The sequence below is a fragment of the Streptomyces sp. NPDC014733 genome (assembly GCF_043083385.1).
In the GTDB taxonomy this organism is placed as follows: Bacteria; Actinomycetota; Actinomycetes; order Streptomycetales; family Streptomycetaceae; genus Streptomyces.
In genome coordinates this window covers 626,394-682,345 of record NZ_JBIBYO010000003.1, presented here as the reverse complement: position 1 = coordinate 682,345, position 55,952 = coordinate 626,394, and the positions used below count along the sequence as shown (strand labels likewise).

Below are 55,952 nucleotides of genomic sequence, written 5' to 3'. Positions count from 1 at the left end.
AGTGCCGTCCGCGCCGCGGATCTCCATGGCGAGTTCGCCCAGGTCACGGTGGAAGGTCGCCCAGTAGATCTTGCCGATGGACGCCTCCGGGCCCGGCGCCCCGGCGGCGGCGCCCTCCAGCATCCGCAGGGCGTTGCCGCGGACGGTCTCCAGGCTGATCCAGGCGCGGGTGAGCCGGTCGCGGATCAGCGGGTCGCGGGCGGCGCCGTTGCGGACCGCGAGGGCGGCCAGCGCCTCCCATTCACGGCGGAAGCCGACCTGCTGCCCGAGGGTGGACACACCGCGTTCGAAGCCGAGGGTGGCCATCGCGACCTCCCAGCCGCCGCCTTCCTCCCCGACGAGGTTCCCGGCGTCGGTGCGGGCGCCGTCGAACAGCACCTCGTTGAACTCCGCGGTGCCGGTGAGCTGGGTGATCGGCCGGATCTCCACACCGTCCCGGTCCAGGGGCACCAGCAGGTAGGACAGACCGCGGTGGCGCGTCGAACCGGGTTCCGTACGGGCGAGGACGAAGCACCACCGGGCTTCGTGGGCCAGGGAGGTCCAGATCTTGCGGCCGGTGAGCACCCAGGAGTCGCCGTCCCGTTCGGCGCGGGTACGGACCGCGGCGAGGTCGGATCCGGCGTCGGGTTCGCTGTAGCCCTGGCACCACAGGTCGCGGGCGGCGGCGATGGCCGGGAGGAAGCGGGCGCGCTGCTGCGGGGTGCCGAACGCCATGAGGGTGGGGCCGACCAGCTGTTCCCCGATGTGGCCCACCCGGGCGGGTGCGCCGGACTCGGCGTACTCCTCGTGGAAGGCGACCTGTTCCTCCAGGGTGGCGCCACGGCCGCCGTACTCCTCGGGCCAGCCGACGCAGGTCCACCCGGCGGCGGCCATGTGGCGTTCCCAGGCGAGCCGTTCGGCGAACGCCTCGTGCTCCCGGCCCGGCCCGCCGAGACCGCGCAGCGGCGCGAACGCGCCGGTGAGCTGCGCCTCCAGCCAGCTCCGCGCCTGCTGCCGGAACTCGTCCACCGCGCTCATCTGCCGGCTCCCCCACGGATCTCGACGGCCACCGGCCGGTACGTTAACCTACCAAACACTTGTTAGGGAAGGAGGGCGGATGTCCACTGCCCCGACGGAGCCGGTCCGCTACGAGACCCGGGGCCCGGTGGCCCTGATCACCATGGACCGCCCCGCCTACCGCAACGCCCAGAACTCCGCGATGACCTACGCGCTGGACCGGGCGTTCTCCCGCGCGGCCGCCGACGACGACGTCAAAGCCGTCGTCCTCGCGGGTGCGGGCACGCACTTCTCGGCCGGTCACGACATCGGCACCCCCGAGCGCGACGCCCACCTCCCGTTCGACCGCACGGCGGGACTGTGGTGGGACCACTCGGACAAGCAGGGCGCCGAGAGCCGCTACGCCCGCGAGTCCGAGGTGTACCTCGGCATGTGCCGCCGCTGGCGGGAGCTGCCCAAACCGGTGCTCGCCTGCGTCCAGGGCGCCTGTGTGGCGGGCGGGCTGATGCTGGCGTGGATCTGCGACCTGATCATCGCCTCCGAGGACGCGTTCTTCGCCGACCCTGTGGTCCGGATGGGCATCCCCGGCGTCGAGTACTTCGCCCATCCCTGGGTGATGCCGCCGCGGATCGCCAAGGAGTTCCTCTACACCGGCGACCGGATGAGCGCCGCCCGCGCCTACGAACTGGGCATGGTCAACCGCGTCGTCCCGCGCGAACAACTCCTCGGCCACGCCCTGGAGCTGGCGACGAAGATCGCCGGTCAGCCGCGGATGGGCCTGGCGCTGACCAAACGCGCGGTCAACCAGGCCGAAGACCTCCAGGGCCTGCACACCGGCCTCGACTCCGTCTTCGGCCTGCACCACCTCGCCCATGCGCACAACGCGGAGACCTCCCGGGACGCGCTCGGCGGGATGGACGTCCGGGCCATGAAGGAGGCCGGATCCTGATGGACCTCGACCTCACCGCCGCGCAGCGTGCCTTCCGCGACGAGGCCCGCGCCTGGCTCGCCGGCCACGTCCCCACGGCGCCGCTGCCGTCCCTGGAGACCGCCGAGGGGTTCGCCGCCCACCGCGCGTGGGAGCGGACGCTGGGCGCCGGCCGCTGGTCGGCGGTGTCCTGGCCCGAGGCGTACGGCGGCCGGGGCGTCGGCATCGTCGAGTGGCTGCTCTTCGAGGAGGAGTACCACGCGGCGGGCGCCCCCGGCCGGGTCGCCCAGAACGGCGTCCATCTCCTCGCCCCGACCCTGCTGGAGCACGGCACCGACGCCCAGCGTGCGCGGATCCTGCCGCCGATGGCGCGCGGCGAGACGATCTGGGCGCAGGCGTGGTCGGAGCCGGAGGCCGGATCGGACCTGGCCGCGCTGCGCTCGACGGCGACCCGCGCCGACGGCGGCTGGCTGCTCGACGGCCAGAAGACCTGGTCGTCCCGGGCCGCCTTCGCCGACCGCGCCTTCGGCCTCTTCCGCAGCGAGCGCGGCGCGCGCCCGCACCACGGGCTGACGTATCTGATGTTCCCGCTGGACGCACCCGGCGTGACGGTCCGGCCGATCGGCCGCCTCGACGGCAAGCCCGCCTTCGCCGAACTCTTCCTGGACGGCGTCTTCGTCCCCGACGAGGACGTCATCGGCGCCCCCGGCGACGGCTGGCGCGTCGCGATGTCCACCGCGGGGAACGAACGCGGGCTGACGCTGCGCAGCCCCGGCCGGTTCACCGCCGCCGCGGCCCGGCTGACCGCGCTCTGGCGCGAGCGCGGCGCGCCGGAGGACACGGCGCTGCGCGACCGGGTCGCCGACGCGGTGATCGGCGCCGAGGCGTACCGCCTGTTCACCCACGCGGCCGCCGCCCGGCTCGCCGCCGGGGAGCCGATCGGCGCGGAGTCCAGCCTCAACAAGGTCTTCTGGTCGGAGCTGGATCTCGCGCTGCACGAGACCGCGCTCGATCTGCTCGGCCCGTACGGCGAACTCGCCGACGGCGCCGACGAGGCACCCGCCCACGGCCGGTGGGCGGAGGGCCATGTCTTCGCGCTCGCCGGTCCGCTCTACGCGGGTACCAACGAGATCCAGCGCGACATCATCGCCGAGCGGCTGCTCGGCCTGCCGAAGGGACGACGCTGATGCGGTTCCTCCTCGACCGCGAACAGCGGGAGTTCGCCCGGACGCTGAACTCCCTGCTCGGCGCGGCCGGCACGCCCGCGGCGGTACGGGCCTGGGCGGCCGGCGATCCGGGGCCCGGCCGCGCCCTGTGGAGCAAGCTCGCCGATACCGGGGTGTTCGCCCTGGCGGTCCCCGAGCGGCACGGCGGGGCGGGGCCGCATCCGGTCGAACTCGCCGCCGCCTTCGTGGAGTTGGGCCGCCATGCGGTGCCGGGGCCGCTGGTGGAGACGGTCGCGGCGGCGGCCCTGCTGAGCGAGGCGGACGGGCCGGGACGGGCCGCTTCCGCCACCGGCGACCCCCTGCTCGGCGATCTCGCGGCCGCTCTCCTCCCCCGTATCGCCGCCGGGTGCTCCCTCGTCTCCCTCTGCCTGCTCTCGGCGGAGCAGCCGTACGCGCTGGACGCCGACGCCGCCGACGCGGTGCTGGTCGTCGAGGGGGACGCGCTGCGGAAAGCGGAGTCCGTGGGGCCGGTGCAGCGGTCGGCCGATCCGGCGCGGCGGTTGGCCCGGCCGGGGCCGGGGCCCGTCCTCGCGCGGGGGCCACGGGTGCGGGCGGCGGCGGCGCGGGCGGCTGAGGTGGCGGCACTGGCGACGGCCGCCCAGGCGCTGGGGCTGGGCCGGGCGCTGCTCGACGCGACCGTCGGGTACGTCCGTGACCGGACGCAGTTCGGCGTCCCCGTCGGCTCGTTCCAGGCGGTCAAGCACCGGCTGGCCGACACCCTGCTGGGCCTGGAGTTCGCCGAACCGCTGGTGTATGCGGCGGCGCTCGCCCTGGCGCGGGGCGGGGCGGACGGCCGTGGCGTCCCGGCGGCGAAGGTCGCGGCCGGCGAGGCGGCGTACGCGGCGGCGCGCACCGCGCTCCAGCTGCACGGCGCCCTCGGCTACACCGAGGAGCCCGATCTGTCCCTGTGGATCCGCAAAGCCCGTGCCCTGCGCGACGCCTGGGGCACCCCCGCCGCGCACCGCGCCCGCGTCCTGGCCCCGTGACGGCCGGGCCGGTACGGCATCCGGCACCACGACAGCAGCGAAGGAGCGGACGGTGCGACTGACGGCGGAGCAACGGGAGTTGGGGTCCGCGGTACGCGCGGTCCTCACCCGGTACGACGGCGCGGACGCCTGGCGCCCGCTGACCGAACAGGTCGGGATCGCGGGGCTCGGCGTCCCCGAGGAGTACGGCGGCACCGGCGGCGGCGTCCGGGAACTCCATGTCGTCCTGGTGGAGTTGGGCCGGACGCTCAGCCCGCTGCCGTTCCTCGGCTCGGCGGTCCTGACCACGCAGGCGCTCCTCGCCACCGGGGACGGGCGGGCCCGCGCCCGGCTGCTGCCCGGCCTCGTCTCCGGGGCGGTGACGGGCGCCCTGGCCTGGGCCGAGGACGGCTCGTGGGACCCGGCGCAGATCCGGACCGAGGCGGTCGCCGGGCCGGACGGGGGCTGGCGGCTCACCGGCGCCAAGGAGCACGTCCTGGCCGGCGCCGACGCCGGACTGCTGCTGGTGGCGGCGCGCACCGCCGGCGGCCTCGCGCTCTTCGAGGTTCCCGCCGACGGCCCGCGGGTCCGGCGCGAGGCCCTGGTCCCGGTGGACTCCACGCGGGCCCAGGCCCGGATCGTCCTCGACGGCGCCGGCGGGCGGCTGCTCGGTGCCGACGGCGACGGCGCGCGGGTCCTGGCCCACGTCCTGGACCTGGCCGCCACCGCACTCGCCGCCGAGCAGACCGGCGCCGCCGCACACTGCCTGGAGCGCACCGTCGCCTACGCCGGGACCCGCCACCAGTTCGGCCGCCCCATCGGCTCCTTCCAGGCGGTCAAGCACCGGCTGGCCGACGCCTACGTCCAGGTCGAGGCCGCCCGCACCGCCGCCCTGGCCGCGGCCTGCGCCGCCGACGACCGCTCGCCCGCCCTGCCCCGGCTGGCCGCCGCCGCCAAGTCCGCCTGCTCGGAGGCGTTCACCGCGGTGGCCTGCGAGATGATCCAACTCCACGGCGGCATCGCCCTCACCTGGGAGCACGAGGCGCACCACTACTTCAAACGCGCCCACACCTCCGCCCAGCTCTTCGGCTCGGCCCGCTGGCACCGCGCCCGCCTCGCCCGGGAGCTGGGATTGACCGGATGACGGTCGACGGGTCGACGGGTTCCAGAAACGGGCGCCGGACTTGTCCTTCCGCGCACAAATGCCACGTCAAACGCCTTGCCACGCAATCGCGTCGGGGTTCCGGATCCAGACGTACCCGTATCCGCCGTCCGGCCCCCGCGGCGTCCGTCGCGCGGATAACCTCCCGCCGAGGGGCCGACCCTCAGACACACCACCAACGGAAGGTGCGTTCCATGCGTAAGTTCAGGCGTGTTCTCGTCTCCGCCGCCGTCGTCACGATGGCCGCGACGGCACCGATAGCCCTCGGCGCCGCCTCGGCGAACGCGGCCCAGCCCGCGACCGCCGCCCCTGTGGTGAAGCTCTCCTGCGACGCGCAGCAGCTGCGGCAGCAGGCGGACCAGGCCGACGCCCAGGCCGCCCAGGCCGAGGACCGGGCGCGGGACGCGGCGGCCCGCGGCGACCAGCAGCAGGCCACCGCGTACTCGCAGCAGGCGCAGGCGTACCACCAGAAGGCGCAGCAGCTCCGCGACCAGGCCGCGCAGTGCGGCTGACGGACGGGTAGCCCGTAGGTCCGCCACCATCGGCGGGCCGCAGCGGCGGTCCGGGGATCTCCCGGGCCGCCGTTTTCCGTGTGCGGCGGGCGGGTGCGCGTCGGCCGGGACCCGGGCCGCGCCACCGCCGTCACCCGTTCGGAGCAGTGCGTGCGGCGGCTCCCGGTGGGCGACCGGCGCCGCGGGCGCCGCGCGGCGCCCGGCCGGTCGCCGGGGCCGCGGCCGGACCGGAGGGAGCGCGGTCGGAGCCGACCGGTGCGGCGGGTGCGACGCTACGAAGGTGCCGCACCGCGGGCGCCGGCGGTGCGCACACCGTCCGGGACCGGCGGGTACGCCCGGCCCGGCGCCCTTCGCCCCACACGCAGGAGGCCGACATGGTCAGCAAGCCGGACACCACGCTCCAGGGGAAGGCCGCCTTCATCGGCGGCGCGTCGCGCAACCTCGGCGGGCTGATCGCCGGCACGCTCGGCGCGGAGGGCGCCCGGGTCGCGGTCCACCACCACAGCGACTCCTCCCGGGCCAAGGCCGAGGATGTCGTCGAGCGGATCAACGCGGGGCCGGGCGAGGCGTTCGCGCTCCAGGCGGATCTGACCCGGCCGGCGGAGGTGGAGCGCGCCTTCGACGAGGTCGTCGCCCGCTTCGGGAAGCTCGACATCAGCGTCAACACGGCCGGAATGGTGCTGAAGAAACCGATGACGGAGATCACGGAGGAGGAGTACGACCAGATGTTCGCGGTCAACTCCAAGGCCGCGTTCTTCGTGATGAAGGAGGCCGCCCGGCGGATCGCGGACGGCGGGAAGATCGTCACCGTCGTCACCTCGCTGCTGGCCGCCTACACCGGGCAGTACTCCTCGTACGCGGGGAGCAAGGCGCCCGTGGAGCACTTCGCGCGGGCCCTGTCGAAGGAACTGTTCGGGCGGAACATCTCGGTCAACAACATCGCGCCGGGACCGATGGACACCCCGTTCTTCTATCCGGCGGAGGACGACGACTCCGTCGCGTTCCACAAGGCGTCCGCGATGAACGGCGACCTCACCCGGATCGAGGACATCGTGCCGTGGGTGCGGCTGCTGCTGACCGACGGCTGGTGGGCCAACGGCCAGACGCTCTTCCTGAACGGCGGCTACACGACGCGCTGAGACCGGCGGGGCGGCCGCTCCCGCACCGTCCGGGGCGACGGAATCACCGCGTCGCCCCACCGATCGGGCCCGGCTCTTTGATACTGGACGGTGTCGTCCGCCGTCCGGCCGGGCCCGTACGGGGTGGCCGGGATCCATCGCAGGAGGAACCGTTGAAGATGCTCATCAACGTCGCCGAGACCGTCGTGGCGGACGCGCTGCGCGGTATGGCGGCGGCCCACCCCGAGCTGGTCGTGGACGTCGAGAACCGGGTGGTGGTGCGGCGGGACGCGCCGGTGGCCGGGAAGGTCGCGCTGGTCTCCGGCGGCGGCAGCGGGCACGAACCGCTGCACGGCGGGTTCGTCGGGCCGGGGATGCTGGACGCGGCGTGTCCCGGGGAGGTGTTCACCTCGCCGGTGCCCGATCAGATGGTGCGGGCGGCGGCCGCCGTGGACAGCGGGGCGGGCGTGCTCTTCCTCGTGAAGAACTACACCGGCGACGTCCTGAACTTCCGGATGGCGGCGGAGCTGGCCGAGGACGAGGGCGTCACCGTCGCCAGTGTGCTGATCGACGACGACGTGGCGGTGACCGACTCGACGTTCACCGCGGGCCGCCGCGGCACCGGCGCCACCCTCTTCGTCGAGAAGATCGCCGGGGCGGCGGCCGAGGAGGGCGCGCCGCTGGAGCGGGTCGAGGCGATCGCCCGGCAGGTCGTCGGCGCGTCCCGCAGCTTCGGGGTGGCGCTCGCCGCCTGCACGACCCCGGCCAAGGGCAGCCCGACCTTCGATCTGCCGTCCGGGCAGCTGGAATTGGGCGTCGGCATCCACGGCGAGCCGGGCCGGGAGCGGCGCGCGATGATGACGTCCCGGGAGATCGCCGAGGTCGCGGTGGACGCCGTCGTCGACGACCTTCAGCCGGAGCTTCCGGTGCTGGTGCTGGTCAACGGCGCGGGGGCGACGCCGCTGCTGGAGCTGTACGGCTTCGCGGCCGAGGTGCACCGGCGGCTCGCCGACCGGAAGGTGGCGGTGGCCCGCACCCTGGTCGGCGACTACGTGACCTCGCTGGACATGGCGGGCGCGTCGGTGACGCTCTGTCAGGTGGACGAGGAGCTGCTGCGGCTGTGGGACGCGCCGGTGCAGACCGCGGGGTTGCGGTGGGGCCGCTGAGCCGCGCCGCCCCGCGCCCGGGGGACGTCCGGGTGCCCGTACCGTCCGTAGCGCCACGAGCAGAGGAGAGTCACGTGTCCGAAACGGCCCTGGATGCCGCGTTCTTCGTCCGGTGGATGACGGCGGTCGCCGCCGCCGTCGACCGGGAGGCCGATCACCTCACCGATCTGGACTCCGCGATCGGCGACGCCGACCACGGCAGCAACCTCAAGCGCGGCTTCACCGCCGTGCGCACCGCCCTGGAGAAGGAGCCCCCGGCGACGCCCGGTGCCGTCCTGGTGACGGCGGGGAAGACGCTGGTATCCACCGTCGGCGGCGCATCCGGTCCGCTCTACGGGACGCTGCTGCGGCGGACGGGCAAGACGCTCGGCGACGCGGAGCGGGTCGGGCCGGAGCAGCTGCGGGACGGGCTGCGCGCCGGGGTGGACGCGGTGGGGCAGCTCGGCAGTTCGGCGCCGGGCGACAAGACGATGCTGGACGCGCTGGACCCGGCGGTGACCGCGCTGGCGGACGGCTTCGCGGCGGCGGCCGAGGCGGCCGGCGAGGGCGCGCGGGCGACCGTGCCGCTCCAGGCCCGTAAGGGGCGCGCCAGCTATCTCGGGGAGCGCAGCATCGGCCACGAGGATCCCGGCGCGGCGTCGTCGGCGCTGCTGATCGCGGCGCTCGCGGAGGTGGCGCGATGACCGGGCGGACGGCGGTGGCCGGGACGGTGGGCATCGTGCTGGTGTCGCACAGCGGTCCGGTGGCGGAGTCGGTCGCGGCGCTCGCCCTCGGGCTGGCGGGCGGGGCGCGGGCGCCGGTGGCCGCGGCGGGCGGCACCCCGGACGGCGACCTGGGCACCAGCGCGGAGCTGATCGCCGAGGCGGCCCGCTCGGTGGACGGCGGGGCGGGCGTCGCGCTCCTCGTCGACCTGGGCAGCGCGGTGCTGACCGTGAAGGCGATGCTGGCGGAGGGCGACGAACTGCCCGAGGGCGCCCGGCTGGTGGACGCACCGTTCCTGGAGGGCGCGGTGGCCGCCGTGGTCACCGCGTCGACCGGCGCCGACCTCGCGGCGGTGGCGGCCGCGGCCGGGGAGGCGTACGGGTACCGGAAGGAGTGAGACGGTCCCCGGCGGCCGCCACCGAGGGCGGCCGCCGGACTCCGGGCCCGGGCTGCCGATTCGCCGCCGGGGTGCGGGGCCTCGGTCCGGCAGGACGGCCGCGGAGGCCAGGAAGCTCTTGAAGAAGGCGGGGATCTCGCGCAGGGAGTGCAGCGGCGAGTACCACAGCGACTTCATCACCACGGACTTCATCGCGGCGAAGGTGTGCGGGTCGGTGGCGGCGGCGGAGCGGTGGAAGTGGCTGAACTGTCCGGCGCTCCAGGTCCGCGGGTCCGCCCCCATCGCCTGTACCGCGGCGAGCTCCTTCTTCCGGCCCGCCCGCTCCAGCCGGTCCAGGACGGCATCGTGGTCGGAGCGGTCCCGGCCGCCGTCGTAGATCTTCTGGTCGGTTCCGACGTACGCGCCGACGAGTTCGGGGTGGCTGCGCGCCAGGCGGAGCGCGAGGGCGCTGCCGAAGGAGCAGCCCAGGAGCACCACCTGCCGCACACCGAGGCGTGCCCGTACGTGCTCCACCATCTCCACGGCGTCCCGCAGCAGCCGCTCGAACGTCATCTCCCCCTGGCCGTCCGCACCGGAGCGGCGCAGGGTCTTGCCGGTGCCGCGCATGTCCCAGCGGACCAGGGTGACGTGCCGCTCCCAGCCGCGGGAGAGGTTGGCCAGGACCGAGTGGGACGAGCCGGGCCCGCCGTGCAGTTGTGTAGCACGTACACAGTTCATGGCTGGTCGCTCCCGCCCGTCCCTGGAGGTCTCCATGCTCAGCACGATGATCACCGCCGCCGGCGCCTGCGTCGCCGCTCCGGTGGCCGGTCTCCTCGCCCACCGCGCCGTCGTCCGCGCCGGCAACGCCCGCCGGCTGCGCATCACCGACGGAATCCAGGGGTCATGACATCCGCTGAGCAGCGGTGCGGATGACGGCGTTCGGGGCCCTCCGGGTTCAACCCGGGCATCCCGCGGGCGCGTCTCCGTGCCCGCGGCTCAGCTCCCCGCCCCCCGCAGGAGGGACTCGGTGAGCCGCTGCCAGTGGGCCGTCATGAGTTCCGCCAGCCGGTCCGGATCGCCCTCGCGGGCGGCGTGGACGATGTCCCGGTGGGTGGCGACGGCGTCGGCCACCGCGTCGGCGTTGTGCTCGTAGGACCGGGTGATGCGAAGCGTGAGCGGGTGGTCCCAGAGGCTCTCGATCATCTGCAGCAGGACGAAGTTTTCGCAGGGTTCGAACAGTGACATGTGGAAGCGGCGGTTGAGCGAGAACTGTGCGTCGCAGTCGGCGGGATCGATCAGCGCCATCTCCTCCACCAGCGCGTTGAGCCGGGAAATCTGGACCGCGGAGTGCCGGCCCGCCGACTGCCTCGCAGCCAGCGCCTCCAGGGGTTCGCGTACCTGGTAGACATACCGGATGTCCTGCGCCCGGACCTCGTTGACCACATGGCCGTGTCCGGGGGTCCAGGTCACCAGCCGTTCGTGCGTGAGCCGGTTGAGGGCGTCCCTGACCGGTGTGCGGGAGACCTCCAGGGCATCGGCGACCTGGCCCTGGACGAGCTGGGTCTCCGGGGGGAGCTTCTCCTGGATGATCAGGTCCCGCAGCCGCTCGTAAACACGCACGCTGAGGGGCCGGTTGTCCCTCGGCGTCTTGGGCAGCGGGTCGATCGGCTTCATGCGGATGCTCCTCCTCGTGCCCGGGAGGCGCGCAGTCGGCGGCGCCCGGGCGTCCTTCCGTCGAGTCAACCCTAGATCCTTTCGGATCCAGCGGCTTTACAGGATCCGAAGTATCCCTTGCCGACACGGGATACCGTGGATACCGTCTTCTTCCAGCCACACGGAGGAGGACCTGTGACAGCGGCGACAACGGTTCTGCGGGGTGTCGATCTCGATGCCCGGGGACGTCAGACCGGCTCGATCGACATCGAGCACTCGGACAACCGGCACGACGACGGTGTGATCCCCGTGCCCGTCGTCACCCTCTCGGGCGGCCCGGGCCCCACCGTGCTGCTCCTGGCCGGTACCCATGGTGACGAGTACGAGGGGCAGGTGCTGCTGCACCGGCTGATGCGCGAGACGGACCCGTGCGCCGTCAGCGGCCGGCTGATCATCGTTCCCGCCCTCAACCTTCCCGCGGTCCGGGCCGCGGCGCGCGTCTCACCGCTGGACGGCGGCAACCTCAACCGGGCCTACCCGGGCGACGCGCGCGGCGGTCCGACCGCGCAGATAGCCCACGCGGTCGCGACCGGGCTGCTCCCGCTCGCGGACCTCGCGCTCGATCTGCACTCCGGCGGCACCAACAGCCATTACCTGCCCTCGGCCTTCGTGTACGCGGGCCCCGACCCCGAGTCCTGGGCGCGCAAGAAGAGCGTGGCGGAGTCGTTCGCCCTGCCCTGGTCGTTCGTGGTGCCACCGCGTCTGGAACCGGCGTCGTTCTCCGCCGCCGCCGATGAGGCGGGAGTCGTGATGGTCTCCACCGAGCTCGGTGGCGGGGGGTGCGTCGACCCCGCCGTCGTCCGGGAATCCGAGGCCGGGCTGCGCCGCGTCCTGGCCGCCGCCGGAGTGCTCGAGGGGCCACAGGCTCCGCCGCCCGCCCCCTCGACCGTGTGGCTGGACCTGGACCGTGAGTCCGCGGTACGGACCCCCGCTCGCGGCCTGTTCGAGCCGCTGGTCGACCTCGGTCAGCGGGTGGGCGCGGGAGAGATTCTGGGCCGTGTCCACCCGGTGGAGGAGCCGGACCGGCCCTCGGAACCGGTCACCGCCCACCGTGGCGGCGTCGTCGCCATCCTCCGCCGCCCGCCACTCGTCGACTTCGGCGACCACCTCCTCCACCTCGCGAGCCCTCTCGACGAGAGCTCCTGACAGTGCGGATACCCGTCATCCCGTCATGCGGGAGACACCCCTGCCTACGGAAGGTCGCCCCATGTACGCATCCCGGCTCAGTCGCGTGACAGCGCTGGTGCCCACCCTCGTTCTGACGGCCACCGCGTGCACCACCGCGTCCGAGGAACAGCTGCCCGTGAAGAACGCGGCCTCGGCGGTCGGACTGACGTCCGGCCCGGTCGACCGTTCAGCGGCGGCGCTCCTCCCCGGGAGCGTGAAGTCCAAAGGAGTCGTCACCTTCGCCATGGACGCGTCCTACGCGCCCTTCGAGTTCTTCGACCGCGACAACAGGACCGTCGTCGGCTTCGACGTCGACCTCTCCACAGCGCTCGCCGCCCGGATGGGGGTCAGGGCCAAGCAGGTCAACACCGCGTTCGACGGCATCCTGCCGGGACTCCAGGCCCGGAAGTACGACGCCGGTATCTCCGGGTTCGCCGTGACACCGGAACGGGAGAAGCAGGTCAACTTCGTCGAATACCTCGCCGGCGGCACCGGGCTCGGCATCAGAGCAGGTAACCCGCACGGTCTGCGGATGACCCCGAGGGCGCTGTGCGGCCACACCATCGGCGCCCAGAAGGGGACCGTGCAGGGCCTGGAGCAACTGCCGGACATCTCGAAGTCCTGCGTCCGCAACGGCAGGAAGCCCGTCGTCGTCCAGCTGTTCCCGTCGCAGAACGAGGCGAACCTCGCCCTGGCCAGCGGCCGGGCGGAAGCCGTCATGGCCGACAGCATCTCGACCGCCTACCAGGCACGGCTCTCGGGCGGGCGCCTCCGGCTCGCTCCCGGCCCCGACTACGAACGCACCCCCACCGGGATCGCGGTCCCCCGCGACTCCCGCCTCATCCGTGCCCTGGCCGCCGCGCTGAAGTCCCTCAAGGCCGACGGCACCTTCGACAAGATCGCGAAGAAGTGGTCCATTCCACGCAGTGCTCTTCCGACCTCCGGGAGCTGACATGACCGTCCTGCAGTCCACGGCGCCGGCGGCGCCCGCGGAGCTGACCGTTGTCCCCAAGCGCCACTACGGAAGGTGGGCCGCCGCCACTGCGGTCCTGGCCGTGACCGCCGCCCTCGTCGTCTCCGTCGCCGGCAACCCCCGCTTCGGCTGGGAGACCGTCAACGCCTACGTGAGAGACGTCGCCATCGGGCGCGGGCTGCTCGTCACGCTGGAACTCACCGCCGCCTCGATGGCCATCGGCGTCGTCCTCGGCATCGTCCTCGCCGTGATGCGGCTCTCCGGCAACCCGGTGGTGCGGGGCGCGGCGTTCTCGTTCATCACGTTCTTCCGCAGCACGCCGCTTCTGGTGCAGCTGCTGTTCTGGTTCAACCTCGCGGCCCTGTATCCCGTGCTCACCTTCGGGCTGCCCGGTGTCGCGCTCGACGCCAACAGCCTGATCACCCCGACCGTCGCGGCGATCCTCGGACTGGGCCTCAACGAAGGGGCGTACATGGCGGAGATCGTGCGGGCCGGCATCCTCTCCGTCGAGCACGGGCAGAGCGAAGCCGCGGCCGCACTCGGCATCACCCGGCTCCAGACCATGCGGAGGGTGGTGCTTCCGCAGGCGATGCGCGTCATCATTCCGCCCACCGGCAACGAAACCATCGGCATGCTCAAGATGACCTCGCTGGTCAGCGTCCTCGCCGTGCCGGACCTGCTCTACTCCGCGCAGATCATCTATTCGCGCAACTTCCAGACGGTCCCGCTGCTGATCGTGGCCTGCGTCTGGTACTTCGCGGTCACCTCGGTCCTCTCCGTCGGCCAGTACTACGTGGAACGCAGATTCGCCCGCGGCAACCGCACACTGCCGCCCACGCCCCTTCAACAGCTGCGCGCGTTCTTCCGTACGCATGCCGCACCGGCAACCGAGGAGACCAAGTGACGACGTGCACCACTCCCTCCACGGGAGCGCAGCCCATGGTCCGGGCGGAAGCGGTCCGCAAGTCCTTCGGCCGCCTGGAGGTCCTCAAGGGCATCGACCTCGACGTTCAGACGGGTGAGGTGGTCTGCCTGATCGGCCCTTCGGGGTCGGGCAAGAGCACCTTTCTGCGCTGCATCAACCACCTGGAGACCGTCGACGGCGGTCAACTGCTGGTGGACGGTGCCGTCGTCGGCTACGAACGGCGCGGCGACAAGCTGTACCAGCTCGGCGACCGGGAGATCCGCCGCCGGCGCACGCAGGTCGGCATGGTATTCCAGCACTTCAACCTCTTCCCGCACATGACCGTTCTGCAGAATCTCGTCCTGGCCCCGCAGCGCGCCCTCGGCGAACCTGCGGACACAGCGCGCGCCCGCGCCGTGGAACTGCTGGGAAAGGTCGGCCTCACCGACAAGCAGGATGCCTATCCCCGCCACCTGTCGGGCGGACAGCAGCAACGCGTCGCCATCGCGAGGGCGTTGTGCATGCGCCCGAAGCTGATGCTGTTCGACGAGCCGACCTCGGCCCTGGACCCGGAACTCGTCGGAGACGTCCTCGCCGTGATGCGTGACCTGGCGACGAGCGGCATGACGATGGTCGTCGTGACCCACGAGATGGGATTCGCGGGCGAGGTGGCCGACCGGGTGGCGTTCTTCGACGCCGGCCGCATCGTCGAGTGCGGCCCTGCCAAGGAGGTCGTCGCCGCCCCGCGGGAGGACCGCACCAGGGCGTTCCTGGCCGCCGTGAAGTGATCGCCGGCGTCGGCCCCGGGCACAGGGAGCACTCGCTCGCGTGACGCGTGTACGCGCCGAGGCCGGTCAGGGCACCGGCCCGGCCGTCGCCCCGCTGCGGGGTCCGGGCCGGTCCAGCCCCACCACGGGGCGGCGTTCGCCGTTCACGTCATGGAGCACCCCGGCGTCCTCAACCTTGCCGCGTGTGGTGAGCCGGCGGAAGCCATGGATCCGCACGTTCGCGTGCTCCGCCGTCCCACGGACGGTGCCGGGGTCCGGGCGTCACGGCTTGCGCGCGATGGCGGCGTAGCAGGCCGCCTCCGCGTCGGTGACGTGGGTGGCGTCCTCGGGGCTGTCGGGGCGCCACTGGTGGGAGAGGGTGATGCCGGGCTCCAGCAGCTCCCAGCCGTCGAAGAAACGGGCGAACTCCGCGCGGGTGCGGAACTGCAGGTCGGTCCCGGCGGCGCCGTAGATCTCGACGATCCCCGCCATCGCCTCGGGCGCGAAGTCCGGCGTGGCGTGGGTCATGGCGAGGGTGGAGCCGCTGGGCACCGCGGCCTTGAGGGCCTCGACGATGGCGTGCGCGCGGCCCTCGCCGTCGTCGGTGACGAAGTGCATCAGGGCGTTCAGGCTCAGACCCACCGGCCGGGTGAGGTCCAGCGCCGCCAGGAGCTGGGGGGCGGCCATGATGCCGCCGGGGTCGTGGGCGTCCGCCTGGACGTAGGCGGTACGGCCCTCGGGGGTGCTCTGCAGCAGCGCGGCGGCGTGGGCGAGGACGATCGGGTCGTTGTCGGTGTAGACGACGCGGGCGTCGGGCGCCACCGACTGCGCGATCTCGTGGAGGTTGGGCGAGGTCGGGATGCCGGTGCCTATGTCGAGGAACTGGCGGATGCCCGATTCGGTGAGGAAGCGGGTGGCGCGGTGCATGAACTCGCGGTTGATGCGGGCGGCGACCAGCGCGCCGGGGAAGACCCCGAGGACCCGTCCGGCCGCCATCCGGTCGGCCAGGAAATTGGTCTTGCCGCCGAGGAAGTAGTCGTAGATACGGGCCGAATGGGCCCGGTCCAGCTGCAGGTCCACCCCTGCTGCGCTGTGCTCGCTCATCGTGTCCAGCCTCCCCTGTCGGCGGACCGCCGCACGGCGGCCATGATCGATTGTGGCACCGCACCGCACCACCGTCACGGGCCGCACCGTGGCACCCGGGCGGCCGGGGCGCACGCCGGGGCGGACGGCGTGCGCGGGGCGCGCGCGGACGCCCCGCGCCCGTGCCCCCGGTCGCGCGCAGTCATATGAATACCCGACGGCGGATTTCTTCGCCCCCGTGCCACAAATGGGTGCACTTTCCTGTTCATTGGAAGGGAGGACAACCGTCCTCCCGCCGCTCCCCCGGCAGCTGACGCGCCGGGGCCGGCGGTGCACGGCGAACGGAACGAGGACGGCTCGTGAGCGCAGACCGGCACCGGCTCCCGCCCGCATCCGCAGGGGCGCACGCCCGACCGGCGGCGGCGCGGCGGACGACCAGCAGGGCCCGGCGGCCCCCGGCCGTCGCCCGTACGGCACTCCCCGCGCGCCCCCCTTTCACCACCGGCGTACGCGGGGCGTGCCAGGGCGCCCGGGAGCGATATACCCGGCGCGTGCACGAGGGGCGTACATGAGCCGGTACGCCGACCCGAGCACCCTCGGGACCACGGATGCGGAGACGGAGACGGACCGTCAGCTGTCACTCTCCTTCGAGGCGTTCCACACCACTCATGCGCGCAAGTGGCTCAAGTACGCGTATCTGCACACCGGGGGACGCGACGCCGCCGTCGAGGTGACCCGCGGCGCCTTCCGCCGGCTGGCCGCCGTGTGGCCGCACGCGCTGCGGCAGGCGTCGGTGGAGGCGTTCGCCTGGGCGCTCCTCAAAGAGTGCGTCGTGGAGTGGCTCTACGACCACCGGCAGCCCACCGCGCTCACCGAGACCGCGGCGTTCGCGGTGGTCACCAAGGCGCTGCTGCGGGAGTTCCAGGCACAGTTCGCGTTACTGGAGAGCCAGTTGGGCCTGTACGCGGCGATCGCCCGGCTGCCGGAGCGGCAGTGCGACGTGATCGTGCTGCGGCATGTGATCGGGTACGGCGACGCGCAGATCGCGGCGTTGCTCGGCGTCGACGAGGCCACCGTCCGTTCGCACGCCAGCCGGGGCCGGCGCAGGCTCGCCACGGCCCTCGGCATGGATCAGGGAGACACGAGGGGGAAGCAGCCATGACATCCATCCACGACACCGGTCGGCGCGACACCGTCGAGGCGTTGCTCGACGCCGCCGCGGCGGTCGCCGACATCGATGACCTGGAGGGCTTCGGGGAACTCGACGACCTCGGCGTCCTCGGCGGCTTCGGGCTGCTGGACGGCGACGGCCCGGCGGCGGGCCCGGGAAGCGGCGCGCCCCCGGCGGACCGGCCCGAGCGGGGTGCGCCGAGTGCGTATCCCAGTGCGCGGGACGAGGCGACGCACGAGCTGGAGCTGGCCTGTGCGCTGGTGGTGAACGCGGCTGCGGCGGCGGCCAGTCTGGAGCGGCTGGTCGACGAGCACCGTATCGATCCGGAGGGCGCGCTGGTCTTCGCCTGTCTGCTGCACATCACGGGGCGGAGCGAGGCGGCGCACTTCTGGTGGCACTTCGGTGCCGGGGCGGGCAGCCGGACCGCGGCGTACTGTCTCTATCTGGCGCACCGCCGCAACGGCGACTTCCGGGACGCGGCGTACTGGCGTGAGCAGGCGGCGCACGCGCCGGACGAGGAGCGGCGCCCGGTCCCGGCGTTCGACACCCGTCAGCTGCTGCCGGACGCCGCCCGGCACAACCTCCTCGTGCAGTGGCACAGCGGGCTCGCGCCGACGCTGCCGCCCGCGCTGGAGGGCGTGATCAACCGGCTGACGGTCGACGGCGACGAGGACTTCGGGGAGATTCCGCGGCCCTCGCCGACGCTGGTCCGGGATCTGGGCGGGGCCCGCTGACCGGACCGCTCCCGGGCCCTGCCGTCGCCGCCCCGTCCGCGGCGCGGCGGCGGGCCCGGGGCGGCGCCGTCACAGGAAGGTGACGCCCTGGGCGAGCGGGAGCGCGTCGGAGTAGTTGACGGTGTTGGTGGCGCGGCGCATGTAGCCGCGCCAGGCGTCGGAGCCCGATTCGCGGCCGCCGCCGGTCTCCTTCTCGCCGCCGAACGCGCCGCCGACCTCGGCGCCCGAGGTGCCGAGGTTGACGTTGGTGATGCCGCAGTCGGAGCCGTCGGCGGCGAGGAAGCGTTCGGCCTCCCGCTGGTCGCGGGTGAAGATGCTCGCCGAAAGGCCCTGCGGGACCTCGTTGTTGAGGGCGACGGCCTCGTCCAGGGTGCGGTAGGTGAGCGCGTAGAGGATCGGGGCGAAGGTCTCGGTGCGGACGAAGGCGGTCTGCCGGTCCATCCGGACCAGCGCCGGGCGGACGTATGCGGCGCCCGGCGCCTCGTCGGTCAGGCACGCCTCGCCGCCGGCGAGGACGGTGCCGCCGTCGCGGCGGGCGGCGGCCAGCGCCTCGGCCATGGCGTCGCGGGCGGCGTGGTGGACGAGCGGGCCGACGAGGGTGGTGCCGGCGAACGGGTCGCCGACGGTGAGGCTCCGGTAGGCGGCGGCGATGCGCGGCAGCAGGCGGTCGGCGACGTCCTCGTGGACGATCAGGCGGCGCAGGGTGGTGCAGCGCTGGCCGGCGGTGCCGGCGGCGGCGAAGACGATGCCGCGGACGGTGAGGTCGAGGTCGGCGGAGGGGGCGACGACGGCGGCGTTGTTGCCGCCCAGCTCGAGCAGGCTCCGGCCGAAGCGGGCGGCGACGCGGGGTGCCACGTCGCGGCCCATCCGTACCGAGCCGGTCGCGCTGACCAGCGCCACCCGGGGGTCGTCGGCGAGGAGCGTGCCGAGGGCGGGGCCGCCGAGCAGCAGGTGGTGCAGACCGTCCGGCGCGTCGGTGCCGGCGGCCGCCCGGGCGAGCAGCGCGGTGCAGGCGAGGGCGGTGAGCGGGGTGAGTTCGGAGGGTTTCCAGACGACCGGGTCGCCGCAGACGAGGGCGAGCGCGACGTTCCAGGACCAGACGGCGACGGGGAAGTTGAAGGCGGTGATGACGCCGGTGACGCCGAGCGGGTGCCAGGTCTCGCTCAGCCGGTGGCCGGGGCGTTCCCCGGCGATGGTGCGGCCGTGGAGCTGGCGGGAGAGGCCCACCGCGAAGTCGCAGATGTCGATCATCTCGCGGACCTCGCCCAGCGCCTCGGAACGGATCTTGCCCGCTTCGAGGGTCACCAGGTCGGCGAGGTCGCCCTGGTGGGCCTCGATCAGCGCGCCGAGCCGTTTGACGAGCGCACCGCGGCGGGGCGCGGGGACGGTCCGCCAGGCGTGGAAGGCGCGGGTGGCGGCGGCGAGCGCGTCCTCCGCCTCGTCGGCCGTGGTGACCGGCAGCGAACCGAGGGCGCCGCCGGTCAGCGGCGTACGGGCGGTGAGCGCGGGGCCGGACGGGGCGGCGGCCGGGTCGAGGACGGTGGTGGCGCCGCAGCGGGCGAGGGCGGCGGCGGCGCGCTCGCGGAGGGCGTCGGTGGTGGGCAGGCTCATGCGGACTCCTCGGGCGTCGGGGCGAGACCCAGGGCACGGCGGGCCTGCCGCAGCGTGGTGCGGCTGCGGTCGGCGTAGCGGGCGAACGGGTCGTGGACGGGGCGTTCGAGAGCGGCGGCGAGGCGGTCGGCGTCGTAGGGGGCGGCGGTGCGCTCCGCGTCGCGGGTGGTGTCGTGGGTGAGGTTGGAGCGGAAGATCCCGGCGGCGGAGCGCGGGAGGAAGTCCTCGTAGACGATCGGACGGGCGGTCAGCCAGCCCTGGTCGAGGAGGGCGGCGAGGCCGCCGGGCGGGCGGCGGCCGTCGCGGGGGCGGGTGAGGGCCGGGGCGTAGGTGAAGAACGCGAGGCCGTCGGTGGCGAGTTGGCGTTCGGTGCGGGGGAAGCCGGCCTCCCAGACGGCGCGGGCGGTGGCGGCGTGCTCCGCGGCGGTGGTGCCGGAGCCGGCGGCGCGCCGGTCGGTCTCGGCGGTGAGGGCGTCGTAGCGGGCGCGGCCGGTGCGGGTGAGGGCGATGCCGCGCGCCTCGACCTCACCGAAGCGGACGCGCAGGGTGCCGTCGGTGACGCGGCCGTCCGCCTCGCGGAAGGCGCGGGGTTCGGAGAGCGCCCGGAACGACGTCTGGCGCAGCAGGACGTCGGGGCCGTCCCAGCGGGGCGGGCCCTGGATGCGGTCGATCATGGTGATGCCGTGGTCGGTCATCCGCCGGTAGAGGGCGTCGATGTCCAGGACGCGCGGGGTGAGGTGGTTGAGGTGGGTGGTGGTGACCCCGCCGATGTCCGCGGCGACGGCGCTGACCTGGGACAGCTCCTCGTACCAGGCGCGGTCGACCGGTTCGGCGGAGAGCGCGAACGCGCCGGTGGCGAGGGTCAGGAAGCGGTCGGCGTCCGCGTGGGGCAGACCGCCGGCGTCCTCGGCGCGGGCGGCCAGGGTGAGGAGTTCGGGCGGGAAGAGGGTGCGGCGGCCGAGGAAGGTGCCGAGGCGGCGGGCGAGGGCGTCGTCGAAGAAGCGGCGGTCGTCGGGGGTGAGCAGGGAGGTGAAGACGCGGAACGGGTTGCGTTCCAGCTCCTCGGCGTCGAGGGGGCGGAAGGCGGTGGAGACGACGGGGACGGCGCCGGGCCCGTCGCGCAAGTCGTAGAAGCCGACCGGGTGCATGCCGAGTGCGGCGAAGACCGTGCCCGCCTGGCGGAGTTCGTCCGGGGTGCCGACGCGGATGGCGCCGTGCCGTTCGGCGGTGACGCGGTCGAGTCCGCCGAGGTGTCCGGGGTGTCCGTCGCGGCGCACGGTCTCCTCGTTGATCCGCGCGGTCACGTCGAGGAGCGTGGTGTATGCGGGGACCTCCGTGCCGTACACGGCGGACAGGCGGCGGGCGAAGGCGGCGCGCAGCCGCCAGGTGGGGACCATACGGGAGCCTCCAGGGGCGGTCAGATGATGTGGGCCTCGGGACGGGTGGGGGTGGCGCCGTCGAAGCGGGCGGCGGAGAGCGGGGTGACGTCGAGGAACGGGGTGCGGCGCAGGTACAGGTCTCGGACGATCTCACCGACGGCGGGCGCCTGGAGGAAGCCGTGGCCGGAGAAGCCCGTTGCGTACAGGAACCGTCCCTGGTGGTGCGGGGCGCGGTCGGCCTCGCCGATGAGGGCGTTGCGGTCCGGCGTCATCTCGTAGAGGCCGGCCCAGCCGTCGCGGACCGGGAGGCGGGCGAGGGCGGGGGCGCGGCGCTCGGCGGCGGTGCGGAAGGGGGCGAGCCATTCGCGGCTGAAGTTCCGGTCGAAGCCGGGTTGCTGGGCGGGGTCGGAGAGGCCGAGGAGGAGGCCGTCGGCGGCGTCGTTGTGGAAGTAGAGGGTGGAGGCGAAGTCGAGGGTGAAGGGGATGCGGGGCGGGGCCGGGCGCAGCGGGCCGGTGAGGGCGATCTGGCGGCGCAGCGGGGTGACGGGCAGCCGCGCCCCGGCCATCTCCCCGACCACCACGGACCAGGCGCCGGCGCAGCAGATGACGACGGGGGTGCGGATGGTGCCGTACGGGGTGCGGACCGCCTGGAGGCCGGGGGCGGCGGCGGTGTCGACGGCGGTGACCGGGCAGTGGGTGTGGATGCGGGCGCCGAGGCGGCGGGCGGCGCGCAGATAGCCGGTGACGGCGGCCTCGGGGCGGGCGTAGCCGTCGGCGGGTGACCAGGCGGCGGCGACGAGGGCGTCCGGGTCGGCGTACGGGCACAGGTCGTGGGCCTCGCGCGGGGTGATCAGGCGGCTGGGGACGCCGAGGGAGTTCTGGAGTGCGACGCCGGCGGCGAAGAGGTCGCGTTCGGCGGCGTCGCCGAGGAGGAAGAGGTAGCCGACGTGGTCCAGTCCGATGTCGGCGCCGGGGCGGCGGGCGAAGTCGCGCCAGGCGTCGAGGCTGCGTTGGCCGAGGCGGATGTTGAGGGGGTCGGAGAACTGCGCGCGGACGCCGCCGAGGGGTTTGCCGGAGGAACCGGAGGCGGGGTGGTCGCGTTCGAGGAGGACCACGTCCCCGGCGCCCGCCTCGGCGAGGTGGAAGGCGATGGCGGCGCCGATGACGCCGCCGCCGACGATGACGACGTCGGCGTGGTCGGGGAGACCGGGGTTGCCGGGGTGGCCGGCCGGGGTGGGAGCGGGGTCCGGCCGGTGCGCCTGGTCCGGGGTCTGACCGTCGGTCTGGTCTGCGGTGGGAGCCATCGGTTCGCCTTCCCGTCGTCCGGTACCTGGGTGGGTGCGGGGGCGGTGCGCCGCCGGGGGCGCCGCCCGGCGGGCCCGGGGCGGCGTCGCGGCGCGCCTCCGGGTGCCTCGATGGTGGGGTCCCGGCGGCCGGACGTCCATGGAGAGTTGCTCCATGTGATCTTTCAGGGGTCCTGCGGATTCCCGGCGGACGGCGCGCGGCGGCGGCGCCCGCGGCCCCCTCCCCCGGCGGACCGCGCGCCCGTAGATTTGACGCCATGGAACTTCCGGGCCCGCAGCTCAGAACGCTCCTGGAACTGGCCGGCGGCGCCACGATGACCGCGGCGGCCGCGACGCTGGGGTACACCCCCGGCGCGGTGTCGCAGCACATCGCCGCGCTGGAGCGGGCCACCGGCGCGGAGCTGGTGCGGCGGGCGGGCCGCCGGGTGGAGCTGACCGACGCCGGGCGCACCCTCGCGGTGCACGCCGAGCGGATCCTCGCGGCGCAGGCGGCGGCGCTGGCGGCGCTGGAGCGCGGCCGGGGCGAGGTCGCCGGCCGGCTGGTGCTGGGGGTCTTCGGCAGCGCCGCGGCGGTGCTGCTCCCGCCGGCGCTGCACCGGCTGCGCGCCCGCCACCCGGCGGTCCGGGTGGTGAGCCGCGAGGTGGACGTGGACCAGGCGTACGCGGAGGTGTGCGCGGGCCGGGTCGATCTGGCGCTGGGGCTGGACTATCCGGACGCGCCGCTGCCGCGCGACGGCAAGGTGGAGCTGGTGCGGCTGCGGACGGAACGGTTCGCGCTCGCGGTACCGGCCGGGTGCCCGCCCCGGGAGGCGGTGTGCGGCACGCTGCGGCTGGCCGGGGCGGCGGAGCTGGCGTGGATCCTGCCGGCGCCCGCGTCGCACTACGGGCGGGCGGTGCGCACCGCGTGCCGCCGTGCCGGGTTCGAGCCGCGGGTGGCGCACGAGGTGACCGACACCGCGACGTCGCTGGCGATGGTCGCGGCGGGGCTGGGCGTGGCGCCGGTGACGGAGCTGATGCTGCGGCTGCGGTCGGAGGGCGTCACCGTGGTGCCTCTGGCGGACCCGCTGGAGCGGCACCTGGTGGTGGCGGTGGACGCGGTGGCCCGGCGGCGCCCACCGGTCGCGGCGCTGATCGCGGCGTTGGGCGAGGGGGCGGCGGTGCCGGAGGCCGCTGGAGGGACGGCGGCCGGGGCGGGCGCCGAGGGGCTTGCGGGCGGGCCGGACGCGGATCGTACGGGCGGCCCGGCGGTTCCTCCGGCCCCTCGCGGACCGGGGAGCGCGCCGGGGCCCGCCGCCGGAGCCCGTACGGGCGCCCCGTCCGCCGACGGCTACGGCCGCCCCGCGGCGCCCCGAGCCGCCGCCACCCGGCCGCGCACCGGTGCGTAGTGCGCCCCGATCGCCGCCGCGAAGGCGCTCGCGTCGCCGGAGCGGGCGGCGTCGACGACGGCGCGGTGGGCGGCGAGGGTCTGGCGTTCGTCGTCGAGGGTGACGAGGTCGAGCTGCGGGCCGACGGTGGCGTAGCTGTCCCAGAACGCCTGGGTGAGCTGGCTGATGAGGTCGTTGCCGAGGGGTTCGACGAGGAGGGTGTGGAAGGCGCGGTCGGCGGCGGTGAACCCTTCGCCGCCCGCGGGGTGCCGGGCCATCTCCGTGACCAGGTCGTCCAGCGCGTCGAGGTGGGCGGGGGTCAGGGCGGCGACGATGCCGTCGGCGTTGCCGCGTTCGAAGAGTTCCCGGACGTCGACGAGGTCGGCGTAGGCGCGGAAGTCGTCGTCGGGGCTGAGCAGCCCGCGGAAGGTGACGCTCTCGGCGAGCGCCGACAGCCCCAGCCCACCGACGTAGGTGCCGTGGCCGTGGCGGACCTCGACGATGTCGAGCGCGGCGAGGGACTTGACCGCCTCGCGGACGCTGGAGCGGCTGGCGCCGAGGGTGGCGCACAGCTCGGACTCGGTGGGCAGGAGGTCACCGGGGCGCATCCGGTGGGCGAGCATATGGCGCTTGATCTCATCCGCCACCTCCTGGCGGAGCGACGACCGTCCGCGGCGCGCCTGCGCCACCTCAGCACCCGGCACCTGATGCCCCTCTCCCCGTTGCGGCCGGGCGCAGCGTATCAATCGGACATGGCGCGGAAGGGTGCCGTGGGACGGGCCCGCGCTCAGACCGGTGCCGGCCCCCCGGTGTGCGGTTCGTGGTCCGGGTCCTCGCCGCTCCGCGGCTCGTCCGGTTCCGGGGGCCAGACGGGGCGGCTGGCCTGGGGGACGGCGGCCAGGGCGTGGCCGACGGTGGGGTAGCAGGAGAAGACGCCGAGGGACTGGGTGCCCACCAGCAGGCGCAGCATCCGTACGCCCAGGGAGGCGAGGAGGAGGCGGCCCTCCAGGCGGCGGCAGAGCCATTCCAGGGCGAGCAGGCAGCTCAGGCCGCGGGAGTCGCAGAACCGCAGGGCGGTCAGATCGAGCACCAGGAAGCGGTGTCCGGCCGAGACGACGGACCGGGCCTCGGCGAGGAATGCCTGCTCGGTGCGGAGGTCGAGCTCCCCCGTGACACGCAGCACCGCGCACTCGTCCGCCTGGACGAGTGCCGTGACCGCCAGCAATCGCATATCCGCACTCATGCCGTCCAGCGTAAGCGGCCCGGCCGTGGTCCCCGCCGCCGCGGCTGCCGGTGTGCTCGGGGCGTGCTCCGGCGGGCGGGCCGGTGTGCGGCGGTGCGGGTGGGCGCTGCGCCGCCGCTCAAGACCCGTTCCGGGATGCCCCGAACCCCTCGCACGAGTGATCATCCGGGGCCTTCGGTGATCTTTTACGGTCATTCGGGAGCGATTCGGTCAGTCGGTCCGGCCGGAATTCGCCGGGGTCGGTGCGCCCGCAGGTGCCCGCGGACGCTCGGGAGCGGCCAAACGGGCGGCCGACGGAGCACCGGACCGCAACAGAGCGGAAATGCGCGGTCAGAAACGGGCAACTTTTCTCTTCCTGCGGGCAGCGAAGCGCCCCGGTTCGGTTGCTATAAACCTCGGGCGGGCAGAAACGGGCAGGTCCATGACCGAACGGATCGGCGCGCATCCCCTGATCCGGGCCCGGCGGGCCGACGTACAGCGCAGGAGTGAAGCATGAGGGCCGAGGAACGCCAGCACCGGATCCTCGTGCTCGCCCGGCAGCGCGGCCGGGTGGAGGTCGCCGACGCCGCCGAGGAGTTCGCCGTCGCCCGGGAGACCGTACGGCGGGACCTGAGCGAGCTGGAGCGGCGCGGGCTGGTGCGGCGTACCCACGGCGCCGCCTATCCGGTCGAGAGCGCGGGGTTCGAGACGACGCTGGCGCGCCGGGAGACCCAGCAGGTGCCCGAGAAGCGCCGGATCGCGGCGGCCGCCGCGCAGCTGCTCGGCGAGGCGGAGACGGTCTTCGTCGACGAGGGGTACACCCCGGAGCTGGTCGCCGGGCTGCTCCCGGCCGACCGGCCGCTGACCGTGATCACCCCCTCGCTGCGCACCGCCTCGCTGGTGTCGGCCAACGAGTCCGCGACGGTGCTGCTGGCCGGTGGCCGGGTCCGCGGCGGGACGCAGGCGACCGTCGGCTCGTGGGCGCGGGACATGCTCGCCCGCTTCGTCATCGATCTGGCGTTCCTCGGCGCCAACGGCATCTCCCGTGAGCACGGTCTGACCACGCCGGATCCGGCGGTCGCCGAGGTCAAGGAGCAGGCCGTGCGGTCCTCGCGGCGGCGGGTGCTGGTGGGGGTGCACAGCAAGTTCGGGGCGAGCAGTTTCTGCCGGTTCGCCGCGATCGGGGACGTGCACACCGTCGTCACCGACGCCGGGCTGTCCGCGCCGGAGGCCCACCGCTACTCCCTCCTGGGGCCCCAGGTGCTCCGGGTCTGACCCGGGCGGGCCGTGCCCGTCCGCCGCCGCGGCCCGTCGCGGCCGCCCCTCACCCCGTGCGGGCCGCCGCGCCCTCCGGCGCGGCGGGCCGGACACGTCCAGAAAGGTACGAGCCGTGAGAGCACGCTCCCCCGGAATCCGCCGGGCCCGCACGGCGGCGTCGGCCGCCCTGGCGCTGGCGCTGACCTGCGCCGGCTGCTACCGCGGCGCCGGTGACACCGGCAACGACGGCCGCGACACGATCAACGTCCTGATGGTCAACAACCCGCAGATGGTGGACCTCCAGCGGCTGACCGCCCGGCACTTCACCGCGGAGACCGGCATCAAGGTGCACTTCACGCTGCTGCCGGAGGACGATCTGCGCGACAAGATGAGCCAGGACTTCTCCAGCCAGGCAGGCCAGTACGACGTCGCGAGCCTGAGCAACTACGAGACGCCGATCTACGCCCGCAACGGCTGGCTGACCCCGCTGGGCGAACGCGCCGCGAAGGACCCGGAGTTCGACCAGCAGGACATCCTGGCGCCGGTCCGCTCCTCGCTGACCGCGGCGGACGGGAAGATCTACGCCGAGCCGTTCTACGGCGAGTCGTCGTTCCTGATGTACCGCAAGGACGTCCTCGCCGCGGCGGGCCTGACCATGCCCGCACATCCGACGTGGCGTCAGGTCGCCGCACTGGCCGGGAAGCTGGACGGCGCCCGCCCGGGCATGAAGGGCATCTGCCTGCGCGGCCAGCCCGGTTGGGGCCAGCTGGCCGCGCCGCTGACCACCGTCGTGAACACCTTCGGCGGCACCTGGTTCGACAAGGACTGGAAACCGCGGGTCGACTCCCCCGAGTTCACCCGGGCCACGCGGTTCTACGTCGATCTGGTCCGCAGGCACGGTGAGGCGGGCGCCCCGCAGGCGGGGTACACCGAGTGCCTCAACGACATGCAGCAGGGCAAGGTCGCCATGTGGTACGACGCGACGGCGGGCGCCGGGTCGCTGGAGAGCGACGGCTCCAAGGTCGCCGGGAAGATCGGCTACGTACCGGCGCCGGTCGAGAAGACGAAGAGTTCCGGGTGGCTCTACACCTGGGCCTGGGGCGTGCAGAAGGCGAGCCGCCATCAGGACGCCGCCTGGAAGTTCGTCTCGTGGGCGTCCGGAAAGGGCTACGAGCGGTTGGTCGGCAAGGAGTTGGGCTGGTCGCGGGCGCCGGGCGGCAAACGCGCCTCGCTCTACCGCGACCCGGAGTACCGCAAGGAGTCCGGCGCCTTCGCCGCCGCGACGGAGGAGGCGATCCGCACCGCACGGCCCGACGATCCAGGGGTGCAGCCGCGTCCGGCGCCCGGCATCCAGTTCGTCGGCATACCCGAATTCTCCGACCTGGGCACCAAGGTGTCCCAGGAGATCAGCGCGGCCCTCGCGGGCAAGCAGAGCGTGGCCGCCGCCCTCGCCGAGATCCGGCGGCTCGCCCAGGAGGTGTCCGATGCCTACACCGACCGCTGAGACCGTGCGTCCGGCCACCGCGTCCGGTGGTGCGGCGCCCGTACGGGGCCCGGCCGCCCGGCGGGCGAAGGAGTGGGCGCGGCGGGCGCCGCTGCTGCCCGCGCTGGTGTTCCTGGTCATCGTGACCCAACTGCCGTTCGTGGCCACGGTGGTGCTCTCCTTCACCCGCTGGAACGCGCTCGCCCCGGACCGCCGCGGCTTCGCCGCCCTCGACAACTACGCCGCGGTCCTCACCGATCCGGCGCTGCGCTCCTCGGTCGCCACGACGGTGCTGCTGACGGTGGTGGTGGTCCTGGTCAGCCTGGTGCTGGGGCTGGGGCTCGCGCTGCTGCTGGACCGGAAGTTCTTCGGCCGGGGCGTGGTGCGGACGCTGCTGATCACGCCGTTCCTGGTGGTGCCGGTGGCCGCCGCGCTGCTGTGGAAGCACGCGCTGTACAACGCGTCGTACGGCCTGTTCAACGGCGTACTGACCGCGGTGTGGCGGCTGTTCGGCAGTGACGGCGCGCCGCAGCCGGACTGGATGACCTCCTCGCCACTGATCGCCGTCGAGGCGGCGCTGATCTGGCAGTGGACGCCGTTCATGATGCTGATCCTGCTGGCCGGGCTGCAGTCCCGGCCGGCGGATGCGATCGAGGCGGCGCGGATGGACGGAGCCGGGGCGTTCGCGATCTTCCGGTATCTGACGCTGCCGCATCTGCGCCGCTATCTGGAGCTGGCGGCGCTGCTGGGCACGGTGTACGTGGTGCAGAACTTCGACGCGGTGTTCACCATCACCTCGGGCGGGCTGGGCACCGCCAATCTGCCGTACACCCTCTACCAGACCTTCTACCAGGCCCATGACTACGGGCGGGCGTCCGCGCAGGGGGTGGTGGTCGTGCTGTGTTCGCTGCTGGTCGCGACCTTCGCGCTGCGGACCGTGTCGTCCCTGCTCCGCGAGGAGATCACCCGATGACCTCGACCACGACACCCGTCTCCCTGCGGCGCCGCCGCGCCAACGGCCTGCTGGGGCTGGCGGCCTGGCTCTGCGGCATCGCGTTCTTCCTGCCGGTCGCCTGGATGGTGCTGACGTCGCTCCACGGCGAGCAGGACGCGGCGACCAACCCGCCGTCGCTCACCGCCCCGCTGACGCTCGACGGCTACCGCGAGTTCTTCGGCGCGAGCGGTGGGCTCAGCCCGTGGCCGCCGCTGGTCAACTCGCTGACCGCGTCGGTCCTCTCCACGCTGCTGGTGCTGGCGCTCGCCGTCCCGGCGGCGTACGCGCTGTCGATCCGGCCGGTGCGCAAGTGGAGCGACGTGCTGTTCTTCTTCCTGTCGACGAAGATGCTGCCGCTGGTGGCCGGGTTGCTGCCGGTCTATCTCGTCGCGCAGAACACCGGCATGCTGGACGACATCTGGCTGCTGGTCCTCCTCTACACCTCGATGAATCTGCCGATCGCGGTGTGGATGATGCGGTCGTTCCTCGCGGAGGTGCCGGTCGAGATGTTGGAGGCGGCGTCGCTGGACGGCGCGGGGCTCGCCACCACGCTGCTGCGGATCGTCGGCCCGGTGGCGATGCCCGGTATCGCCGCCACCGCGCTGATCTCGTTCCTCTTCAGCTGGAACGAGCTGCTCTTCGCGCGGGTGCTGACCGGAGTGGTGGCGGGCACCTCGCCGGTGTTCCTGACCGGCTTCGTCACCAGTCAGGGCCTCTTCCTCGCCAAGGTCTGCGCGGCGGCCACGGTGATCTCGCTGCCGGTGCTGGCGGCCGGGTTCGCCGCCCAGGACAAGCTGGTGCAGGGGTTGTCCCTGGGGGCGGTGAAGTAGCCGGGCACCCCGCGCACCGGGCGGTCAGGTGCGCGGGGTCAGGCCGGTGGCGTGGGCGACGAGCAGGGCGACGTCGTCGTGGTCGTGCGGATGGCGCAGCGCGGCCAGCAGATGGTCGCAGAGCTCCTCCAGGTCGTCGTGGGGCGCGGCCAGCAGGTCGACGAGGCGGTCGAGGCGGCGGTCGAGCGGGGTGTCGCGGGTCTCCACCAGCCCGTCGGTGTAGAGCACCAGCCGGTCGCCGGGGCGCAGCGGGACGACGGTCTGCTCGAAGGGGACGCCACCGACGCCGAGCGGGGCGCCGGTCGGCAGGTCGACGAGGACGGGGCGCGGTCCGGGGCGGACGACGACGGGCGGCAGATGCCCGGCGCTCGCCATCCGGCACTCCCCGGCGTGCGGGTCGTAGACGGCGTAGATGCAGGTGGCGAAGGCGGGATCGAGTCCGGTGGCGGCACGGTCGAGGTGGCGCAGCACCTCGGCGGGCGGCAGGTCGAGGTCGGCGAGGGCTCGGGTGGTGGTGCGCAGCTGTCCCATGGTGGCCGCCGCGTTGATGCCGCTGCCCATGACGTCGCCGATGACGAGCGCGGTCTTGTCGCCGGCCACCGTGAGGGCGTCGAACCAGTCGCCGCCGACCTCCCCGGCGGCGCGGGCCGGCCGGTAGCGGTGGGCGATGGCCATCCCGGCGGGCTGCTCGGGCGCCTGGCTCATCAGGTGGCGCTGGAGGGTGAGCGCGGTGCGGCGTTCGCTCTGGTACGAGCGGGCGTTGTCGATGCAGACGGCGGCGCGGGCGGCGAGTTCGACGGCGAGGACCACGTCGTCCTCGTCGAAGGGCGCCTCGTTGCGGACGCGGTAGAGCGACACCGCGCCGAGGACGTCGCCGCGGGCGATCAGCGGGACTCCGAGGTAGGAGCGGAGCCCGGCGCGCGCCAGGGCCGCGGCGCCGTCCTCGTCGGCGGCGATCCGCGGCAGGTCGGCGGGGCGCACCCGGGCGAGGAGCACCGGGCGGCCGGTGGTGACGCACCGGGTGATGACGCGTTCGGCGTCGTAGGAGGCGAGTTGGCCGGCCGGGTCGAGCGCCTGCTCGGCTTCGGTGGGGCGGGCGCTGGCGACGGCGAGCGCCCGGAAGCGTACCGGGCCGTCGGGGACGGGTGGGAGCGGGCGGCGGCCCTCCAGGACGGAGTCGAGGACGTCGACGGCGGCGAGGTCGGCCAGTTCCGGGACGACGACGTCGGCGAGTTCGCGGGCGGTGCGGTCGACGTCGAGGGTGGTGCCGACGGTGGCGGAGGCGTCGACGATGACGGCGAGGCGGCGGCGGGCGCGGGCCGCCTCGGTGGCGGCGCGGTGGTGGTCGGTGACGTCCAGCACCGAGGAGGCCACGCCGAGCACCTGGCCGCCGGGGCCCTCCAGGCGGTAGTGGGAGACCGACCAGGCGTGTTCGACACCGGGGTCGTCGGGCGGGCTGCCGACGGTGACCTGGTCGAGGCGCGGGGTGCCGGTGTCGAGGACCTTGCGCATGCTGCTCATCAGCATGTCGGTGTCGAGGAAGCGCAGGCACGCGTCGGGGCGCAGCCCGAGCTGGGCGCCCGCCGGCTGGCCGTTGAGGCGTTCCAGCGCCGGGTTGACCATGACGTACCGCAGGTCGGTGTCGAGGACGGCGAGGCCGATCGGGGACTGGGCGACGAGCCGGACGGAGAGCGCGAGATCGCGCTCGGTGCGGCGCAGCAGCCGGCTGTCGCAGGCCATGCCGAGGGCGTAGACGCGGCCCTCGGCGTCGGTGAGGCGCATGTTGCGGAATTCGATCAGCCGGGTGGTGCCGTCCTTGTGCCGGACCGGGAAGGAGCCGGCCCAGGTGGTGCCGTCGGCGATGACCCGGGAGAAGAGCTGGAGGGCGAGGTCGGTGTGGTCGGGCGGGACCAGCAGCGGTGCGGCGAGGCGGCCCAGCGCCTCGGCGGCGCTCCAGCCGAAGAGCGCCTCGGCCTGGGGGCTCCACAGCGTGATCCGGCCACGCGCGTCGAGGACCACCGCGGCCACGCCCAGCACGTCGAGAAGGCCGCCCGTGTCCCCCTGTGCTGCCCCGGCGGGGCCCACGTCGCCGGGGAACGGGTCACTCGCCCCCATCCAGGCACTCCTTCCGCCGGTCGCGGGCGGTGCCGGGGGCACCGTCCGTTTTCCGCCGTGCTGCGCTGCGCACCATCATCCCTCGCGGGCGCCGAGTCGGCCATGGCCGGGCGGTACGGCGGGGATCCGGGCCCCGGCGGGCCGCTGTGACGGGCGTTTTCGGGGCCGGGCGGTGCGGCGGCGGCATACGTCCGAATCCCGCCCCTCCGATTGGAGGTGACATCCGTGAGCCACTACGCTTTTTTAGTTGCCTCTAGCAACTAATTCTTTCTTTACACCGCCTTTCCGCGCGCCCGTCGCCGGCCTCAGGAGGATTCCCCGTCATGCCCGCAGCCGCCCCGCCCTTCCGTTCGCACGTGGAGGAGAACCTCGACGCCCTCGCCGCCCACCCGGACCGCGAAATACTGATCCACCAGGGCCGCCGGATCACCGGCGGCGAGCTGCGCGACCTCGTCCACCGCCTCGCCCGCGCCCTGCGCGCCCGGGGCGTCACCCGCGGCGACACCGTCACCCTGCTCAGCGGCAACCTCCCCGAGGTCATCGCCGCGCGCTACGCGGTCGGCCTGCTCGGTTGCCGCATCAACCACCTGTACAACAAGCTCTCCGCCACCGCGCAGGCCGCCATCGTGCGCGACGTGGAGACCCGGGCGCTGATCGTCGACCCGCGCCAGGCCGAACGCGCCGCCGAGCTGGTCGCGCTGGCGCCGGGCCCGGACGTGCTGATGCTCGGCCCGGCCAAGACCGGCAGCGATCTGCTGGAGCTGGCCGCCGCGCAGAGCGCCGAGCCCGTGGCGAGCGAGGCCCGCCCCGACGACATCTGCCTCATCCGCCACACCGGCGGCACCACCGGCCACCCCAAGGGCATCTGCAGCACCTTCGACCAGGGCCGCTGGGACCGCGGCGGGATGTTCGAGACGGACGCGCCCCGCCAGCTCGTCTGCACCACCCTCGCGCACGCCGCGGGCCTGCTGGCCGACATGGTCCTGCACCGTGGCGGCACCGTCGTCCTGCACGACGACTTCGACCCGGCCGAGGTCCTCGCCACCGTCGAGCGCGAGCAGATCACCCACCTCTTCCTCCTGCCGCCGCTGCTCTACGAGCTGATCGACCACCCCACCGCGGCGACCACCGACACCGGCAGCCTGCGGCACCTGACGTACGGCGGCTGCCAGGCGTCGCCCGCCCGCCTCGCCGACGCCGTCGAGCGGTTCGGCCCGGTGCTGACGCAGGTCTACGGCCAGAACGAGGCCGGCGGCGTCTCCCTCCTCACCCCCGAGGACCACGACCCGGCGCGCCCGGACCGGCTCCGTTCGGCCGGAAAGATCCTCCCCGGCGTCGAGGTCGCCGTCCGCGACGAGGCCGGCAACGACCTCCCGGCGGGCGGGACCGGTGAGCTGTGCGTGCGCTCCGACATGACGATGAAGGGCTACTGGAAGCAGCCGGAGCTGACCGCCGAGGTCATGCGGGACGGCTGGGTACGCACCGGCGACATCGGCTTCGTCGACGCCGACGGCTACGTCACCATCGTCGACCGCATCAAGGACATGATCGTCGTGGTCGGCGGCCATGTGTACACCACCGAGCTGGAGGACCTGCTCAACAGCCACCCGCAGGTCCGCCAGAGCGCCGTCTTCGGCGTCCGTGACAGCGACCGGATGGAGCGGGTGCACGCCGCCGTCGTCCGCGCCCCCGGCGCCGGCGTCGACGAGGCGGAGCTGCGCACCCTGGTCCGGGACACCCGCGGCGCGATGTACGAACCGGCCCGCATCACCTTCCTGGACGCACTGCCGCTGACCGATGCGGGCAAGCCCGACAAGAAGCTGCTGCGGGCGGCGGCCGAGGAGGCCGCGGCGGGGCGCTGATCCCGCCGGGGGAATCCGTCACGCGATCGGCCGAGTACGGGGTGCGTGCGCGTTTCGCGGGTGGTGGGCCGGGGTGATCTGTGAATCGATCACATCCACCGCACTCTCGCGAGGAGTCTTCATGCGCATCCGCGCCGTCCTCTCCGCCACCGCTCTCGCCGCCGCCATCGTCCTGGGCGGCGCCGGCTCCGCCATGGCCGGCGGCGACCACCACGAATCGCACTCCAGCCACTCCAGCCACTCCAACGGCGACGTCAAATTCGGCTCCTGTGGCCTCGGCGCCGCCATCATCGCGGGCAACCCGATCTTCGGTGAGGGCTGCCGGGCCGGCAGCTTCAACTGGATGGACGAGATGGACGAGATGAACGAGGGGAAGTAACCCGCCTCTCCGCTCCTTGAGCGGGACCGGCATGATTCCGGCCGCCACCCCCGCGGGTGACGGCCGGTTCCCGTGCGCGGCGGCGGTTGCCGCCCCGGTGGGCGACACGCTGGGCCGAAGGGGCCACCCCGAATGCGACATTGCGGGCAATAATCCGTCACAACGATCCTCTCGACATCGTCATGGACGGGGTGACATGGCCCCTGGCCGCCGCACACCGCAGGCCCAGCGGAGCCGGAACGCAGCCAACGACCGCCTGCTCCGCATCCTGCTGCGCCGCCGCAAGCACGCCCTGCGCGCCGCGGACGTCACCGTCGCCGACCGTCCCCAGGTCCGCCGCGCGGTCTCCGCCGCCGCGCTCGGCAACACGATGGAATGGTTCGACTTCGGCGTCTACGCCTATCTGGCCGGGACGTTGGGCAAGGTCTTCTTCCCCGCCAGCTCCCCCGGCGCACAGGTCGTCTCCGCGTTCGCCACCTTCGCCGCCGCCTTCCTCGTCCGGCCGCTGGGCGGGCTGGTCTTCGGGCCGCTCGGCGACCGCATCGGCCGGAAACGCGTCCTCGCCGCGACCATGATCATGATGGCGATCAGCACCTTCGCGGTGGGTTTCCTGCCCACCTACACGGCCGTCGGCTTCGCCGCGCCGCTCCTGCTGCTGGTCTGCCGCCTCGTCCAGGGGTTCTCCACGGGCGGCGAGTACGCGGGCGCCACGACGTACATCGCCGAGTACGCGCCCGACAAGCGCCGCGGTTTCCTCGGCAGCTGGCTCGACTTCGGCACCTTCGTCGGCTACTCGCTCGGCTCCGGGCTGGTCACCGTCCTCACCGCGGTCCTCGGCGACGACGGGATGACCGGCTGGGGCTGGCGGCTGCCGTTCCTGGTGGCCGGTCCGCTCGGGCTGATCGGCCTGTACATGCGGCTGCACCTGGAGGAGACGCCCGCGTTCGAGCGGGAGGCGGAGGCGGCGCGCGAGGAGGCGGAGAAGATCCGCAGCGAGGGCGGCGACGACCCCGTCGAGGTGGCCCGGCAGTCCGGCCACGGCCGGCTGAAGGAGATCTTCACCCGCCACTGGCAGGCGGTCCTCATCTGCATGGGGCTGGTGCTGCTCTACAACGTCACCAACTACATGGTCACGTCGTACCTGCCGACCTTCATGAGCGAGACGCTGCATCAGGACGCCCTCACCGCGCAGCTGCTGGTGCTCGGCACGATGATCGTGGTGGTGCTGACGATCACCACCGTCGGCCGCACCTCGGACCGCTGGGGGCGGCGGCCCGTCTTCCTGGCGGGCAGCTTCGCCCTGATCATGCTGGCGGCGCCCGCGGTGCTGCTGATCCGCGCCGGGGGCATCCTGCTGCCCGCCCTCGGCTGTCTGATCCTGGGCCTGCTGCTGGTCTGCTTCGCCGGGACCTCGGCCGCCACGCTGCCCGCGCTGTTCCCGACCCGGCTGCGGTACGGCGCGCTGTCGATCGCCTTCAACATCTCCGTCTCGCTCTTCGGCGGGACGACGCCGCTGTTCGCCTCCGCCCTCGTCCAGGCGACCGGCGACACGATGGTCCCGGCGTACTACCTGATGGTGGCGGGCGTGATCGGTCTGGTGGCGACGTTCTTCCTGCACGAGACGGCGGGCAAGCCGCTGCGCGGCTCCGGACCGATGGTGGAGACGACGGAGCAGGCGCGCCAACTCGTCGCCCGCAGCCGCACCCAGGCCGGGCGCCGCGCCCGCGACCTCTGGATCCGGCTGCGCCACCCCTGGGCACACTGACCGCACGGCGGTGCCCCGCCCTCCCGGCGACGGGGAGCGGGGCACGGGTGCGGGTGCCGGGCATCCCCGGCAACGGTCCCGGCCGGGCGCGCTCAGTGCGCCGTCCAGCCCCCGTCCAGCGGCAGCGACGCGCCGGTGACGAACGCCGCCCCCGGTGAGCAGAGGTACGCCACCATCTCGGCGACCTCCGCCGGTTCCACCAGGCGTTTCATCGCGGACCGCACCAGCAGCACCTCCTTGAGCACCCGCTCCTCGGGGATGCCGTGCGCCTCGGCCTGGCCGGCGATCTGCCCCTCGACCAACGGGGTGCGGACATAGCCGGGGTTGACGCAGTTGGAGGTGACACCGTGCGGGGCGCCCTCCAGCGCCGCGGTCTTCGACAGGCCCTCCAGCCCGTGCTTGGCCGCGACGTACGCGGACTTGTACGGCGAGGCGCGCAGGCCGTGGACGGAGGAGATGTTGACGATGCGGCCCCACCCGGCCCCGTACATGTGCGGCAGCGCGCCGCGGATCAGCCGGAACGGCGCCTCCAGCATGACCGTGAGCACGTCGTGGAACGTCTCGGGCGGGAACTCCTCAAGGGGGCGGACGAGTTGGATGCCCGCATTGTTGACGAGGATGTCGCACCCGGCGGCGGCCCGTTCGGCCGCGTCGAGGTCGGTCAGATCGAGGGTGCGGGGGTCGACGGCGCCGGGCAGGCCACCGGGGAGGGTGTCGAGGAGGCGGGTCAGCCCCGCCTCGTCGCGGTCGACGGCGCGTACGGTCGCGCCGGCCGCGGCCAGCCGCAGGGTGCAGGCGCGTCCGATGCCGCCGGCGGCGCCGGTGACCAGCGCCGTCCGGCCGCCGAGATCGAGGGATACCTGTCCGGGTGTTCCCATCATGGTCATGGCGGCACCCTACGGGCCGGGCCGACGGACCCCGGAGGGTTCGCGCCGCCCCGGGCCCCGTCCGCGACGTCCCTTGCCGGCCCCGGCGGCGCTCACCCGGTCGGCCGCCCCGGATCGCCGTACCGCCCCGGGGCTCCTACCGTCCGAAGATGCAGTACGCCACCGACACCAGGGGGTCCGACCATGCGCCGACTGCTCACCGTGCCGACCGTGCTGCTCGCCCTCGCCGCCGCGGCGTGCTCCGGCGGCGAGCGGTCCGCGGACACCGCCGCCTCCCGCACCCGCGCGCCCGGGACGCCGGCCCCGTCCGGCAGCGCGCCGACCGTGCCGGGGCAGCCGGTGGAGTGCGGCCGGATCCGCGATGCGCTCGGCACCGCGCACGATGTGTCCCTCTACGCGGACCCGGGCGCCGACGGCACGGTGGGCTGCGGTGAGGCCCACGACGTGATGGCCGATTTCTTCCACCACGCGCCACAGGACGGCGGCGGCACCTCCGGCTCCCTCACGGTCCACGGCTGGCTCTGCCGCTACGAGGGCGGCCCCACCGGCACCTGGGTCAGCAGCTGCCGCAAGGACCGCCTGGAGATGCACACCGAGGAACCCGACGGCCCGCCCTCCGACGCGCCCGGCTCCCCCTCCGACGAACCGGGCTCCCCCTCCGACTCCCCCGACGAGTCCCAGCTCCCGCCGCTGCCGGACGACTCCAGCACGCCGGTGGACGACCCGTCGACCGAGGAGCTGTAGGCCGGGAGGCGGGTGCGGGGTGCTCAGGGCATCCCGGCCGTGCTGGCGGGGCGTACCACGCTCGGGCCGAAGCGGGCCCGGGCCCGGTCGGCGGCGGCCTCGATGCGGCGGGCCTTGTCGTCGTCGGGGCCGAAGGTCAGCTGCCGGGAGACCGCGCCCGCCTCGCACAGCTCCTCGGCGCGGAGCGTGAGGCGGCGGACCCGGGCGCGCTGCAGCCCCAGGCTCCGGTGCAGCGTATGGGCGGCCGCGCGGAGTTGGGGGCTGTGGGAGGTGGGTTCGGACAGGGTGCGGCCGCGGGTGGTGGTGGAGCGGTCGGCGTACTGGACGGTCAGGGTCAGTGTGCGGCAGGCCCGGCGTTCGTCGCGGAGCCGGGTGCCGAGGCGTTCGGCGAGGTGGGTCAGGGCGTCGCGCTGCCGGTCGGGGTCGAGTTCGTCGTGCGGGAAACGGTGCTCGGCGCCGAAGGCGGGCGGCGGGGCGCCGGGCCGGACGCGGGTGGGGTCGATGCCGTGTGCGCGCCGGTGGAGCTGCCGGCCGGCCGCCGTCCCCAGGATGCGCTGGAGGGTGAGCAGCGGGGTGGCGGCGATCCGGTCGGCGGTGGTGAGGCCGTAGGAGGCCAGGGTGCGCGCGGTCGCCGGGCCGACCCCCGGCAGTGCGGCGGCGGGCAGACCGGTGAGGAACGCGGTGACGGCCTGCGGGTCGTCGGGGAGGGCGCGGATCGCGCCGGGGGCCCCGCGGTGGGCGACCAGTTGGGCGAGGAGCGGGCTGGGGCCGATGCCGACCGTCGTGTCGACGTCGAGGACGGCGGCGGCCCGCATACGGATCAGCGCCGCGAGCCCGGCGGCGTCGCGGTCGAAGTACCGCACGCTCCCGGACACATCGGCGAGCGCCGCATCGGGCGGCAGCGCCCGGACCACGGGGGTGAACTCGCCGAGGAGGTCGATGAGCTGCCGGTACGCGGCCTCGGCGCGGGCGCCCGGGAGCGGCAGGTTCCCGAAGTGCAGGTAGAGGATCATCGTCGGTCACCCCGCGCTGCCGGGACTCGCATGGTGGAAGGTCCTTCCGTCGAGGGCCGTGAGCGGGGTGCGGGCGGCCGGGGTGCCCGGTGGTTGCAGGTCGGCCCAGGGGTGGAGGGTGTCGCCGGTCGGCTGGACGAGGGTGCGGCGCGGCCCGGCCCGGTGCGCGGCGGGAGCCGGTGGGGTCTCCCCCGCTCGGGCGGAGCCGGGAGCCCGGGGAAGGGCGAGCCGGTCCGCGACGGCGGCCGGGCCGCCGCTGCGGTACAGGTCGATCAGTTCGGCCAGGTCCCAGGCGGCCGTGCCGGTGATGCTGACGGCGCGCGGGGGCCGGCGGGTCAGCGTGCCGCGGACCAGCAGCAGGCCGCTGTGGAAGACCGTATGGGCGCAGCGGGCGTGGCTGTCCTCGAAGAACGCCAGGTCGGACAGGCCGGTGGGGTCGTCGAGGGTGGCGAAGATGACGCGTTTGCCCGAGCGGATCGGCGGGGTCTGGGTGGCGACCTTGACGCCGGCGACCAGCACGGTGGCACCGTGCCGCAGCCGGGACAGTGCCGCTGCGGGGGTGGCCCCGATGTCGGCCAGCAGGGACCGGTGTTCCTCCAGCACATGGCGGGAGACGTCCATGCCGAGCACGTCCAGCTCCGCGGCGAGCTGCTCGGAGCCGTCCATGGCGGCCAGGCCCGTGGCCGGGGCCTCGGTGCCGTCCGGGGTGGGGCCGGTGTCGCCGCTCTCCATGGGGAGTTGGCCCGCGGCCGCGCCGTGTCCGCGGCCGGAGCGGTGCAACTCGGCGATCTTCAGCAGGAGTTCGCGGCGCGGGCCGAAGGCGTCCATCGCCCCGACCTGCGCCAGCCGTTCGGCCAGCGGGCGGCTGGGGCGGGCGCGCTGCCAGAAGTCCTCCAGGGAGGCGTAGGGCTGTCCGGCGGTGAGGCGGTCGCTCTCCGCCTCGGTGATGCCGCGGACCTGCGACAGCCCGATCCGCACCCCCCATTTACCGGACACCAGTTCGACCGTGTGTGCGGCCCGGGACGCGTTGATGTCGGGCAGCAGCAGCTCCACCCCGTGCCGGCGGGCGTCCGCGGCGAGGACGCGCTTGTGGTACATCCCGGGGTCGTGGGTGAGCAGCCCGGCGAGCAGGGCCGCCATCCGGTGGGCCTTGAGCCAGCTCGACTGGTAGGCGGGGTGCGCGAAAGCCGCGGCGTGCGCCTTGGCGAAGCCGAAGCTGCCGAAGCCCGCCAGGACGTCCCACACCTCCCGCACGGCCTGGACCGGATAGCCGCGCCCGCGGGCCTGATCGGCGAACCAGGCCCGGACCCGGCCCTGCCGCTCGGGGACGGACAGGGCGCGGCGCGCCTCGTCCGCCATGCCCCGGTCGCAGCCGGTCATCGTCGCCATGATCGCGATGACCTGCTCGTGGAAGACGACCTGCCCCTCGGTCTCCCGGAGGATCGGCTTCAGGTCCGGGTGCGGGTAGCGGATCGGCCTGCGCCGGTCGCGGGCCTCGATCAGCGGAGCCACCATGTCGGCGGCCACCGGCCCGGGCCGGAACAGGCTGATGTCCAGGGCCAGATCGCCGAAGGTGCGCGGCCGCAGGTTCCGGACGAGTTCGCGCTGACCGGGGCTCTCCAGCTGGAAGGTGCCGAGCGTGTCCCCGGAAGTGATCAGGTCGTACGTGGCCGGGTCGTCCGGCGGCACCTGTGCGGGATCGTCGAGGTCGAGGTGTTCGCCGGTGACCCGTTCGATCTCGGCGACCGCGTGCGCGAGCGCGGACTGCATCCGGACGCCGATGACGTCGATCTTCGGATGTCCGGTGTCCTCGATGTCCTCCTTGTCGAACTGGGACATGGCGATGTGCTCCACGGTGGTCGGGACGACCGGGGTGCGGCGCAGCAGCCCCGCGTTGGAGACCAGCAGACCGCAGGGGTGCATGGCCGCCTCGTGCGGCAGCCCGTCCAGCGCCTCCACCAGCTCCCACAGCCGGCCGTGGTCCTCGGCGGCCACCGCGCGCAGCTCCGGCAGCTCGGCCAGGGCGGCGCGTACGTCCTTCGCCCGGATGTGCGGGAACGCCCTGGCGAGGCGGGCCGCCTCGTCGGGGGCCATGCCCCGGGCCCGCGCCACGTCCTCGATCGCGCCGCGCGCCCGGTACGTCTTGTGGACCGCGAGCGTCGCCACCCGGTCGGCGCCGAACCGCTCCCGTACCGCCTGATAGACCTCCAGGCGGCGCGCCGACTCCACGTCCAGGTCGATGTCGGGCAGCGCGGATCGCCGGGCGGACAGGAAGCGTTCCATCAGCAGACCGTGTGCCACCGGGTCGATCGGGCTGATCCCCAGGAGATGGGTGACGAGGGAGCCCACGCCCGAGCCGCGGGCGGCGACCCGGATGCCGAGGTGCCGGGCCTGCGCCGCCACCTCGGCCACGGTCAGGAAGTATCCGGCGAAGCCGTGCCCGGCGATGATCCTCAGCTCCTCCTCCAACCGGTCCCACCGCGGCGCCTCCCGGTGGTAGCCGCGGTGCAGCATGCCCGCCGCGCACCGGTCGGCGAGGGCGCGGTCGGCCGACTCGCGGGACGCACCGACCAGTTCGGGCTCGGGAAGGTTGAGCCGCCCCAGGCCGAACGCCTCGCCCGGGTCGACCACGCAGCCCGCCGCGGTCTCCTCGGTCGCCGCCAGCAACCGCCGCGCGTCGGCCCCCCGGCCGCCCGCCGCCTCGGCGATCCGGGCGGCGATCCGCTCCATCTCCCCGGCGTCCTTCAGCCACCGCTGCCCGCCGTCCAGCCGGGCCGCGTCCCGGGTGTCGACCGGCACCAGCAGCCGGGCGGAGTCCAGGATGTCGGCGACCTCACCCTGACCGGGGTCGGCGTAGCGCACGGCGTTGCTCAGCACGGCCGTCACCCGCTGCTCGGCGGCGAAGCCCGCCAGCCGGGCGGCGAGGCGCAGCGATCCGGGCCCCGTACCGGTCCGGCCGTGGCACGACACCTCCAGCCGCAGCGCCTCACCGAACCGCTCGCGCCACGGTGCGAGCAGCGCGGCGGCCCGGTCGGGACGCCCGGAGGCGAGCGCCTGCCCCACCTCGGAACCGGCCCCGAGGAGCACGCACACCTCGCCCTCGGGGCAGACCAGGTCCTCCCAGGTCAGGCCCGTGTCCGACGCCGCCGATGCCGACACCAGGCGGCACAGCTCGGCCCAGCCGCGGGCGCTGCGGGCCAGGAAGACCGCGCGGGACGGAGCCTCCGTCACGAAGGCGCCGCCCTTGACGGGGGTCCGCCGCCGTCCGGCCGGGCCGTCCCCGGGCGCCGGGGTGCCGGGCACCGCGAGGTCGGCGCCGAACAGCGGCCGGACGCCGGCCCGTGCGCACGCCTTGGCGAAGCGCACCGCGCCCGCGAGCGAGTCCCGGTCGGTCAGCGCCAGCGCGTCGAGCCCCCGCTCGGCGGCCCGCTCGGCCAGGGCGTGCGGAAGGCTGGCCCCGTAGCGCAGCGAATAGCCGCTCGCCACATGGAGATGCGTGAACGACATACACACCTCCTGGCTCCCTTGACCCCCCTCTGTGTCCTCTGCGACCCCCACGGCATCACGACCGTGGACCCACTCTAACGCACATGTTCGCACGCTCGTTCGAGTAACGGTCCGTACCGACCGATGACGGAGAGTTTCCCCGGTGCGGAGCGGCTGCCGTCCCTCCTCGCGGGCCCTACGCGAAGTCGTACACGGCGAAGTCGGTGACCCGGACGTAGCCGAGGCGCCGGTAGAGGGCGTTGCTGGTGGCGTTGGCCGGGTTCGTGAAGAGGACGACGTCCGTGGCGCCCGCGGCCAGGGCGGCGCGGCTCACCTCGGCCGTGACGGCGCCCGCGTAGCCGCGTCCCCGCAGGTGGGCCGGGGTGTACACGGGGTCCACCCGGACCATGCCGCCGACCGGCGCCGTGCAGCCGGCCAACGAGACCGGGGTGCCGTCCGGCGCCTCCCAGAACGTGAAGCGTTTGTCGGCGAAGCGTGAGGTGGCCCAGGACCCGGCGTCGACGGCCGGGGTCTCGCCGACGGCGGTGACGAACCCGTCGCACCAGCGCAGGAGCGCGTCGTGGTCCGCCGCGCCCAGGACCCGGCCCCGGCCCGCCGGACGCGGCTCCGGCGGGGTGAGCGTGCCGAGCCGGTAGAGGTGGAGCCGGCCACGGAGCGTCGGCGTCGCGCCGGTGTGCCGCTGCCAGGCGTCGGCGAACGAGGCGGCGGTGCGGTGCTCCGCGCTGACGTACGGGAGGGCGTATCCGAGCCCGGCGAGGTGGGCGGCGAGGCCGTCGGCACCTTCCGGGGTGAGGGCGGTGGGGCTCAGCCCGCGGGCCGGGAGCCGGTGGAAGGCCGCGCGGACCTCACCCGCCCGCTCCAGCCGCCCGAACACGGCGGCTCCGGCGCCGTACGCGTCCGGCCCGTCCGTCCGCAGCCGCTCGATCACCGTCAGCGGCATGGTGTGCGGGGCGGGACGGGAGCGCAGGAAGTCCCCGGCGCGGGCGAGGTGTTCGTCGACGTCGTGGGTGAGGTGCCATCCGTCGGGTCGCATACCTCATGGTTCCCCGGGCGTACGGCGGCGCGGGCGCCCTTTGCGGCGACTTGACGGGGCCGCCCCGGCGCCGCGTCCGGAGCCGGCTTCGCCGCAGCGCGTTCCCTGCCGTCCTTGCCCCGCCACGGGCGCCCGCGCCGCCCCGGTCGGCATCGGAGTGGCCGTCCGGGGCGGCCCGAGGACGTGCTCGCGCTCAAGGCGGATCTCCAGCCGGGCGGCAGCATGGCGGCCAAGGTGGAGAGCGTCGGGCACCGGCTCGCCGACCACTGACGGAGCCCCGGCCGCCGCCGAAGGCGCGGCCCTATCCGGTTGCGCCCCGCCCGGCCGTCCCGCTGAGCTACCCCCATGGACGGTGCCATCGAGCGGACGCGGCGGGCGGAGCCACGACGGGGCGGCGGCAGCGCACCGCAGCCGGCCGCCTGGCGCAGGGCGGTGGTGCTGGGGGCGCTGATGCTGGCCGCCCTCACCTTCAACACCGCGGAGAATCTGCCGATCGGGCTGCTCGGGATGGTCTCCGGGAGCCTGCGGGTGCCCCTGTCCGCGGTCGGGCTGCTGGTGACCGGGTACGGCGTGGCGGTGGCCGTGGCGTCGCTCCCGCTCGCCCACGCCCTGCGGGCGGTGCCCCGGCGCCATGTGCTCACGGGGCTGTTCGCCGTACTGATCGTGTCCAGTCTGCTGGCGGCGTCGGCCGCCTCCTACGGGCTGCTCCTCGTGGCGCGGCTGCTGACCGCGTCGGCCCAGGCGGTGTTCTGGGCCGTGATGGGGCCGGTCGCGGTGGGGCTGTTCGCGCCCGGGGTCCGTGGGCGGGTGGTCGGCGCGCTGTCCGTCGCCGGTTCGCTCGCCCTCGTGCTCGGGGTCCCCGCCGGAACCTGGCTGGGACGGCAGACCGGCTGGCGGATTCCGGTCGCCCTGCCGGCGGTTCCCGGGCTCGTCTGCCTGGTGACGATCGCCGTCCTGCTGCCGACCTCACGCCCGGACGAGGCGCCCGCCGCCTACGGGAGCCACCCCGACGCCCGCCGGTTCGGGGCCGTCCTGGCGGCCGGGGCCCTCTCCGCCACCGGCGCGTTCACGGGCTACACGTACCTCGTGACGTTCCTGGGTGAGGTCGGCGGGTTCTCCCCGGGCACGGTCGGCGGCCTGCTCGCGGCGTTCGGCGTGGCGTGCCTGGTCGGGGTGGGTGTCACCGGGGCGCTGCTGGACCGCTTCCCGCAGGCCGCGACGGGCGCCGCCGTGGCCACCCAGGCGGTCGGCATGCTCGGGCTGTACGCGGCCGGTACCCGTCCGGTGGCGGCGGTGGTGTTCCTGATGCTGACGGGCGGTGCGCTCGGGCCGGTTTTCCAGACCACCCAGAATGCCGTGCTGCGCTGCGCACCGGGGCGTACGGACCTCGCCTTCGCGGCCAACTCCGGTGCGTACAACGCCGGTATCGCGGCGGGCGCCGCGCTGGGCGGGCTGGTGCTGCCGGCGGGGGTGCGCGGCACCTTCCTCGTCGGCGGGCTGCTGACCGCGGGGGCGTGCGGGGTGCTGCTCGGGAGCGCCGCGGGGAGATCCCGGCGGCGGAAGGCCCCGCCGTCACGCCTGCCGTCCGCCGGGGGAGGCAGGAGTGACGGCAGGTGACGGCAGGGGGCGGCCCCGGCCCCATGCAAGGAATTGCTTATTTTCGAAATTCGCTGATCCAGCAGGCGGCGGGGCGCCCAGCCCGGATCGGCGCGCGGTGGGCGGGGCGCTCCCGCGCTCCCGCGCTCCCGCCGACCGGGGAGCCCCGGCCCCCGCTCCCGGCCCCGAGGGGCTGTTTCCCTTGCGTCCGGTTCAAGCCTTCACGGTATGGTCACCTCTCCTGATCACGAGCAAGTGCACTGTGATCCTCCGTGGTTGGGGCACCCGCAAGTCTTGTCACTTTCGTCTGCCCCAGCCGTATTCGGCGGCGGGGCATCCGACCGATCAAGGAGTGGCCATCCCATGACGGGCCTTCCCAGAAGGAACCTGTTCCGCGTCGCCGCCCCGGCCTTCGTGGCCGCCGGGGCCGTCCTGGCCCTCACGGCCGCGACCGTTCCCGGCCGGGCGGCGGCGTCCGCCCCGCCGGCGGACGTGCTGGCCGAGAAGATGTCCCGGTCCGTGACCGGTGAGAACGCCTGGCGCCACCTGGAGGCCCTGTCCCGGGCCACCGCGGCCAACGGCGGGCACCGGGCGGACGGTTCGCCGGGTTACGAAGCCTCCGCGCAGTACGTGACCCGTACGCTCACCGCCGCCGGTTACCAGGTCAAGCGCCAGGAGTTCTCCTTCCCCGACTACGACATCCTGTCGGAGAAGGCGTCCGTGACGGCGCCGGAGACCCGGCAGCTGAAGCCGGTCATCGCCCGCTTCTCGGTCTCCACCCCGGTGGGCGGGCTGACCGCCGGCGTCGCGGTGCCGTCGGGCAAGCCCACCGGCTGTACGGCGGACGACTACGCCGGTACGGACGTCAAGGGCAAGATCGTGCTGGTCGATGTCGACGACTGCTTCATCACGCAGAAGCAGATCGTCGCGTCGGAGGTCGGCGCCGCCGCCGTACTCATGAATGTCAACGCCCCCAATCCCGACCTCAATCTGCGCTACCGCATGGTGCCGCCGGAGGACGCCCGCATTCCGATCGCGACGCTGAGCCGGGGCGAGTCCGAGCAGCTGAAGGCGGACGTCGCCAAGGGCCCCGTCACCGTCAATGTCGACCTGCGCGGCAACAACACCACGACCAAGACCTACAACCTGCTCGCCGACACCCCGACCGGCCGTGCGGACAACACCGTGGTCATGGGCGCGCACATCGACAGCGTGGACACGACCCCCGGTATGAACGACAACGGCGCCGCCTCCGCCATGCTGCTGGAGACCGCGGTCAAGATGGCCCCGGAGTGGAAGCACCTCAAGAACCGCGTCCGGTTCGCCTGGTGGGCCGCCGAGGAGAAGGGGATCTCCGGGTCCCAGTACTACGTCGACCAGTTGAGCCCCGAGCAGCGCCGTCAGACCGCGCTCTACCTCAACCTCGAAATGATCGCCTCCCCGAACTTCGCGCGGCAGGTCTACAACGGCCGCACCTCCGACGGTCCGGGGCCGGCCGGCTCCGAGCGGATCTCCGAGCTGATCAACGGGCACTTCGCCGCCCGTAAGCTGCCGACCGTGGGACTGGACCTCGACGGGCGCTCCGACCACTCGCCCTTCGTCGAGGCCGGGATCCCGTCGGGCGGGGTCAACGCCGGAGCCGACACGGTCAAGTCCCCCGAGTGGGTGAAGCTGTTCGGCGGCAAGGCGGGCGAGATGCTCGACCCCTGCTACCACCAGGCCTGCGACACCCTGGCCAACGTCAACCGCACCATCTTCGACCAGAACGGCCGGGCGATGGCCTGGGCCGCCGGCCGCTTCGGCGTCGACACCTCCGACATCAACGGCACAGGCACCGCGGTGAAGTGACCCCTGCCGCTCCGGCTCCCGCCCGAGGCGGGCGCCGGAGCGGCGTCCCGCGGCCGGCGACGCCCGTCAGTGCTCGTCCGCCGTCGCCGGTACGGGCCGCTCGTCGGGCTCCTTCGCGGTGAGGAAGCCCATGGTGCGTACCTCGCGCAGCGCCAGCAGGCCGAGGCTGCTGGCGCCCACCAGGACGGCGGCGGCCACCAGCACCGTGGCGTTGCCGGTCGTGGCGGCGACGGGGGCGGCCAGGGAGAGGCCGAGCGGACGGGCGGCGAAGGAGAGCAGCGCGTCGTAGGAGTCGGCCCGGGCCAGGGTGTGCGGCTCGAACCGCTGCTGCATCACGGTCTGCCACACGGTGTTGAGCACACCGAGCCCCAGCATCGCCACGAAGTACGCGGCCGCGTTCACCGCGGTCGGCGCCGGCACCGCGAACGTCAGCAGGGGCAGGGCGAAGACGGCGCCGCCGAGCGAGGTGGCGACGAGCGGGCGGGAGACCGGCAGCCGCGGCGCCAGGTAGGCGCCGATCAGCATGCCGACCATGCCGCACTGATAGGTGATCACCCAGGAGGCGTCGCCGCCCAGTTCGCGGAGGGCGACGAGCGGCCCGAGCGTCATCAGGACGCCCGCGGTCAGGTTGGAGATGCCGTGGCCGATGAGGTTGGTCCAGAACCAGCGGTGGGCACGGACCACCTGCCACCCCTCGGCCAGATCCTTCAGGAAGCCGCTGTTGCCGGCCGGGCGCTCGTGCCGGGTCACCTTCAGCCCGCCCACCGTGGCCGCGGCCACGACGAACAACGCCGCGGTGAGCACGAACGACCAGCCGACGCCGATGGTGATCACCATGACGCCGACGATGCCGGGCCCGGCGACCAGGGCGATACCGCGCGCCGTACCGAGGTGGCTGTTGGCGCGGAGCCGGGCGTGGGCGGGCACCACCGCGGTCACCAGCGGTGACACCGTGGGCGTCCCGATGGCGACGGCGGCACCGGTGATCACCGACAGCAGGGAGAGGTGGGTGATGTTGACGACGCCGAGCAACAACTCGACACCGATGGCCAGTTGCACCAGGCCGCGCACCAGGTCGGCGGCGAACGCCACCCGCTGGGGCGGGAGCCGGTCGGCGAGCACCCCGCCGACCGGCAACAGCACCAGCTGCGGGATCAGCTCACAGGCCAGCACCAGACCGAGGTCGGCGGCCGAGCCGGTGGCATGGATGACCGCCAGGGTCAAGGCGGTGGGGATCAAGCACGTGGCCAGCACGGACAGCGTCCGGCCGACCAGCAAGCGCCGGAATCCGACGAGGGGAGGCGAGGGGACAACGGGGGCTTGCATGGGGTCAGGTTCCGCCATTCATGGGTGAGCGGGTGCAGACAAGGGGGTGACGGTGGGGCAGGCGGCTGTCAGCGCAGTGGTTCCGTGGCCCGCAGCGCTCCTGCCAGTTCGGCGAGCAGCTCGTCCGGAGCGTCGAGGAAGGCGTGATGGCCGCCCTCCAGGACGGTCTCGGTGTACTTCCCGGCGTCCGCGTAGGCGCTCCACTCCCCCATCTGATCGGGGCGGATCTCCTGGTCGTCGCGCCAGCCGAGCACGCGGACATCGCAGGGCAGGGTCACCGGCCGTGCGAGATGGTACTCCTGGTTGGCGGTGACATCGGCCCGCAAAACGCGCAGGCTCATCTGGATCATGTCCGGGGTGGGGGCGCCGCCCATCGCCTTGGTCAGCTCGGCGAGTTCCACCGCCAGTTCGGCGTTGCTCATCCGCAGGAAACGCCCGAAGGGGCCGACGTGCGGAGCCACCTGCGAGGAGATGAAGAGCGTCCTGGGGGTGGGCAGTCCGGAGCGTGCCAGCAGCAGCGCGGTGGCGAAGCCGGGCAGTGCGCCACCGCAGTGGCCGAAGAAGGCGAAGGGCCGGTCGAAGTGCGGCAGCAGCGCCTCGACGACCTGCTCGGCGAGCGCGTCGTACGTGCCGTAGTGGGGCTCCCGGAGGCGGTTCTCGCGGCCCGGGGGCTGGATGCGGCAGATCTCGATGTCGCCGATGCGGTCGGGCCACTTGTTGTACATCGACGCCCCGAGGCCGGAGTACGGGAAGCAGAAGAGCCGTGCCGCGCTGTCCTGCTTCGGGGGGCGCAGCAGCATCTTGTTCGGGTGACGGGCCGGGGGCATGGGCCGGCTTCCTTTCTCGGACGGTGGAGCGGGAGGAGGTGCGGCCTCAGGCCGGTACGGGGCCGTCCGCCGTGACGGCCTCGTCGAGGATCCGGTCGGCGCCGTGCCGCAGCCGCGCGGTGAGCGGCATGCTCTTGATGCCCGCGACGAAGTTGGAGGTCAGGTGCTCGACGGGGCCGGCGGGGGCGAAGGTGTCGACGGTGGCGACGATCTCTTCGAACAGCAGCCGCAGCGCGATCCGGGCCAAGGGGGCCCCGATGCAGTAGTGGGGTCCGAAGCCGAAGGCGACATGGCGGTTGGGGGAACGGGTCACGTCGAAGCGGAACGGGTCGGCGAAGACCTCCTCGTCCCGGTTGGCCGAGCCCAGCCAGGCCACGACCGCGTCCCCGGCCTTCAGTTCCTGGTCGCGCAGGGTGAGGTCCCGGGTGGTGTAGCGCATGAAGTGGTTGGCGGGGGACGCCCAGCGCAGCCCCTCCTCGACGGCGCCGGTGACCAGGGACGGATCGGCGAGCAGCCGCCGGTACTCCTGCGGGTGCTCGATCAGCGCCAGGACGGTGGCCGCGATGGCGTGCGGCGTGGTGACGTTGGCGCCCAGGAGGAGGCTGTAGCAGTTGTAGACGACCTCGTCGTGCCGCAGCTTTCTGCCGCCGGCCTCCAGCTCCGTCAGGAAGCCGATCAGGTCGTCGTCGGCGAAGCCGTGGCGGATACGCCGTTTGACCTGGCCGGAGAAGTAGGCGAACAGTTCGTGGTGGGCGGCGGCCAGGGTGCCGTCCCCCTCCGACTGGCGGTAGTCGGGGTCGTCGGGTGCGACGGCCATCGTCGTCAGATGGGTGAGCCGGGGCCAGTCGGCCTCGGGCAGCCCCATCAAGGTGCCGGTGAACGCCATCGGGAAGCCCGCGCCGGCCGCGGCGACGTCCCAGGTGCCGCCGTCCAGCAGCGGGGCGAGCATCCGGTGCACCACCCTGCGGATCCGCGGGCGGCGGGAGGTGAGGGCGCGGTGCGAGAGCACCTTGCTCATCGGCTCCCGCATGGCGGAGTGCACGGGCGGGTCGCTCGCCGCCATCATCTTGCCGCCGGCCGGGTCCGTGCCGCCCAGGATGGACAGCAGCGTGCCGCGGTGGGAGGTGAACCGCGTGTGGTCCCGCAGGACGTCGTTGACGTCGTGGTACTTGGTGACCGACCAGAACGAGCGGCCGTCGGCGAGGGTCTGCCGGTGCACCGGGGACTTCTCGCGCAGGAGCGTCCAGACGGCGTGCGGGTCGCCGGCGGCGTAGAGGGTGGGGTCGAACAGGTCCACCGTGGCCAGGTCGATGTCGGCGCCGCCGGGGCGGGGGAGGGATATCCTCATCGGTTTTCACTGTCTCCTGTTCGGATCGGTCAGCCGGCCCGCGTGCCGTCGCTCTCGCCCGAGGTCAGCAGCCCGGTGAGGTAGGCCGACAGCTCGTCGACCGTCGGGTTCTCGTAGAAGGCCACCGGTGGCACGTTCACGTCGTACTCGGCGCCGATCTCCCCGGTGATACGGGCCGCCATCAGGGAGTGGCCGCCGAGCTCGAAGAAGTCGTCGTCGACGCCGATCGGGGAGAACTCCAGGAAGTCGGCCCACAGCTCGGCGAGCCAGGCCGCCACTTCGGTGTCGGGGGCCCGGAAGTCGCTGCTCAGCTCGGGGCGCCCGGGCCTGGGCAGCGCGGCCAGCCGCGCCCGGTCCACCTTGCCGTGGGAGGTGAGCGGCAGGGCGTCGAGCCGGAGGAAGAAGGCGGGGAGCATGTAGGCGGGCAGGCTCCGGCCCAGGTGGCGGCGGAGCACGGCGGTGGGGACCGCGCCCTCGCTGACGTAGTACGCCGTCAGGGAGCGCTCCCCGCCCGGCTCCCCCTGGGTGACGACCGCCGCGTCGGCGATCTCGGGGTGGTCCCGCAGGGCGGTCTCGACCTCGCCGGGCTCGATGCGGAAGCCACGGATCTTGACCTGGTCGTCGACCCTGCCGTGGAATTCGAGCGTGCCGTCCGGGCGGCGGCGGGCCAGGTCGCCGGTGCGGTACATCCGCTCGCCCGGCACCGCCGAGAACGGGTTCGGTACGAACCGGTCGGCGGTGAGAGCGGGGTTGTTGAGGTAGCCGTGCGCCAGCCCGAGGCCCGCCGCGTACAGCTCACCGATCTCGCCGTCCGCGACGCGCTCCAGGCTCTCGTCGAGGAGATGGACGCTGGTGCCCCGCACGGGCCGTCCGATGGGGACCGGGCCGTCGGCCACGGCCCCGTCGAAGGTGTGGCAGGCGGTGAACGTGGTGTTCTCCGTGGGCCCGTAGCCGTTGATCAGGCCGGTGTGCGGCAGCTCGCGCAGCGCACGGTCGACATGCGCGGCGGAGAGCACATCGCCGCCGGCGAGCAGGTGGCGCAGCCCGGTCAGACCGTGGGTGCCCGACTCGACGACGGCGTGGAAGAGCCCGGCGGTCAGCCAGGCGACGGTGACCTCGTTCTTGGCGATGATCGCGGTGAGGTCGGCGGGGGTGAGGTCGCCGGGGGGAGCCACGACCAGACGGCAGCCGTTGAGCAGTGCGCCCCAGATTTCGAGGGTGGAGGCGTCAAAGGCGACGGGTGCGAAGTGCAGGAAGACGTCGTCGGACGATATCGACAGGAAATCGGTGTCGACCACCAGGCGTATGACGGCCTGATGGGGTACGCAGACGCCCTTCGGTTTTCCTGTCGAGCCCGAGGTGTAGGCGAGGTACGCGGTATTTTTCGGTCCCACCGGTACACCGGCCGGCGCCGTGGGAAACGACGCGAAGGGGGCGGGGGAAGCGTCGAGAAGAATCGCAGTGGGTGTTCGGGCGAGCCGCTCGGTGAACTCGGATGTGGTGATGACCGCCTTGGCGCCGGAATCCTCAAGGAGAGCGGTGTGGCGTTGTTTCGGTTGCTTGGGATCCAGCCCGAGATAGCTGCCGCCGGATTTGAGAACGGCGAGCAGGGCGACGATCAGATCTGCCGAGCGGTCCAGGCAGATTCCCACCGTGTCCTCTGCGCCGATCCCCAGTCCGCGCAGTTGATGCGCCAATTGATTGGCGCGCGATTCCAGTTCGGCGTAGGTCAGTTCCCCGTCGTGTGCGCTGATTGCCACGGCGTCCGGGGTGGCGGCCGCCTGCCGGGAAAAGAGGGAGTGCACCGACGCCGCTCCCGCAGCGCCGACCGAATCGTCCCATGCGGTTTTCGTCGACATTCTCCGTCCGTTCTCTGAGTTCTCCCACGCTGCTGCAGCAACAGCCGTGGGGCCGATGGAAGGGAAGTGCGATGCCGGGAAACGCCGGTCAGCGGACCGGAGCGGGCGGCAGCCCGTCGGGCACGGCGGTCCAGACCGCCGACGCCTTGGCGAGGAGCTGCTGTGCGGCGTCGAAGACGGCGGTGTCGACAGAGGCGGTCCGGGCGTTCGTACGCCGCAGCGCGCCGACGACGACATGGGTACGGCCCACGGCCGGCGGCCGCGTGATGACCGTGGTCATCCTGCTGAGCACCATGGGCGTGGTGACGGGGTCGCCGGTCCATCCGCCGGGGCAGTCCAGCACGCTCCAGACGAGGGCGTCGGGTATGCGGCCGCCGGCGTCGGCCTGGTCGTCCGTGGGGGTCCACAGGCAGGCGACGGTGCCCGGCCGTCCCGCCACCGGCCCGGGGGTCAGTGCGAGTCCGTCGCCGGCCGGACGCGCGTGGCCGCAGACGAAGCAGGTGGGGAAGGGGTGACCGGTGAATCCCGCGAAGCCGCGGGCCGCCCGCTCGGCCTCGGCGAGGGAGAGCGGGTCCGTCCCGGCCGGCTCACCGGCCGCCTCGGCGACCGTGGCGATGAGCTCGCCGGCCAACCGGACCTGGGACCTGCGTGCCCCCCGACGGAAATCCAGCGGAACGTCCATCGGTGGCGGGGACAGCAGTGTCACGGCCACGGGCGAACCTTCTCCGGGCCGGATCAGATCAGCAAAGAGGCCACACGCATAACCGCCTTGCGCGGAATGCGGTGGACCGTTGAACCGGGAAAGAATGGTGGTGCTCAATAAATCGGACACGACGCGGACACTCCCCCACGGCCGTATAGCGCACCAAAGAACGGCAGGTTTTCTGCCGTCCTCACACCGTCGGCTTCACGGTTTTGCTGCATCGCGGCTGGTGGAAGACCTCCCACACCAGCTCACGCCGTGCGTTCCTAGATCAAACAATCGAACCTTAACTCAACGACTCCGCGCAGGGCAATGGTTTCTTCTCGCCTCACAATCTGGGACATAGATGGCGGAACGGGGCGTTCCACCCTCTCTTTTAAGTCTTGGGCCGCCACATGATTGAAGTCGCCCTCCACAGGAAAGAGTGGAATCCGTCCAGAGGCTTCCAATGGGTCTGGTGCGAGCAGGACAGGCCATGCTTTACTTCCCGGCGACAGTGGCATTCGTGATCCCCTGCGGGATTGACTTCGTAAGCCCACAGGGGATTTTCACATGTCAGTGCCTCGCACCTGAGATACCTGTTGGTAATCCGCCGACTTCCTGCCGTTCCGGGCTCCGGACCGCTTCCTCCAGTGGAAACTCGGCGTTCCCCCCTCGAGATACCCGTTGTGCCCTCACAGGTCTTATGCCGGTCAGCAGGGACAGTTAAGGAGCGCTCGTGTACGCCGCCCCCTCCCAGAATCCGTCCGCCTCCCCGTCCGACCACCGCTCGACCGCCACGCTCTTCCGCGAGGTGGCCGCACGGGACGGAGCACGTGCCGCCGTCCGCCACGGCGACACCGAACTGAGCTACGCGGAATTGGCGCTGGCAGCCGGCGGACTCGCCCGCCGGCTGCGCGCGCAGGGCATCGGGCGCGGGGACGTGGTGGCCACGGTGGTGGACCGCTCGGTGTGGTCCGTGGTCTCCGTCCTGGGCGCGTGGGCGGTCGGCGCGGCCCCCGTGCACCTGGAGCCCACGGACCCCGAGTCCCGGATCGCGGCGCTGCTGACCGCGACCGGGGCCCGAGCGGTGCTGACCGACGCACACAACCGGCCGCGGCTGGCCGAACGGACGGCGCCCGTCCTGCTGTTGGACGCCTCGCTGCCGACCGCGCCGTACGAGCCCGACGAGGAGGCCGATCCGCAGGACACGGCGTACCTCGTCTTCACCTCCGGTTCCACGGGCGTCCCCAAGGCCGTGGACGTCCCGCACCGGGCCGTGCTCAACCACCACTTCGCGTTCTGGCGCTACATGGACGGGATCACCACCGCGGACAGCTTCGGCCTGACCACCACGTTCGCCGCCGACCTCGGCCTCATCTCGGTGTTCGGCGCCCTGCTCAGCGGCGCCCGGCTGGACATCTACGACCGCAGCACCACACTCGACGCCGAGGCCCTGGCGACGGAGCTGAAGAACCACCCGGTGGACGCGTTGACCTACACGCCGTCCCTCCTCGAAGCGCTGGCCGGGCAGCGGGACATCAGGACGCTGCTGCCCGGCCGGATGGTCATCGTCGCGGGTGAGGCGTTCCCCCCGCGGCTGGCCGCCGCGCTCCTGGAAGCCCGCCCTGACCTGCAAGTCTTCAATGCTTACGGGCCCTCCGAAGCCACCATCGAGATGATGCTCCACCAGGTGACGGAGCCGGACACGCACCGCTCGCGCATCCCGGTCGGCAAGGCCATCGACGGGGTCGAGCTGCGGCTGCTCGGCGACGACGGCGCGCCGGTGCCCGACGGAACCCCGGGCAACCTCCACATCGGAGGCGTCTGCCTCGCCCACGGCTACCTCGGCGACCAGGCCCTCACCGAGCGGAAGTTCACCCGCGACGCCACCGGCGAACGCCTCTACCGCACCGACGACCTGATGATCCGCGACAGCGACGGGATCTACGCGTACCTGGGGCGGGCCGACCGGCAGCTCAAGGTCCGCGGCAACCGCGTGGAGCCCGACGAGATCGAGTCGGCGCTGCTGGCCCTGGACACCGTCCGGCAGGCGCTGGTCGTCGGGGAGAGCCCGGCGCCCGACGCACCGACCGAACTCGTCGCCTACGTGGTCACGGCCGGTCCCGTGGAACCTGCGGAGCTCTCGCGGCAGCTGGGCACCACCCTGGCCCGGGCGCTGGTCCCGAGCCGCATCGTGCCCGTCCCCGCCATCCCCGTCACCGTCAACGGCAAGGCGGATCTGGCGGCCCTGCGCGCCATGGCCTCCGACGGCGGCGCGTCCGCCGGCCCGGTGGCCCATCCCCCGCGGACCGGCACCGAGCAGTTCGTGGCCGACCTGTGGTGCGCGGCGCTCGGGCGGTCCGAAGTCGGGCGCGACGAGCGGTTCATGGAGATCGGCGGGGACTCCTTCAAGGCCCTGCGGGTCTTCGCCGGGCTGCGCCGCCGCCATCCGGACCTGACCATCGGCCAGCTCTTCGCGCACCCGACCGTCGCCGCGCTGGCCGCCGCCCTGGACGCGGCGGACCCCGCACGCACCGGCCGGTCCACGGCAACCGTCGAGTTGTGAGAGACGACATGAAGACGGCACCCGACAGCACCGCAGTGGCCGTGATCGGCCTGGCCTTCGACTTTCCCGGCTGCGACGACTGGGACTCGCTCACCGGGATCCTGCGCGCCGGACACGACCGCACGGGGCCGCTGCCCGCGGCCCGCGCCGAAGCCACCGGCACCATCCGCTCCGACCTGGACCAGGAGGGCGGCTGGATCGAGGACATCACCGGCTTCGACCACCGGTACTTCGGTCTCTCGCGCGCCGAGGCGCAGTTGATCGACCCCCGCCAGCGCAAGATGCTCCAGCTCGCCGTGGCGGCCGTCGGCAACGCCGGCTACGCGCCCGCGGAGCTGCGCGGCCGTGACGTCTGCGTCTACACCGCCGGGTACGGCGGGCCCGAACCGACCCTGCACGACCTGCTGTCCGAGGACGACCGGCGCGACGGCGCGGCCCTCACCGGCAGCATCCGTGCCTTCGCCGCCGGACGTATCGCCTACCACCTCGATCTGCGCGGCACCGCGCTGGTCATCGACACCGCCTGCTCGTCCTTCCTGGTCGCCCTGCACGAGGCCCGCTGGAAACTGGTGCGCGGCGAGGGCGACATGGCGCTGGTCGGCGGCTACGAGCTCGTCCTCGGCCGCCCGCCGCGCCGCCCGGAGGGCGCCGACGGGCTGGGGGTGCTCTCCGCCACCGGCCGCTGCCGCCCCTTCGACGAGAAGTCGGACGGCACGACCTTCGGCGAAGGCGGCGGCTTCGTCCTGGTCAAGCGGCTCGCCGACGCGGTGCGCGACGGGGACACCGTGCATGCCGTGATCCGGGGCAGCGCCGTCAACCAGGACGCCGGACGCAGCAACGGGCTGACGGCGCCCAGCCCGGCGGGGCAGACCCAGGTGATCACCGCCGCCCTGCGGGACGCGGGCGTGGACCCGGCCACCCTCGGCTATGTCGAGGCCCACGGGACGGGCACCCGCATCGGCGATCCGATCGAGATCCAGGGGCTGGCCGACGCGCTCGCCGCCTTCCCCACCGGCTCGCCGCCCCCGGCCGCGCTTCCGCTGTCCTCGGTGAAGGGCAACTTCGGTCATCTGGACTGCATGGCCGGGTTCGCGGGGCTGGTGCGGGTCATCGCCCAGTTCCGGGCCGGGGAAATCTTCCCGACCGCCCACTTCACCGCGCCCAACCCGCTGCTCGGCCTGGACGGCGGCGCGCTGCGCATCGCCTCCCGGTGCGAGCCGTGGCCGGCCGGCGACACCCCCCGGCGCGCCGCACTGAGCAGCTTCGGCCTCAGCAGCACCAACGCGCACATGGTCCTCGAAGAGGGCCCCGCCTCCGGGCGGCCGCTCCGGGCCCCGGCCACGGACCGGCCGGGCGAGCCCGCCGAGCACGTCGTCGCCCTCTCCGCACGCAGCGACGAGGGTCTGCGCCGGTACGCCACCCGGCTCCGGGACGCCGTCGCCGCGGCCCCCGACTGCTTCCCGCTCGCCGACGCGGCCGAGGTGC

General features: G+C 73.6%; 48 protein-coding genes and 1 pseudogene (2 of these 49 cut by a window edge). 30 read left to right on the top strand and 19 right to left on the bottom strand.

The window, feature by feature from the left end; translation table 11 throughout:
• A protein-coding gene (locus tag ACF1BH_RS11245) for an acyl-CoA dehydrogenase family protein (protein ID WP_391642148.1) crosses the window boundary here: on the bottom strand, positions 1-1,017 show its 5' portion. It extends 150 nt beyond the left edge of the window; the window shows 1,017 of its 1,167 coding nt (coding positions 1-1,017); the start codon lies at positions 1,015-1,017; its stop codon lies beyond the left edge, outside the window.
• 79 nt (positions 1,018-1,096) lie between these two features.
• Here ACF1BH_RS11245 and ACF1BH_RS11240 point away from each other — a divergent pair, with 79 nt between their 5' ends.
• The 9 genes from ACF1BH_RS11240 to ACF1BH_RS11200 all read left to right on the top strand — a co-directional run bounded on the left by ACF1BH_RS11240 (position 1,097) and on the right by ACF1BH_RS11200 (position 9,172).
• Positions 1,097-1,945: an enoyl-CoA hydratase gene (locus ACF1BH_RS11240; protein ID WP_391642147.1), complete on the top strand. Its 849-nt coding sequence runs from the start codon at positions 1,097-1,099 to the stop codon at positions 1,943-1,945.
• Positions 1,945-3,111, top strand: a complete 1,167-nt coding sequence (locus ACF1BH_RS11235; RefSeq protein ID WP_391642146.1) for an acyl-CoA dehydrogenase family protein — start codon at positions 1,945-1,947, stop codon at positions 3,109-3,111. The genes ACF1BH_RS11240 and ACF1BH_RS11235 overlap by 1 nt, the downstream gene beginning before the upstream one ends.
• Complete coding sequence (locus tag ACF1BH_RS11230) at positions 3,111-4,136, top strand: acyl-CoA dehydrogenase family protein (protein WP_391642145.1); 1,026 nt, start codon at positions 3,111-3,113, stop codon at positions 4,134-4,136. Before ACF1BH_RS11235 ends, ACF1BH_RS11230 begins: the two co-directional genes overlap by 1 nt.
• 52 nt (positions 4,137-4,188) lie before the next feature.
• Positions 4,189-5,259 carry an acyl-CoA dehydrogenase family protein gene (locus tag ACF1BH_RS11225; protein WP_391642144.1) on the top strand — a complete coding sequence of 357 codons (1,071 nt, stop codon included), beginning with the start codon at positions 4,189-4,191 and terminating at the stop codon, positions 5,257-5,259.
• Between the two features lie 212 nt (positions 5,260-5,471).
• Positions 5,472-5,789 (top strand): hypothetical protein, encoded by a 318-nt coding sequence (locus ACF1BH_RS11220; protein ID WP_391642143.1) that lies wholly within the window; start codon positions 5,472-5,474, stop codon positions 5,787-5,789.
• 374 nt (positions 5,790-6,163) lie between these two features.
• Complete coding sequence (locus ACF1BH_RS11215; RefSeq protein ID WP_391642142.1) at positions 6,164-6,928, top strand: SDR family oxidoreductase; 765 nt, start codon at positions 6,164-6,166, stop codon at positions 6,926-6,928.
• Between the two features lie 152 nt (positions 6,929-7,080).
• Entirely contained in the window at positions 7,081-8,073 is a 993-nt protein-coding gene (gene dhaK, locus ACF1BH_RS11210; RefSeq protein WP_391642141.1) for a dihydroxyacetone kinase subunit DhaK, read from the top strand.
• A 116-nt stretch (positions 8,074-8,189) separates the two neighbouring features.
• On the top strand, positions 8,190-8,756 hold the full coding sequence (gene dhaL / locus ACF1BH_RS11205; RefSeq protein ID WP_391642212.1) for a dihydroxyacetone kinase subunit DhaL: 567 nt from the start codon (positions 8,190-8,192) through the stop codon (positions 8,754-8,756).
• The gene (locus ACF1BH_RS11200; protein WP_391642211.1) at positions 8,753-9,172 is read left to right on the top strand and encodes a PTS-dependent dihydroxyacetone kinase phosphotransferase subunit DhaM; all 420 of its coding nucleotides are present in this window, start codon (positions 8,753-8,755) and stop codon (positions 9,170-9,172) included. The genes dhaL and ACF1BH_RS11200 overlap by 4 nt, the downstream gene beginning before the upstream one ends.
• Positions 9,173-9,415: 243 nt before the next feature.
• On the opposite strand, the pseudogene ACF1BH_RS11195 reads toward ACF1BH_RS11200, so the two are convergent.
• Positions 9,416-9,889 (bottom strand): annotated as a pseudogene (locus ACF1BH_RS11195) (alpha/beta fold hydrolase); the annotation flags it as partial.
• Between ACF1BH_RS11195 and ACF1BH_RS11190 the strand changes: the two are divergent.
• On the top strand, positions 9,888-10,058 hold the full coding sequence (locus tag ACF1BH_RS11190) for a hypothetical protein (protein WP_391642140.1): 171 nt from the start codon (positions 9,888-9,890) through the stop codon (positions 10,056-10,058). The pseudogene ACF1BH_RS11195 and the gene ACF1BH_RS11190 overlap by 2 nt on opposite strands.
• Before the next feature lie 89 nt (positions 10,059-10,147).
• Here ACF1BH_RS11190 and ACF1BH_RS11185 read toward each other — a convergent pair whose 3' ends face one another.
• Positions 10,148-10,825 carry a GntR family transcriptional regulator gene (locus ACF1BH_RS11185; protein ID WP_391642139.1) on the bottom strand — a complete coding sequence of 226 codons (678 nt, stop codon included), beginning with the start codon at positions 10,823-10,825 and terminating at the stop codon, positions 10,148-10,150.
• Positions 10,826-10,999: 174 nt separating this feature from the next.
• On the opposite strand from ACF1BH_RS11185, the gene ACF1BH_RS11180 reads away from it, so the two are divergent.
• The 4 genes from ACF1BH_RS11180 (at position 11,000) to ACF1BH_RS11165 (ending at position 14,696) form a co-directional block, all read left to right on the top strand.
• Positions 11,000-12,010, top strand: a complete 1,011-nt coding sequence (locus tag ACF1BH_RS11180) for a succinylglutamate desuccinylase/aspartoacylase family protein (protein WP_391642138.1) — start codon at positions 11,000-11,002, stop codon at positions 12,008-12,010.
• Between the two features lie 85 nt (positions 12,011-12,095).
• Positions 12,096-12,983: an ABC transporter substrate-binding protein gene (locus tag ACF1BH_RS11175; protein ID WP_391642137.1), complete on the top strand. Its 888-nt coding sequence runs from the start codon at positions 12,096-12,098 to the stop codon at positions 12,981-12,983.
• A gap of 1 nt (position 12,984) precedes the next feature.
• Positions 12,985-13,908, top strand: a complete 924-nt coding sequence (locus ACF1BH_RS11170) for an amino acid ABC transporter permease (protein WP_391642136.1) — start codon at positions 12,985-12,987, stop codon at positions 13,906-13,908.
• Between the two features lie 35 nt (positions 13,909-13,943).
• On the top strand, positions 13,944-14,696 hold the full coding sequence (locus ACF1BH_RS11165; RefSeq protein ID WP_391642210.1) for an amino acid ABC transporter ATP-binding protein: 753 nt from the start codon (positions 13,944-13,946) through the stop codon (positions 14,694-14,696).
• A gap of 261 nt (positions 14,697-14,957) precedes the next feature.
• Here ACF1BH_RS11165 and ACF1BH_RS11160 read toward each other — a convergent pair whose 3' ends face one another.
• On the bottom strand, positions 14,958-15,779 hold the full coding sequence (locus tag ACF1BH_RS11160; RefSeq protein ID WP_391642135.1) for an SAM-dependent methyltransferase: 822 nt from the start codon (positions 15,777-15,779) through the stop codon (positions 14,958-14,960).
• Between the two features lie 547 nt (positions 15,780-16,326).
• On the opposite strand from ACF1BH_RS11160, the gene ACF1BH_RS11155 reads away from it, so the two are divergent.
• Positions 16,327-16,920: an RNA polymerase sigma factor gene (locus ACF1BH_RS11155; protein WP_391642134.1), complete on the top strand. Its 594-nt coding sequence runs from the start codon at positions 16,327-16,329 to the stop codon at positions 16,918-16,920.
• Positions 16,917-17,663, top strand: a complete 747-nt coding sequence (locus ACF1BH_RS11150) for a hypothetical protein (RefSeq protein ID WP_391642133.1) — start codon at positions 16,917-16,919, stop codon at positions 17,661-17,663. Before ACF1BH_RS11155 ends, ACF1BH_RS11150 begins: the two co-directional genes overlap by 4 nt.
• A 69-nt stretch (positions 17,664-17,732) precedes the next feature.
• Here the strand turns inward: ACF1BH_RS11150 and ACF1BH_RS11145 are convergent, their stop codons facing one another.
• Genes ACF1BH_RS11145 through ACF1BH_RS11135 form a run of 3 tightly spaced genes read right to left on the bottom strand, consistent with a single transcriptional unit; the run spans position 17,733 to position 21,957 of the window.
• Positions 17,733-19,274: an aldehyde dehydrogenase family protein gene (locus tag ACF1BH_RS11145; protein ID WP_391642132.1), complete on the bottom strand. Its 1,542-nt coding sequence runs from the start codon at positions 19,272-19,274 to the stop codon at positions 17,733-17,735.
• Complete coding sequence (locus ACF1BH_RS11140; RefSeq protein WP_391642131.1) at positions 19,271-20,671, bottom strand: 2-oxoadipate dioxygenase/decarboxylase family protein; 1,401 nt, start codon at positions 20,669-20,671, stop codon at positions 19,271-19,273. Before ACF1BH_RS11140 ends, ACF1BH_RS11145 begins: the two co-directional genes overlap by 4 nt.
• 20 nt (positions 20,672-20,691) lie before the next feature.
• A complete protein-coding gene (locus ACF1BH_RS11135) occupies positions 20,692-21,957 on the bottom strand; it encodes an NAD(P)/FAD-dependent oxidoreductase (RefSeq protein ID WP_391642130.1) in 1,266 nt (421 codons plus the stop codon).
• A 257-nt stretch (positions 21,958-22,214) separates the two neighbouring features.
• Here ACF1BH_RS11135 and ACF1BH_RS11130 point away from each other — a divergent pair, with 257 nt between their 5' ends.
• Positions 22,215-23,342, top strand: coding sequence for a LysR substrate-binding domain-containing protein (locus ACF1BH_RS11130; protein ID WP_391642129.1), 1,128 nt, complete (start codon positions 22,215-22,217; stop codon positions 23,340-23,342).
• On the opposite strand, the gene ACF1BH_RS11125 is transcribed toward ACF1BH_RS11130, so the two are convergent.
• Both ACF1BH_RS11125 and ACF1BH_RS11120 read right to left on the bottom strand, forming a co-directional pair.
• Entirely contained in the window at positions 23,285-24,010 is a 726-nt protein-coding gene (locus ACF1BH_RS11125) for a FadR/GntR family transcriptional regulator (protein ID WP_391642209.1), read from the bottom strand. The genes ACF1BH_RS11130 and ACF1BH_RS11125 overlap by 58 nt on opposite strands.
• A gap of 98 nt (positions 24,011-24,108) precedes the next feature.
• Positions 24,109-24,552, bottom strand: coding sequence for an STAS domain-containing protein (locus ACF1BH_RS11120; RefSeq protein ID WP_391642208.1), 444 nt, complete (start codon positions 24,550-24,552; stop codon positions 24,109-24,111).
• Between the two features lie 504 nt (positions 24,553-25,056).
• Here ACF1BH_RS11120 and ACF1BH_RS11115 point away from each other — a divergent pair.
• The 4 genes from ACF1BH_RS11115 to ACF1BH_RS11100 all read left to right on the top strand — a co-directional run bounded on the left by ACF1BH_RS11115 (position 25,057) and on the right by ACF1BH_RS11100 (position 29,107).
• A complete protein-coding gene (locus tag ACF1BH_RS11115; protein ID WP_030279024.1) occupies positions 25,057-25,818 on the top strand; it encodes a DeoR/GlpR family DNA-binding transcription regulator in 762 nt (253 codons plus the stop codon).
• 115 nt (positions 25,819-25,933) lie between these two features.
• Positions 25,934-27,304, top strand: coding sequence for an ABC transporter substrate-binding protein (locus tag ACF1BH_RS11110; RefSeq protein ID WP_391642128.1), 1,371 nt, complete (start codon positions 25,934-25,936; stop codon positions 27,302-27,304).
• A complete protein-coding gene (locus ACF1BH_RS11105) occupies positions 27,285-28,256 on the top strand; it encodes a carbohydrate ABC transporter permease (RefSeq protein ID WP_391642127.1) in 972 nt (323 codons plus the stop codon). Before ACF1BH_RS11110 ends, ACF1BH_RS11105 begins: the two co-directional genes overlap by 20 nt.
• Positions 28,253-29,107, top strand: a complete 855-nt coding sequence (locus ACF1BH_RS11100) for a carbohydrate ABC transporter permease (RefSeq protein WP_391642126.1) — start codon at positions 28,253-28,255, stop codon at positions 29,105-29,107. Before ACF1BH_RS11105 ends, ACF1BH_RS11100 begins: the two co-directional genes overlap by 4 nt.
• Positions 29,108-29,131: 24 nt before the next feature.
• On the opposite strand, the gene ACF1BH_RS11095 is transcribed toward ACF1BH_RS11100, so the two are convergent.
• Positions 29,132-31,222: a SpoIIE family protein phosphatase gene (locus ACF1BH_RS11095; protein WP_391642125.1), complete on the bottom strand. Its 2,091-nt coding sequence runs from the start codon at positions 31,220-31,222 to the stop codon at positions 29,132-29,134.
• A 323-nt stretch (positions 31,223-31,545) separates the two neighbouring features.
• On the opposite strand from ACF1BH_RS11095, the gene ACF1BH_RS11090 reads away from it, so the two are divergent.
• The 3 genes from ACF1BH_RS11090 (at position 31,546) to proP (ending at position 35,228) form a co-directional block, all read left to right on the top strand.
• The gene (locus ACF1BH_RS11090; RefSeq protein ID WP_391642124.1) at positions 31,546-33,084 is read left to right on the top strand and encodes an AMP-binding protein; all 1,539 of its coding nucleotides are present in this window, start codon (positions 31,546-31,548) and stop codon (positions 33,082-33,084) included.
• Between the two features lie 121 nt (positions 33,085-33,205).
• Complete coding sequence (locus ACF1BH_RS11085) at positions 33,206-33,463, top strand: hypothetical protein (protein ID WP_391642123.1); 258 nt, start codon at positions 33,206-33,208, stop codon at positions 33,461-33,463.
• Between the two features lie 256 nt (positions 33,464-33,719).
• Positions 33,720-35,228, top strand: coding sequence for a glycine betaine/L-proline transporter ProP (gene proP / locus ACF1BH_RS11080; RefSeq protein ID WP_391642207.1), 1,509 nt, complete (start codon positions 33,720-33,722; stop codon positions 35,226-35,228).
• A gap of 92 nt (positions 35,229-35,320) precedes the next feature.
• On the opposite strand, the gene ACF1BH_RS11075 is transcribed toward proP, so the two are convergent.
• Complete coding sequence (locus ACF1BH_RS11075) at positions 35,321-36,115, bottom strand: 3-hydroxybutyrate dehydrogenase (protein ID WP_391642122.1); 795 nt, start codon at positions 36,113-36,115, stop codon at positions 35,321-35,323.
• A 183-nt stretch (positions 36,116-36,298) separates the two neighbouring features.
• Between ACF1BH_RS11075 and ACF1BH_RS11070 the strand changes: the two genes are divergently transcribed.
• Positions 36,299-36,859, top strand: a complete 561-nt coding sequence (locus ACF1BH_RS11070) for a hypothetical protein (RefSeq protein ID WP_391642121.1) — start codon at positions 36,299-36,301, stop codon at positions 36,857-36,859.
• Between the two features lie 23 nt (positions 36,860-36,882).
• On the opposite strand, the gene ACF1BH_RS11065 is transcribed toward ACF1BH_RS11070, so the two are convergent.
• The 3 genes from ACF1BH_RS11065 to ACF1BH_RS11055 form a co-directional block, all read right to left on the bottom strand.
• Positions 36,883-37,872: a hypothetical protein gene (locus tag ACF1BH_RS11065; RefSeq protein ID WP_391642120.1), complete on the bottom strand. Its 990-nt coding sequence runs from the start codon at positions 37,870-37,872 to the stop codon at positions 36,883-36,885.
• A 6-nt stretch (positions 37,873-37,878) separates the two neighbouring features.
• Complete coding sequence (locus tag ACF1BH_RS11060; protein ID WP_391642119.1) at positions 37,879-41,379, bottom strand: DNA polymerase III subunit alpha; 3,501 nt, start codon at positions 41,377-41,379, stop codon at positions 37,879-37,881.
• A gap of 175 nt (positions 41,380-41,554) precedes the next feature.
• Complete coding sequence (locus ACF1BH_RS11055; protein WP_391642118.1) at positions 41,555-42,412, bottom strand: GNAT family N-acetyltransferase; 858 nt, start codon at positions 42,410-42,412, stop codon at positions 41,555-41,557.
• A gap of 114 nt (positions 42,413-42,526) precedes the next feature.
• On the opposite strand from ACF1BH_RS11055, the gene ACF1BH_RS11050 reads away from it, so the two are divergent.
• The 3 genes from ACF1BH_RS11050 (at position 42,527) to ACF1BH_RS11040 (ending at position 45,856) form a co-directional block, all read left to right on the top strand.
• Positions 42,527-42,682, top strand: a complete 156-nt coding sequence (locus ACF1BH_RS11050; protein WP_391642117.1) for a hypothetical protein — start codon at positions 42,527-42,529, stop codon at positions 42,680-42,682.
• 180 nt (positions 42,683-42,862) lie between these two features.
• The gene (locus ACF1BH_RS11045; RefSeq protein WP_391642206.1) at positions 42,863-44,029 is read left to right on the top strand and encodes an MFS transporter; all 1,167 of its coding nucleotides are present in this window, start codon (positions 42,863-42,865) and stop codon (positions 44,027-44,029) included.
• A gap of 342 nt (positions 44,030-44,371) precedes the next feature.
• Positions 44,372-45,856: a M28 family peptidase gene (locus ACF1BH_RS11040; RefSeq protein WP_391642116.1), complete on the top strand. Its 1,485-nt coding sequence runs from the start codon at positions 44,372-44,374 to the stop codon at positions 45,854-45,856.
• 66 nt (positions 45,857-45,922) lie between these two features.
• On the opposite strand, the gene ACF1BH_RS11035 is transcribed toward ACF1BH_RS11040, so the two are convergent.
• The 5 genes from ACF1BH_RS11035 to ACF1BH_RS11015 all read right to left on the bottom strand — a co-directional run bounded on the left by ACF1BH_RS11035 (position 45,923) and on the right by ACF1BH_RS11015 (position 51,847).
• The gene (locus tag ACF1BH_RS11035) at positions 45,923-47,182 is read right to left on the bottom strand and encodes an MFS transporter (RefSeq protein WP_391642115.1); all 1,260 of its coding nucleotides are present in this window, start codon (positions 47,180-47,182) and stop codon (positions 45,923-45,925) included.
• A 68-nt stretch (positions 47,183-47,250) separates the two neighbouring features.
• Complete coding sequence (locus tag ACF1BH_RS11030; RefSeq protein ID WP_391642114.1) at positions 47,251-48,009, bottom strand: thioesterase II family protein; 759 nt, start codon at positions 48,007-48,009, stop codon at positions 47,251-47,253.
• Between the two features lie 46 nt (positions 48,010-48,055).
• Positions 48,056-49,357 (bottom strand): cytochrome P450, encoded by a 1,302-nt coding sequence (locus ACF1BH_RS11025; RefSeq protein WP_391642113.1) that lies wholly within the window; start codon positions 49,355-49,357, stop codon positions 48,056-48,058.
• Between the two features lie 29 nt (positions 49,358-49,386).
• Positions 49,387-51,216 carry an amino acid adenylation domain-containing protein gene (locus tag ACF1BH_RS11020; RefSeq protein ID WP_391642112.1) on the bottom strand — a complete coding sequence of 610 codons (1,830 nt, stop codon included), beginning with the start codon at positions 51,214-51,216 and terminating at the stop codon, positions 49,387-49,389.
• A gap of 88 nt (positions 51,217-51,304) precedes the next feature.
• Positions 51,305-51,847, bottom strand: a complete 543-nt coding sequence (locus ACF1BH_RS11015; protein ID WP_391642111.1) for a hypothetical protein — start codon at positions 51,845-51,847, stop codon at positions 51,305-51,307.
• Between the two features lie 790 nt (positions 51,848-52,637).
• Here ACF1BH_RS11015 and ACF1BH_RS11010 point away from each other — a divergent pair.
• Positions 52,638-54,467 (top strand): non-ribosomal peptide synthetase, encoded by a 1,830-nt coding sequence (locus ACF1BH_RS11010; RefSeq protein WP_391642110.1) that lies wholly within the window; start codon positions 52,638-52,640, stop codon positions 54,465-54,467.
• Positions 54,464-55,952, top strand: the 5' end (the start) of a protein-coding gene (locus ACF1BH_RS11005; RefSeq protein WP_391642109.1) for a condensation domain-containing protein. It continues 2,456 nt past the right edge of the window; the window shows 1,489 of its 3,945 coding nt (coding positions 1-1,489); the start codon lies at positions 54,464-54,466; its stop codon lies off the right edge, out of view. The genes ACF1BH_RS11010 and ACF1BH_RS11005 overlap by 4 nt, the downstream gene beginning before the upstream one ends.

Coding starts and splice junctions, on each gene's coding strand:
- ACF1BH_RS11220 (WP_391642143.1), top strand. CDS start 5,472: ATGCGTAAGTTCAGGCGTGTTCTCGTCTCCGCCGCCGTCGTCACGATG.
- ACF1BH_RS11075 (WP_391642122.1), bottom strand. CDS start 36,115: ATGACCATGATGGGAACACCCGGACAGGTATCCCTCGATCTCGGCGGC.
- ACF1BH_RS11145 (WP_391642132.1), bottom strand. CDS start 19,274: ATGAGCCTGCCCACCACCGACGCCCTCCGCGAGCGCGCCGCCGCCGCC.
- ACF1BH_RS11115 (WP_030279024.1), top strand. CDS start 25,057: ATGAGGGCCGAGGAACGCCAGCACCGGATCCTCGTGCTCGCCCGGCAG.
- ACF1BH_RS11190 (WP_391642140.1), top strand. CDS start 9,888: ATGGCTGGTCGCTCCCGCCCGTCCCTGGAGGTCTCCATGCTCAGCACG.
- ACF1BH_RS11040 (WP_391642116.1), top strand. CDS start 44,372: ATGACGGGCCTTCCCAGAAGGAACCTGTTCCGCGTCGCCGCCCCGGCC.
- ACF1BH_RS11140 (WP_391642131.1), bottom strand. CDS start 20,671: ATGGTCCCCACCTGGCGGCTGCGCGCCGCCTTCGCCCGCCGCCTGTCC.
- ACF1BH_RS11160 (WP_391642135.1), bottom strand. CDS start 15,779: ATGAGCGAGCACAGCGCAGCAGGGGTGGACCTGCAGCTGGACCGGGCC.
- ACF1BH_RS11035 (WP_391642115.1), bottom strand. CDS start 47,182: ATGCAAGCCCCCGTTGTCCCCTCGCCTCCCCTCGTCGGATTCCGGCGC.
- ACF1BH_RS11105 (WP_391642127.1), top strand. CDS start 27,285: ATGCCTACACCGACCGCTGAGACCGTGCGTCCGGCCACCGCGTCCGGT.
- ACF1BH_RS11055 (WP_391642118.1), bottom strand. CDS start 42,412: ATGCGACCCGACGGATGGCACCTCACCCACGACGTCGACGAACACCTC.
- ACF1BH_RS11120 (WP_391642208.1), bottom strand. CDS start 24,552: ATGCGATTGCTGGCGGTCACGGCACTCGTCCAGGCGGACGAGTGCGCG.
- ACF1BH_RS11030 (WP_391642114.1), bottom strand. CDS start 48,009: ATGCCCCCGGCCCGTCACCCGAACAAGATGCTGCTGCGCCCCCCGAAG.
- ACF1BH_RS11185 (WP_391642139.1), bottom strand. CDS start 10,825: ATGAAGCCGATCGACCCGCTGCCCAAGACGCCGAGGGACAACCGGCCC.
- ACF1BH_RS11060 (WP_391642119.1), bottom strand. CDS start 41,379: ATGTCGTTCACGCATCTCCATGTGGCGAGCGGCTATTCGCTGCGCTAC.
- ACF1BH_RS11045 (WP_391642206.1), top strand. CDS start 42,863: ATGCTGGCCGCCCTCACCTTCAACACCGCGGAGAATCTGCCGATCGGG.
- ACF1BH_RS11135 (WP_391642130.1), bottom strand. CDS start 21,957: ATGGCTCCCACCGCAGACCAGACCGACGGTCAGACCCCGGACCAGGCG.
- ACF1BH_RS11150 (WP_391642133.1), top strand. CDS start 16,917: ATGACATCCATCCACGACACCGGTCGGCGCGACACCGTCGAGGCGTTG.
- ACF1BH_RS11100 (WP_391642126.1), top strand. CDS start 28,253: ATGACCTCGACCACGACACCCGTCTCCCTGCGGCGCCGCCGCGCCAAC.
- ACF1BH_RS11020 (WP_391642112.1), bottom strand. CDS start 51,216: ATGTCGACGAAAACCGCATGGGACGATTCGGTCGGCGCTGCGGGAGCG.
- dhaL (WP_391642212.1), top strand. CDS start 8,190: ATGACGGCGGTCGCCGCCGCCGTCGACCGGGAGGCCGATCACCTCACC.
- ACF1BH_RS11095 (WP_391642125.1), bottom strand. CDS start 31,222: ATGGGGGCGAGTGACCCGTTCCCCGGCGACGTGGGCCCCGCCGGGGCA.
- ACF1BH_RS11025 (WP_391642113.1), bottom strand. CDS start 49,357: ATGAGGATATCCCTCCCCCGCCCCGGCGGCGCCGACATCGACCTGGCC.
- ACF1BH_RS11235 (WP_391642146.1), top strand. CDS start 1,945: ATGGACCTCGACCTCACCGCCGCGCAGCGTGCCTTCCGCGACGAGGCC.
- ACF1BH_RS11230 (WP_391642145.1), top strand. CDS start 3,111: ATGCGGTTCCTCCTCGACCGCGAACAGCGGGAGTTCGCCCGGACGCTG.
- ACF1BH_RS11240 (WP_391642147.1), top strand. CDS start 1,097: ATGTCCACTGCCCCGACGGAGCCGGTCCGCTACGAGACCCGGGGCCCG.
- ACF1BH_RS11065 (WP_391642120.1), bottom strand. CDS start 37,872: ATGATCCTCTACCTGCACTTCGGGAACCTGCCGCTCCCGGGCGCCCGC.
- ACF1BH_RS11085 (WP_391642123.1), top strand. CDS start 33,206: ATGCGCATCCGCGCCGTCCTCTCCGCCACCGCTCTCGCCGCCGCCATC.
- ACF1BH_RS11170 (WP_391642136.1), top strand. CDS start 12,985: ATGACCGTCCTGCAGTCCACGGCGCCGGCGGCGCCCGCGGAGCTGACC.
- ACF1BH_RS11090 (WP_391642124.1), top strand. CDS start 31,546: ATGCCCGCAGCCGCCCCGCCCTTCCGTTCGCACGTGGAGGAGAACCTC.
- ACF1BH_RS11215 (WP_391642142.1), top strand. CDS start 6,164: ATGGTCAGCAAGCCGGACACCACGCTCCAGGGGAAGGCCGCCTTCATC.
- ACF1BH_RS11130 (WP_391642129.1), top strand. CDS start 22,215: ATGGAACTTCCGGGCCCGCAGCTCAGAACGCTCCTGGAACTGGCCGGC.
- ACF1BH_RS11155 (WP_391642134.1), top strand. CDS start 16,327: ATGAGCCGGTACGCCGACCCGAGCACCCTCGGGACCACGGATGCGGAG.
- ACF1BH_RS11165 (WP_391642210.1), top strand. CDS start 13,944: ATGGTCCGGGCGGAAGCGGTCCGCAAGTCCTTCGGCCGCCTGGAGGTC.
- ACF1BH_RS11070 (WP_391642121.1), top strand. CDS start 36,299: ATGCGCCGACTGCTCACCGTGCCGACCGTGCTGCTCGCCCTCGCCGCC.
- ACF1BH_RS11200 (WP_391642211.1), top strand. CDS start 8,753: ATGACCGGGCGGACGGCGGTGGCCGGGACGGTGGGCATCGTGCTGGTG.